This window comes from Lysinibacillus contaminans, assembly GCF_001278945.1.
Lineage (GTDB): Bacteria > Bacillota > Bacilli > Bacillales_A > Planococcaceae > Lysinibacillus > Lysinibacillus contaminans.
In genome coordinates this window covers 456244-513914 of record NZ_LGRV01000007.1, presented here as the reverse complement: position 1 = coordinate 513914, position 57671 = coordinate 456244, and the positions used below count along the sequence as shown (strand labels likewise).

At 38.4% G+C, this 57671-nt stretch carries 57 protein-coding genes and 1 other annotated feature (2 of these 58 only partly in view); of the genes, 16 read left to right on the top strand and 41 right to left on the bottom strand.

Annotated features, from left to right (window positions below; all coding sequences use genetic code 11):
• The 3 genes from AEA09_RS18600 to AEA09_RS18590 all read left to right on the top strand — a co-directional run.
• Window positions 1–153: the end of an alpha/beta hydrolase gene (locus tag AEA09_RS18600; RefSeq protein ID WP_053585445.1), read on the top strand. The gene continues 567 nt to the left of window position 1, outside the view; the window shows 153 of its 720 coding nt (coding positions 568–720); its start codon lies beyond the left edge, outside the window; the stop codon is at window positions 151–153.
• A gap of 83 nt (window positions 154–236) precedes the next feature.
• On the top strand, window positions 237–752 hold the full coding sequence (locus tag AEA09_RS18595) for a 2'-5' RNA ligase family protein (RefSeq protein ID WP_053585444.1): 516 nt from the start codon (window positions 237–239) through the stop codon (window positions 750–752).
• 3 nt (window positions 753–755) lie between these two features.
• A complete protein-coding gene (locus AEA09_RS18590) occupies window positions 756–1184 on the top strand; it encodes a GNAT family N-acetyltransferase (protein WP_053585443.1) in 429 nt (142 codons plus the stop codon).
• A 49-nt stretch (window positions 1185–1233) separates the two neighbouring features.
• Here the strand turns inward: AEA09_RS18590 and AEA09_RS18585 are convergent, their stop codons facing one another.
• The 6 genes from AEA09_RS18585 to AEA09_RS18560 form a co-directional block, all read right to left on the bottom strand.
• Window positions 1234–1482, bottom strand: coding sequence for a stage VI sporulation protein F (locus AEA09_RS18585; RefSeq protein WP_053585442.1), 249 nt, complete (start codon window positions 1480–1482; stop codon window positions 1234–1236).
• Window positions 1483–1493: 11 nt separating this feature from the next.
• Complete coding sequence (locus tag AEA09_RS18580; protein ID WP_053585441.1) at window positions 1494–1673, bottom strand: YjcZ family sporulation protein; 180 nt, start codon at window positions 1671–1673, stop codon at window positions 1494–1496.
• A 65-nt stretch (window positions 1674–1738) separates the two neighbouring features.
• Window positions 1739–2104 carry a stage V sporulation protein AE gene (gene spoVAE / locus AEA09_RS18575; RefSeq protein WP_053585440.1) on the bottom strand — a complete coding sequence of 122 codons (366 nt, stop codon included), beginning with the start codon at window positions 2102–2104 and terminating at the stop codon, window positions 1739–1741.
• Window positions 2105–2114: 10 nt separating this feature from the next.
• Window positions 2115–3110, bottom strand: a complete 996-nt coding sequence (locus tag AEA09_RS18570; protein WP_053585439.1) for a stage V sporulation protein AD — start codon at window positions 3108–3110, stop codon at window positions 2115–2117.
• Window positions 3104–3559 (bottom strand): stage V sporulation protein AC, encoded by a 456-nt coding sequence (gene spoVAC, locus AEA09_RS18565; RefSeq protein WP_053585438.1) that lies wholly within the window; start codon window positions 3557–3559, stop codon window positions 3104–3106. The genes AEA09_RS18570 and spoVAC overlap by 7 nt, the downstream gene beginning before the upstream one ends.
• Complete coding sequence (locus AEA09_RS18560; RefSeq protein ID WP_053585437.1) at window positions 3559–3963, bottom strand: YhcN/YlaJ family sporulation lipoprotein; 405 nt, start codon at window positions 3961–3963, stop codon at window positions 3559–3561. Before AEA09_RS18560 ends, spoVAC begins: the two co-directional genes overlap by 1 nt.
• A 137-nt stretch (window positions 3964–4100) precedes the next feature.
• Between AEA09_RS18560 and AEA09_RS18555 the strand changes: the two genes are divergently transcribed.
• Window positions 4101–4613: a CotY/CotZ family spore coat protein gene (locus AEA09_RS18555; RefSeq protein WP_053585436.1), complete on the top strand. Its 513-nt coding sequence runs from the start codon at window positions 4101–4103 to the stop codon at window positions 4611–4613.
• A gap of 215 nt (window positions 4614–4828) precedes the next feature.
• On the opposite strand, the gene AEA09_RS18550 is transcribed toward AEA09_RS18555, so the two are convergent.
• The 6 genes from AEA09_RS18550 to AEA09_RS18525 all read right to left on the bottom strand — a co-directional run bounded on the left by AEA09_RS18550 (window position 4829) and on the right by AEA09_RS18525 (window position 9815).
• Window positions 4829–5224 carry a hypothetical protein gene (locus AEA09_RS18550; RefSeq protein WP_053585435.1) on the bottom strand — a complete coding sequence of 132 codons (396 nt, stop codon included), beginning with the start codon at window positions 5222–5224 and terminating at the stop codon, window positions 4829–4831.
• Between the two features lie 51 nt (window positions 5225–5275).
• Complete coding sequence (mgtE, locus tag AEA09_RS18545) at window positions 5276–6652, bottom strand: magnesium transporter (protein ID WP_053585434.1); 1377 nt, start codon at window positions 6650–6652, stop codon at window positions 5276–5278.
• Window positions 6653–7007: 355 nt separating this feature from the next.
• Window positions 7008–7907, bottom strand: a complete 900-nt coding sequence (locus AEA09_RS18540) for an RluA family pseudouridine synthase (RefSeq protein ID WP_053585433.1) — start codon at window positions 7905–7907, stop codon at window positions 7008–7010.
• A gap of 1 nt (window position 7908) precedes the next feature.
• Window positions 7909–8703 carry an NAD kinase gene (locus AEA09_RS18535; RefSeq protein ID WP_053585432.1) on the bottom strand — a complete coding sequence of 265 codons (795 nt, stop codon included), beginning with the start codon at window positions 8701–8703 and terminating at the stop codon, window positions 7909–7911.
• Window positions 8700–9371, bottom strand: coding sequence for a GTP diphosphokinase (gene yjbM / locus AEA09_RS18530; RefSeq protein WP_053585431.1), 672 nt, complete (start codon window positions 9369–9371; stop codon window positions 8700–8702). The genes AEA09_RS18535 and yjbM overlap by 4 nt, the downstream gene beginning before the upstream one ends.
• 60 nt (window positions 9372–9431) lie before the next feature.
• Window positions 9432–9815, bottom strand: a complete 384-nt coding sequence (locus AEA09_RS18525; RefSeq protein ID WP_053585430.1) for a UPF0738 family protein — start codon at window positions 9813–9815, stop codon at window positions 9432–9434.
• A 127-nt stretch (window positions 9816–9942) separates the two neighbouring features.
• Between AEA09_RS18525 and AEA09_RS18520 the strand changes: the two genes are divergently transcribed.
• From AEA09_RS18520 to AEA09_RS18505, 4 genes are all read left to right on the top strand, one after another.
• Window positions 9943–10530: a CYTH domain-containing protein gene (locus AEA09_RS18520; protein ID WP_053585429.1), complete on the top strand. Its 588-nt coding sequence runs from the start codon at window positions 9943–9945 to the stop codon at window positions 10528–10530.
• A gap of 8 nt (window positions 10531–10538) precedes the next feature.
• Window positions 10539–11351 (top strand): lytic transglycosylase domain-containing protein, encoded by an 813-nt coding sequence (locus tag AEA09_RS18515; protein ID WP_053585428.1) that lies wholly within the window; start codon window positions 10539–10541, stop codon window positions 11349–11351.
• Window positions 11352–11611: 260 nt separating this feature from the next.
• The gene (locus tag AEA09_RS18510) at window positions 11612–12019 is read left to right on the top strand and encodes a globin domain-containing protein (protein ID WP_053585427.1); all 408 of its coding nucleotides are present in this window, start codon (window positions 11612–11614) and stop codon (window positions 12017–12019) included.
• Window positions 12012–12821, top strand: a complete 810-nt coding sequence (locus tag AEA09_RS18505) for a DsbA family protein (protein WP_053585426.1) — start codon at window positions 12012–12014, stop codon at window positions 12819–12821. Before AEA09_RS18510 ends, AEA09_RS18505 begins: the two co-directional genes overlap by 8 nt.
• A gap of 946 nt (window positions 12822–13767) precedes the next feature.
• On the opposite strand, the gene pepF is transcribed toward AEA09_RS18505, so the two are convergent.
• The 4 genes from pepF to spxA form a co-directional block, all read right to left on the bottom strand.
• Window positions 13768–15585, bottom strand: a complete 1818-nt coding sequence (pepF, locus tag AEA09_RS18500; RefSeq protein ID WP_053585425.1) for an oligoendopeptidase F — start codon at window positions 15583–15585, stop codon at window positions 13768–13770.
• 45 nt (window positions 15586–15630) lie between these two features.
• Complete coding sequence (locus AEA09_RS18495) at window positions 15631–16752, bottom strand: competence protein CoiA (RefSeq protein ID WP_053585424.1); 1122 nt, start codon at window positions 16750–16752, stop codon at window positions 15631–15633.
• 142 nt (window positions 16753–16894) lie between these two features.
• Window positions 16895–17563, bottom strand: coding sequence for an adaptor protein MecA (mecA, locus tag AEA09_RS18490; protein ID WP_053585423.1), 669 nt, complete (start codon window positions 17561–17563; stop codon window positions 16895–16897).
• Between the two features lie 432 nt (window positions 17564–17995).
• Entirely contained in the window at window positions 17996–18394 is a 399-nt protein-coding gene (spxA, locus tag AEA09_RS18485; protein ID WP_053585422.1) for a transcriptional regulator SpxA, read from the bottom strand.
• Window positions 18395–19009: 615 nt separating this feature from the next.
• Window positions 19010–19241 (top strand) — a binding site (T-box leader).
• 131 nt (window positions 19242–19372) lie between these two features.
• Here spxA and trpS point away from each other — a divergent pair.
• Together trpS and AEA09_RS18475 are read left to right on the top strand one after the other, a co-directional pair.
• Window positions 19373–20362: a tryptophan--tRNA ligase gene (trpS, locus tag AEA09_RS18480; RefSeq protein WP_053585421.1), complete on the top strand. Its 990-nt coding sequence runs from the start codon at window positions 19373–19375 to the stop codon at window positions 20360–20362.
• A gap of 10 nt (window positions 20363–20372) precedes the next feature.
• Window positions 20373–20693: a hypothetical protein gene (locus AEA09_RS18475; RefSeq protein WP_053585420.1), complete on the top strand. Its 321-nt coding sequence runs from the start codon at window positions 20373–20375 to the stop codon at window positions 20691–20693.
• Here AEA09_RS18475 and AEA09_RS18470 read toward each other — a convergent pair.
• The 3 genes from AEA09_RS18470 to AEA09_RS18460 form a co-directional block, all read right to left on the bottom strand.
• Window positions 20690–20902: a YuzI family membrane protein gene (locus tag AEA09_RS18470; protein ID WP_053585419.1), complete on the bottom strand. Its 213-nt coding sequence runs from the start codon at window positions 20900–20902 to the stop codon at window positions 20690–20692. The genes AEA09_RS18475 and AEA09_RS18470 overlap by 4 nt on opposite strands.
• Before the next feature lie 95 nt (window positions 20903–20997).
• Window positions 20998–22239, bottom strand: a complete 1242-nt coding sequence (fabF, locus tag AEA09_RS18465) for a beta-ketoacyl-ACP synthase II (RefSeq protein ID WP_053585418.1) — start codon at window positions 22237–22239, stop codon at window positions 20998–21000.
• A 31-nt stretch (window positions 22240–22270) separates the two neighbouring features.
• A complete protein-coding gene (locus tag AEA09_RS18460; protein ID WP_053585417.1) occupies window positions 22271–23209 on the bottom strand; it encodes a beta-ketoacyl-ACP synthase III in 939 nt (312 codons plus the stop codon).
• A gap of 211 nt (window positions 23210–23420) precedes the next feature.
• Here AEA09_RS18460 and AEA09_RS18455 point away from each other — a divergent pair, with 211 nt between their 5' ends.
• A complete protein-coding gene (locus AEA09_RS18455) occupies window positions 23421–23615 on the top strand; it encodes a YjzD family protein (RefSeq protein WP_053585416.1) in 195 nt (64 codons plus the stop codon).
• A 228-nt stretch (window positions 23616–23843) separates the two neighbouring features.
• Here the strand turns inward: AEA09_RS18455 and AEA09_RS18450 are convergent, their stop codons facing one another.
• On the bottom strand, window positions 23844–25970 hold the full coding sequence (locus tag AEA09_RS18450; RefSeq protein ID WP_082332727.1) for an ATP-dependent Clp protease ATP-binding subunit: 2127 nt from the start codon (window positions 25968–25970) through the stop codon (window positions 23844–23846).
• Window positions 25971–26202: 232 nt separating this feature from the next.
• Between AEA09_RS18450 and AEA09_RS18445 the strand changes: the two genes are divergently transcribed.
• Window positions 26203–26889 (top strand): Crp/Fnr family transcriptional regulator, encoded by a 687-nt coding sequence (locus tag AEA09_RS18445; protein ID WP_053585469.1) that lies wholly within the window; start codon window positions 26203–26205, stop codon window positions 26887–26889.
• 138 nt (window positions 26890–27027) lie between these two features.
• Here the strand turns inward: AEA09_RS18445 and AEA09_RS18440 are convergent, their stop codons facing one another.
• Both AEA09_RS18440 and AEA09_RS18435 read right to left on the bottom strand, forming a co-directional pair.
• Window positions 27028–27336 carry a metal-sulfur cluster assembly factor gene (locus AEA09_RS18440; protein WP_053585415.1) on the bottom strand — a complete coding sequence of 103 codons (309 nt, stop codon included), beginning with the start codon at window positions 27334–27336 and terminating at the stop codon, window positions 27028–27030.
• 52 nt (window positions 27337–27388) lie between these two features.
• Window positions 27389–28153 (bottom strand): prolyl oligopeptidase family serine peptidase, encoded by a 765-nt coding sequence (locus AEA09_RS18435; protein ID WP_053585414.1) that lies wholly within the window; start codon window positions 28151–28153, stop codon window positions 27389–27391.
• Window positions 28154–28275: 122 nt separating this feature from the next.
• Between AEA09_RS18435 and AEA09_RS18430 the strand changes: the two genes are divergently transcribed.
• Window positions 28276–29085, top strand: a complete 810-nt coding sequence (locus AEA09_RS18430) for a Cof-type HAD-IIB family hydrolase (protein ID WP_053585413.1) — start codon at window positions 28276–28278, stop codon at window positions 29083–29085.
• An 82-nt stretch (window positions 29086–29167) separates the two neighbouring features.
• Window positions 29168–30025, top strand: coding sequence for a DegV family protein (locus AEA09_RS18425; RefSeq protein ID WP_053585412.1), 858 nt, complete (start codon window positions 29168–29170; stop codon window positions 30023–30025).
• A gap of 47 nt (window positions 30026–30072) precedes the next feature.
• Here AEA09_RS18425 and AEA09_RS18420 read toward each other — a convergent pair whose 3' ends face one another.
• The 8 genes from AEA09_RS18420 to AEA09_RS18385 form a co-directional block, all read right to left on the bottom strand.
• Window positions 30073–31542 carry an alpha-amylase family glycosyl hydrolase gene (locus AEA09_RS18420; protein WP_053585411.1) on the bottom strand — a complete coding sequence of 490 codons (1470 nt, stop codon included), beginning with the start codon at window positions 31540–31542 and terminating at the stop codon, window positions 30073–30075.
• 191 nt (window positions 31543–31733) lie between these two features.
• Window positions 31734–32099, bottom strand: a complete 366-nt coding sequence (locus tag AEA09_RS18415) for a YisL family protein (protein WP_053585410.1) — start codon at window positions 32097–32099, stop codon at window positions 31734–31736.
• A 78-nt stretch (window positions 32100–32177) separates the two neighbouring features.
• A complete protein-coding gene (locus tag AEA09_RS18410; RefSeq protein ID WP_053585409.1) occupies window positions 32178–33080 on the bottom strand; it encodes a fumarylacetoacetate hydrolase family protein in 903 nt (300 codons plus the stop codon).
• Between the two features lie 55 nt (window positions 33081–33135).
• Window positions 33136–34305, bottom strand: coding sequence for a DUF418 domain-containing protein (locus AEA09_RS18405; RefSeq protein WP_053585408.1), 1170 nt, complete (start codon window positions 34303–34305; stop codon window positions 33136–33138).
• A gap of 434 nt (window positions 34306–34739) precedes the next feature.
• The gene (addA, locus tag AEA09_RS18400; RefSeq protein ID WP_053585407.1) at window positions 34740–38462 is read right to left on the bottom strand and encodes a helicase-exonuclease AddAB subunit AddA; all 3723 of its coding nucleotides are present in this window, start codon (window positions 38460–38462) and stop codon (window positions 34740–34742) included.
• Between the two features lies 1 nt (window position 38463).
• Entirely contained in the window at window positions 38464–41976 is a 3513-nt protein-coding gene (gene addB, locus AEA09_RS18395) for a helicase-exonuclease AddAB subunit AddB (RefSeq protein WP_053585406.1), read from the bottom strand.
• 131 nt (window positions 41977–42107) lie between these two features.
• A complete protein-coding gene (locus AEA09_RS18390) occupies window positions 42108–42734 on the bottom strand; it encodes a TVP38/TMEM64 family protein (RefSeq protein WP_053585405.1) in 627 nt (208 codons plus the stop codon).
• 12 nt (window positions 42735–42746) lie between these two features.
• Entirely contained in the window at window positions 42747–43298 is a 552-nt protein-coding gene (locus tag AEA09_RS18385) for a helix-turn-helix domain-containing protein (protein WP_053585404.1), read from the bottom strand.
• A gap of 124 nt (window positions 43299–43422) precedes the next feature.
• On the opposite strand from AEA09_RS18385, the gene AEA09_RS18380 reads away from it, so the two are divergent.
• Complete coding sequence (locus tag AEA09_RS18380; RefSeq protein WP_082332726.1) at window positions 43423–44154, top strand: AzlC family ABC transporter permease; 732 nt, start codon at window positions 43423–43425, stop codon at window positions 44152–44154.
• Window positions 44151–44477: an AzlD domain-containing protein gene (locus tag AEA09_RS18375; protein WP_053585403.1), complete on the top strand. Its 327-nt coding sequence runs from the start codon at window positions 44151–44153 to the stop codon at window positions 44475–44477. The genes AEA09_RS18380 and AEA09_RS18375 overlap by 4 nt, the downstream gene beginning before the upstream one ends.
• Before the next feature lie 37 nt (window positions 44478–44514).
• Here AEA09_RS18375 and AEA09_RS18370 read toward each other — a convergent pair whose 3' ends face one another.
• From AEA09_RS18370 to uvrB, 11 genes are all read right to left on the bottom strand, one after another.
• The gene (locus AEA09_RS18370) at window positions 44515–44748 is read right to left on the bottom strand and encodes a CsbA family protein (protein WP_053585402.1); all 234 of its coding nucleotides are present in this window, start codon (window positions 44746–44748) and stop codon (window positions 44515–44517) included.
• A complete protein-coding gene (locus AEA09_RS18365; RefSeq protein ID WP_053585401.1) occupies window positions 44748–45929 on the bottom strand; it encodes a PDZ domain-containing protein in 1182 nt (393 codons plus the stop codon). The genes AEA09_RS18370 and AEA09_RS18365 overlap by 1 nt, the downstream gene beginning before the upstream one ends.
• 123 nt (window positions 45930–46052) lie before the next feature.
• Window positions 46053–47495: a S41 family peptidase gene (locus AEA09_RS18360; RefSeq protein ID WP_053585400.1), complete on the bottom strand. Its 1443-nt coding sequence runs from the start codon at window positions 47493–47495 to the stop codon at window positions 46053–46055.
• Between the two features lie 115 nt (window positions 47496–47610).
• The gene (locus AEA09_RS18355) at window positions 47611–48198 is read right to left on the bottom strand and encodes a redoxin domain-containing protein (protein WP_053585399.1); all 588 of its coding nucleotides are present in this window, start codon (window positions 48196–48198) and stop codon (window positions 47611–47613) included.
• Entirely contained in the window at window positions 48195–48818 is a 624-nt protein-coding gene (locus AEA09_RS18350; protein WP_053585398.1) for a hypothetical protein, read from the bottom strand. The genes AEA09_RS18355 and AEA09_RS18350 overlap by 4 nt, the downstream gene beginning before the upstream one ends.
• Window positions 48819–49331: 513 nt before the next feature.
• Window positions 49332–50624 (bottom strand): murein hydrolase activator EnvC family protein, encoded by a 1293-nt coding sequence (locus tag AEA09_RS18345; protein ID WP_245622902.1) that lies wholly within the window; start codon window positions 50622–50624, stop codon window positions 49332–49334.
• Window positions 50625–50703: 79 nt separating this feature from the next.
• On the bottom strand, window positions 50704–51588 hold the full coding sequence (gene ftsX, locus AEA09_RS18340; RefSeq protein WP_053585397.1) for a permease-like cell division protein FtsX: 885 nt from the start codon (window positions 51586–51588) through the stop codon (window positions 50704–50706).
• Window positions 51578–52264 (bottom strand): cell division ATP-binding protein FtsE, encoded by a 687-nt coding sequence (gene ftsE / locus AEA09_RS18335; RefSeq protein WP_053585396.1) that lies wholly within the window; start codon window positions 52262–52264, stop codon window positions 51578–51580. Before ftsE ends, ftsX begins: the two co-directional genes overlap by 11 nt.
• 218 nt (window positions 52265–52482) lie before the next feature.
• The gene (locus tag AEA09_RS18330; protein ID WP_053585395.1) at window positions 52483–53673 is read right to left on the bottom strand and encodes a DUF4097 family beta strand repeat-containing protein; all 1191 of its coding nucleotides are present in this window, start codon (window positions 53671–53673) and stop codon (window positions 52483–52485) included.
• Window positions 53674–53796: 123 nt separating this feature from the next.
• On the bottom strand, window positions 53797–56661 hold the full coding sequence (gene uvrA, locus AEA09_RS18325) for an excinuclease ABC subunit UvrA (RefSeq protein WP_053585394.1): 2865 nt from the start codon (window positions 56659–56661) through the stop codon (window positions 53797–53799).
• Between the two features lie 4 nt (window positions 56662–56665).
• A protein-coding gene (gene uvrB / locus AEA09_RS18320) for an excinuclease ABC subunit UvrB (protein ID WP_053585393.1) crosses the window boundary here: on the bottom strand, window positions 56666–57671 show its 3' portion. The gene runs 974 nt beyond the window's last position; only the last 1006 of its 1980 coding nucleotides appear in the window; the start codon falls outside the window, past its right edge; its stop codon occupies window positions 56666–56668.

Here is a 57671-nt window from a genome sequence, read left to right as displayed (position 1 = left end):
ACGATTAAAGACTTTTTAACGCCGAATCGTAAGCTTCACAACTTGATGCTTAGTAAAGGTTTCTCTACATTTTATGATGAATTTGATGGTAATCATACATGGAAATATTGGAAACCTGATTTAAGACGCGCGTTAATTGAAAATTTCAATTAATAATGGTCGATTCAAATTACGTGTAACGTAATTTCTGATATACTTAAATAGAAAAACTGTTTATTTTCGGGAGGTAATGGACTATGAAGTACGGTATTGTTGCGTTTCCATCAAAAAAACTGCAAGACTTGGCAAATACGTATCGCAAGCGTTATGACCCGCATTTTGCACTGATTACACCGCATATGACGTTAAAGGACAGTTTTGATGCAAGTGACGATGATATTAAAAAGATTGTTCAACAATTAGATGAGCTCACGTCAAAACATGCACCACTGAAAATCCATGCGTCACGCATTAGTTCGTTTTTCCCAGCAACAAATGCAATTTATTTCCGCATTGAGCTAACGGAGCAATTAGCATTATTCCATAAAGAGATAAGTGAAAAAATCCCTTTTGGATCGGAAAAACATACTTACGTTCCACATATTACAATTGCTCAAAAAATGACAGATTCTGAACACGACGACATCTTCGCCCAATTGCGTATGATCGGTGTTGACGAGCAAGATATCATTGATCGGATTCACCTGGTGTACCAATTGGAAGACGGTTCATGGACAACATACGAAACGTTCCGATTGACTGGAGCTGAATGACCTTTGTATTTAGTAAAGGTTGTTGATACAAAAAAAGAACATGATGATGCTTTTGCTGTTCGTACAAAAGTTTTTGTAGAAGAACAGGGCATCCCTCTCCATCTAGAATATGATGAGTACGATGCAATGGCGACGCATTTTATAATGTATGAAGGGAAAAAAGCCGTTGGTGCTGCTCGCCTTCGTATTATAGAAGACAATATTGCTAAAATTGAACGAGTAAGTATTTTACAATCACAGCGTGGCAAAAAACTAGGTGCCCTAATCATGAAAGAAATAGAGAAATACGCCATTACCATCCAAATAAAAAAATTAATACTGCATGCACAAAGCTACGCAATTCCTTTTTATGAAAAGCTCGGCTATAATGTAACGTCGCCAGAATTTATGGATGCTGATATTCCGCATCGTGCAATGGAGAAATTAATTTAACAAAAAAGGTGTTACGAAGATGCTTTTGCATCAACGTAACACCTTTTAATTATTTCATCATTTTTGTGATTTTATCTAAATCTAATGAATCGCCATCTTGTAAAATAGAATTCACTATTTTATCTTCAAGCTCCTTGCTTATATCTCTATTCGAAATTTTACCAACTCGACGCACGATTTTTCTTACCTGTTTTTCATTTTTAAAATCCGCATGTTGTATAGCATTTGCTAGTGCGAAAATTTCTTCCATCGATACACCAGTTTTTTTTTCGATTGAATTAAAAAATGAGCGTTGCATATCCTCCCTCCTTAATATACGAAAGTAGCACCGACAATAATAAGTAAAATAAATAGCACAACGATTAATACAAATGTTGAACCGTAGCCAGTATTATTGTAATTGCCTCCGCAATAGTTATTGTTCCAGCTGTTAGTACCACCAACATTTCCACCGTATTGTTGTGAACCCCAACCTTGATATCCTCCCATAAAAGTACCCCTCCCTTCTTTAACCTATAATATGAACAGGCAAAGAATTGAGAGGGGCTATTCGTCTAATCAACATTTCCTTTTGGTTTGAAAAATAATGCACCGATAAAGCCAAAAACAATTGCTGCACTAATACCTGAACTTGTAACTTCAAACATTCCAGAAAGCACGCCAACTAATCCGTGCTTTTCAGCCTCTGCCATTGCTCCGTGTGTTAAGGCATTGCCGAATGATGTAATCGGAACTGTTGCACCGGCACCTGCGAAATGTATGAGTGGTTCATACAAGCCCATACCATCTAAAACGGCTCCTGCAACGACTAAAAAACTTAATGTATGTGCAGGTGTTAGATTTCCTACATCCATTAATAACTGACCAATTACACAAATAATGCCCCCAACAATAAATGCGAATACAAATGACATCATCATAACTCTTACCTCATTTCATTGTAATTTCAATTGCATGTGCTGTACATGGAATGGTCTCTCCTTGTTGATAAGACAGAGGCGAAAGCAATGCACCCGTTGCAACAAGCAACACCCTTTTATAGCGCCCTGCCCGCATCATTTGGTCTATATAGCTGTAGAAGACAGCGGCCGAACATCCAGCACCACTTGCCCCTGATTGAAAAGCCTCATCTTGTCCATAGAACTCTGTACCAGCATCTCGTATAAGAGTTAGCTCCTCTTGTTTCACTCCACTTTCAGCGAACATTCCTTTTAACAGCTTTAAACCAAGCTGTCCTAAATCACCAGTTAGTATCAAATCATAATTGTAAAACTTCTGTTTTCTTTTCTCTAAATGTGATTGAATCGTCTGAAAAGCGGCTGGAGCCATTGCTGCCCCCATATGAAATGGATCATCCATACCAAAATCAATTACTTTTCCAATAGTTGCTGCTTCAATACTTGGTAAATTATCATTATGCTTGCCAATTAGCGCAAAACCAGCAGCTGTTACTGTCCATTGCGCTGTCGCCGGCTTCTGCGCTCCGTAATTAACCGGATATCGAAATTGCCGTTCAACCGCATTATGTTGGCTGGAAGCGCCCGCTATCGAGAAATTCGACGCACCAAGCTCTGTTAAAAGGCTTGCAATAATAACGGAAGAAACCGAAGTAGCACATGCTGAAAATAAGCCAATAAAAGAGATAGCTAACTCTCGTGCCGCAAAATTTGTTGGTGTCATTTGATTGATCAAATCGCCACCTAAAAAGAAGTCGACTTCTAAATTTTTAACGCCCGCTTTCTTCATTGCAATTTCGCAGGCTTCTTGAATCATTTTTCGGTGACCCTGCTCATTCGTTTTCATTTGCCAGCGTTCATCCTCCGAAATCGCATCAAAATATTGACTAAATGTACTACGTTTTTCGAGTGGGCCTGCGACAACACCTCCCGCTAATATAGAGGGCTTTGTTTGAAAAATAATTACCATGAGACCACTCCTAACGTCACGAGAATATACTTAATGAGGGCGACGAAAAATGCCGAGACAACACCGAATAACACAACTGATCCTGCTAATTTAAATAAATTTCCTCCAACGCCAAGTACATAACCTTCTGATTTATGTTCAATAGCGGCTGAAATCACTGCATTTCCAAATCCTGTGACAGGCACCGCAGAACCTGCACCTCCAAATTGGCCAATCTTTTTATATAGTCCTAGCCCTGTCAAGATCATTGCAAAAAACACCATTGTTGCCACAGTTGGATTACCAGCCGTTTGTTCCGTAAAATTAAAAAAAGTCATATAAAAAAGAGAGACAGCCTGTCCGATTGTGCAAATAATTCCACCCACAAAAAATGCCTTCACTATATTTTTTAAGTATGGTGGCTTAGGTGTCACCTGTTGTTCTAATTGTTGATATTGCTCTTTTTCCATTAGGCTTCCTCCTTTGCGAGTTTCTTCAATTCCTTTATTTTGTCGCTAATTTCCTCATCTTCAAGCCCATCTTTTTTCACTTTATTAGCCTCATAGTAAATTTTATAGTCGGCTGAGACGAACACTTCTTTATCTGGATACAGCTCATCAAATTTCTTTTGAAGTTTCTTTTCTAACTTAGCCTTCTTCCACTTATCCCAAGGTTTAATCTGCACAGTAACGAGCATTTTATCATCATGCTGAATAACTGTTGTTTTTTCAACGTAATCTTCTTCTTTTAATACGGCTTTTAATTCTTCCTCATTTTGTGGCGAACCATATACAATGAATTTTTCTTTATCCGTACAACCACTAATAATAGAAATACTTAATAATAGAAGTAGTACTGTTTGTAATTTCTTCACACGCTCACCCTCCTTTTCTTCACAGTTTCACCATACATAAAAAAAACTATTCATTCGTCCATATACGCAAAAGCCCGATTCCCGATTTGAAAAACACATATTGTAGAAGTAGTAACAAGGAGAGGTGGTGAAAAAAAATGGGTTGTGGTAAAACAACAAACCCTAATGGGTCAAGAAATTCAGGTTGCGTTTGTGACGTAGTTCGTGCCATTCTTGACATTCAAAATCAAGCCGTACGTGATGAGTGTTCACCATGTACAGCTAACTGTTTCTTAGAGCCACTTGGTGGGATAATGAGTCCGTCTCGAAATCATGCAGATACTCGTGTATTTATGTTGCTCACAAATGATGGCTCTCCGTTCAAAGCATTCTTTAAAACAAAACACGGAGAATCAGATTTTTGTACTTCAGTATTTTTCAGAGTAGAGGATATGTTTGATGATTGCTGCGCTACTCTACGTGTTTTAGAACCAGAGGATCATCATCACAAAACTGTGGATTTATTAGGCGATGATGGTTGCTGTATCGATATGGGCAAACTCTGCGACGTTAAACATTGGCAGTCTACAGAAAGTTGCATTACGGTCGATTTATCTTGCTTCTGCGCAGTACAATGTATCGCAGACGTTGATTTAAATATTTGTAATTAATCACTTTCTCCTTTGACACACTACAAAAAACAAAAAGAAAAACGTACAGCATCTTCTGCTGTACGCTTTTTTTATCATGAAAGAAATTATAGTTTTTCTAGTTGTAGATAAACTAGGGCATAGTTGTAGAATAGGTAAAAGTTCTACTTCCTCGAGGTCAAGGTCTGCTCCATCAGGCAAAAGTAGTGGATGACAGAGCACTTTAACGTTTGTTCTCATATTGGCAATTTTTTTCCTCGCCATAAGATTTGTTGAACATCTTCAATATGAATAGTTTCCTGTGTTTGTAATTCTACAGAAGTAAGCAATAATGAATCATTCTGTACATCTGATGCAGTTCCCGCTAACTTTCTTCCATCTTTTAAACATACTAATAATGGTTGATACACTCTTTGTCGAAATGGCTTCTCTAAAAATTGTAGCTGTTTCAGTAAATACTCATTTATTGGCTCATCACTCTGTTCATGTATTTGCACATTTTTCGACTCATTTACATAACTGTCTTTTACAAATACAGATGTACTTTCTTCCATATCATCCTCTTCTAATGACTTAGGAATATCTAAATAATAAGACGGTGATTTAATAAATAATAGAGGCTCATGCTCCACAATTTTCACTCCCTTTTTCCCTACGATATGCAAAAGAGAGAATTATGGTGCTCAACCTATTTGGCTAAGAAATATAGTTGCCAAGCCTAAATAAATTAAAATACTCGTAATATCGTTTAATGTCGTAATAAAAGGGCCAGATGCTACAGCAGGGTCAATTTTCAAACGGTGCATAAGTAATGGAATGAATGAGCCCGCAAGTGTTGCCACTAAAATAGAACCACAGATAGCAGCACCTACAAGCATGCCAAGAATAAGCTCATGTTTCCAAACATAAACAATGCCAATCACTATGATGCCACACACAATACCTGTCATTAGGCCAGTGCCCGCTTCGCGAATGAGTAACTTAACCTTGCTATGCTCTTCGACATCCCCCGTTGCAAGCCCACGAATGGCTACGGCTAGCGCCTGTGTACCACTATTTCCTGAAGTACCTGAAATGAGTGGTATAAATACTGCAAGTAATGCCACTTTATCTAGCGTATCCTCAAATTGCCCCATTAAATTCGCTGTAAGCATTCCTAAAAACAATAAAATCACGAGCCACGGCAAACGTTTTTTAGCTGCTTGCCACGGACTTGTATCAAATGTATCCATATCGGAAATACCCGCTAATTTTGAGTAGTCCTCCGATGCCTCGTCGTCAATAACGTCGATAATATCATCGACCGTTATAATCCCTAGTAATTCACCTGTGTTATCGATTACTGGTGTTGCCAAGAAGTTATAGTCTTTCATAATTTGTGCGACTTCTTCTTGGTCATCGCCCGCATGGACCATAACAACACGTTCATTCATAATTGAACGAATGAGCGTATCCTCATCGGCAATAATTAAATCACGTAATGAAATAACACCTGTTAGACGATGTTTTTCATCGACCACGAAAATATAATAAATTGTTTCAGCATTGGGTGCTTCCTTACGTAAAATCGCCATTGCTGAGCGCACTGTAGAATTTTCTGGAATGGCAACATATTCCGTCGTCATAATCGAACCTGCAGTGTACTCAGCATAACTTAACAGCTCATTAATTTCGTCAGCTGTTTCAACGTCCATCATTTCTAAATAACTTTCACGTTGTTCTGTATCTAATTCATTTAAAACATCAGCAGCATCATCGGCATACATTTGTGATAACATTTCTGCCCCATAAGCTGTATCCATCTCATTTAAAAATTCTTTATACTCACTATCGTCTATTTCAATTGCCTCGAAAATGTCAGCCATTTCTGTTGGAGACAAGAACGTATAGATTATTTTCCTTATGTCAGGCTCCACCTTTTCATAAAACGTTGCCTGATCATATGGATGGAGCTCTAAAAACTCATTGCGAAATGCGTCAATATCATGTGCTACGAGCATCTCTCGTAAATGTGCCTCGTCGAATTGTACTTCATCCTTTTCATTTCTTTCCTCTATCATGCTTGTCCCCTCCTTCCGAGCATTAAATTAAAATTTACGTACTACCGCGTAAATCTACCTTTTATATAATAGTGCGCACCTACTGTTTCTGCAAACTCTTTTTATTTTCATTCAGCAAATATTCTCTGCGCGAAAGCGACGAAGCAGCTAAAGGCTCGCCCCCTGGAAAGCGTCCACCTGCAACGGAAATCAACAGGTTCTTTGAACAAACTCTCATAAAAGTTCACATAAAATTAATCGACATAATTGATTAGACACACCTTTTACTTTACTATACCCTACACTCGTCTAATTTTCCGTTAAAACACTATTGAAAACAATAAAGAGATGCTCGGTTTACACGAACATCTCTCCTTCAATTGTTTAATAAACGTTGCATATCATCCATTAACGGACTTGAAAATTGTAAATATTCACCACTTAATGGATGAAGCATTTGCAAAGATACACAGTGTAGTGCTTGTCGATTGATGTACATCCGGCTACCGCCATATAATTCATCCCCAACAAGTGAATGCCCTAGATGTACCATATGTACACGAATTTGATGTGTGCGCCCTGTATATAGCTTCAAGCGAACATGTGACATTGGCTCACCTTGAATGTTAAAACGACTAAGTACCTTGACATCAGTATGTGCAAATTGTCCATCTTCCCGAACCTCTCGCTCAATTATACTCGTTTCCTTACGTCCGATAGGTGCAATGATCGATTGTTTATCCAAAACAACATGTCCATGAACAATTGCTTCATATTCCCGAGAAATTTCTCCGCCGCGCTGTGCGAGTCCTGTTAAATGATGAATATGTGCATGCTTGGCAATACAAAGTAATCCCGATGTATCACGATCTAGTCTTGTCACCACATGAACAGTCGAAGCTAAACCTTGCTGCTCAAAATAGCCACATACATTATTTGCAATACTTTGTGTTGGATGCTCACGTGAAGGGATCGTGCTTTGATGAGCTGGCTTATCAAGCACTAAAATCGCTTCATCCTCGTATATAATACGAAGCAAGCCATATTCGACAACAAGTCCTTCACTTTTTTCTTCAGGTGGAAATTTGACTTCGACTATATCACCGATTTGTAATGGATGCCGCACATTTCGTTCCAGACCATTAACTGTCAGTAAACCACCTTCGAATTTAATAGCTGTTAAGGCACGCTTGGATATACGCCATTCACTTAATGCCTCACGTAGCAATTGCCCTTCTTTCGTTGCCGTAAATCGTAGTGTAAACCGTTGATCCATTTTACTCATTTGCTACGAAGGATTCATGCACGCGTTCCCAGAACGGGAATGGCCGGAAACGTGCAAAACGTACCTTTTCATTAGCTACATTAAAGGAAATAGATTTCACATTTTTTTCTGTTACTTGAAGATGGTCGACAGTCATAGTAAAGTTTTGATCGTTTACTGGTCGTAGCACACAGTGATGATGTGCAGGCAAGATAAGTGGCGATCCAACTGTTCGAAACACACGGTTATTGATCGAAGCTATTTCCGTTATTTGCAATGCAGCTAAAGTTGGGTGAATAATGGCACCACCAAGTGCTTTGTTATATGCAGTACTGCCAGATGGCGTTGATACACAAAGTCCATCACCGCGGAAGCGTTCGAACTGATTGCCGTTTAATTCAACATCCATTACAAGCGTTACATCTGGCGATTTTACAGTTGCTTCGTTTAAAGCGAGATACGTATTGGATTCGGTATTATGATGCTCTACCTTTACTTCTAATAGTGGGTATTCCACAACATTAAAGTCTTTTTTTGCAATCGACAAAACAAGCTTTTCCAATTCCGAAGGCTTCCAGTCCGCATAAAACCCTAAATGCCCGGTATGAATACCAACAAAGGCAACTTGGTCAAGGAGATGTAAATAGCGGTGGAAGGCATGTAGTAACGTACCATCTCCTCCTATCGATACGACGATTTCTGGACATTCTTCATCATATGTTAACCCAAAATCCTGTAAATACGTTTTTGCTAGCTCCATTAATTCGTTCGATTGTTCATCTCTACGTGATTGAATGGAAAATTTCATTGTGCGTCACGCTCCTTCTCTGATAATAAATTAGGATTCGAGGCTTCTTTAAATTCATTGAAATACGCTTGCGCTTCCTGGATTTCACTGCGAATTGAAGACATTTCTTCATCTAAACGAAAGGCTGCCTCTGCTGCACTTTGCAGACGATTTTTAATCTCTTCTGGGAACATCCCTTTATATTTATAGTTTAATGAATGCTCAATTGACGCCCAGAAATTCATTGCTAATGTACGAATTTGAATTTCTGCTAGTACCATCTTTTTACCTTGAATCGTTTCAACTGGGTATTCCACAATCATATGATGCGAACGGTAACCACTCGGCTTGCTATGTGTAATATAGTCACGTTCTTCAACGACACGCATATCTTTTCGTTGCCTTATTAGCTCAGAAACTGTGGCAATATCATCCACAAATTGGCACATAATACGTAAGCCCGCAATATCTCCAAGTTCGTCACCTAATTGCTTTGAAGGCTCAAACGCTAAACCCTTTTCTAATGTTTTATCGTAAATGCTTGCAAGCGGCTTTACTCGACCTGTAACAAATTCAATTGGTGAGTTTGCATTGACAATGCCAAATTGCGAACGCATTCCTTTTAATTTTATTTTTAATTCATCCACAGCTTGTTTGTATGGACTTAAAAAAATCTCCCATTGTCCCATCGTTAAAACCTCCCGACATCGGCGTACAAATAAAACGGAGGGCTTCCGTTACTGTACTAATTAGTCAGCTAGAACCGCCTTAAAGTGTTTTTCCACTGCTTGGACAAATTCCGACCCATAGTTATAATTCCCTTCAATATTATACACGAGCATTTCCAATTCTTCGTAGAAATTTGTAAGTTCAAGTACCACTGTTCCTACTTGTAACATTGGATTTTGCTTTGTTTGTAAAATATGTACAAGTTCAGTCCAAATTGTTGGTGGGAATCGTAAATATTGATAAAATTCCCCTGTATCTAGTAAGTAGATAAATGAAAAATCATCCGAATCTGCAATTAATTGTGCAGCAGGTTTTAGCTGTAAATTCAACTCATTGTCGTTTAAACTGAAATAAAGTTGCTGATTTTCATAACTGAATGATTCTATTGTATAGATTTTACGCACATGCGAGTCCCCTTTTCGTTCATACTCTTCCTCCTATTTTAGCATATGGGATAGCTTGTTGCAGTCAGTAAATATTAAAAGCATAGCGCAAGTAAATTGAAAAAAAATTATAAAAAAGGTGGTAACCATGGCACAACAACTTGAAATCGAATTTAAAAATCTCATAACTAAACATCAATACGAACAGTTACTTCAAGAATTTCAAATCCCAAGAGATGCTATTCATCGTCAAACAAATCATTATTTCGACACGCCTGAAAACTCACTCAAATCTTTAAAAAGTGGTTTACGTATTCGACAAATTGGAAGCTATTTCGAATGTACATTAAAAGAAAAATCTGCCGAGCATGCTCATTTAGAAACCACAGATGAAATTACAGCTGAGCAAGCGGAGCAAATGTTACAAGGTAAAGGTTTCTTTGCACCAGAAGTAGCGAAAAGACTGGATTCACATAACATCGCTATCGATAAACTAGCTTTGTTTGGTTCACTGACTACCGACCGTGTCGAAATTCCTTATAAAGAGGGGCTTCTTGTCTTTGACCATTCTTACTATTTGCAGTGCGACGATTATGAGGTAGAATATGAATCAAATGATGTAAAAAAAGGAAATATCATATTCGACGAATTTCTACATCAATATGGTATCGAAAAACAAAAAACTGATAAAAAAATTGCTCGCTTCATGAAAGCGCTGCAAGCAAAGAAAGGGTGACTCATCACTTGGATATCCAATCACTCAGAACTTTACTAGAAATACAAGCACTTCAAACGCTTGGTTCATCAAGCGATTCATCAACGAACTCTCTAACAGACAATAGTAACTCAATTTTTTCTGATATGATTGGAGAATTACTCAGCGACGCTACAACATCTAGCAATGCAAAAATGTCTAGCTTATTAGGGCTTTCTTCATCCTCAGATCTTTCTAGTTATTTTGCAGGACTAACAAATAGTTTAAATCAGCTTGGTGATTCCAAAACAGCTAATAATGAAACTTTGCAATCTTTACTATACAACGGCACTAATGCTGTCTATGTACCGTCGTCGGTTTATGATACACTTTCACAATTTAATGATTCTTCAAGTACAAAGCTAGATTCATATGTTTCAGGCGATGTAATCGGCACAACCGCTTATGAAAAATCACTTGCTGGTGCAGACAAGTACGCAGCAATCATCAAACAAGCATCGATTACTCATAATGTCCCTGAAAAATTAATAGCCGCAGTCATGAAACAAGAATCCAATTTCAATCCAACAGTTGTCAGCCATGCCGGTGCCCAAGGCTTAATGCAACTAATGCCGAAAACTGCCCAATATTTGGGGGTATCCAATGCTTTTGATCCTGAGCAAAACATTATGGCCGGTGCCAAGTATTTACGACAAATGCTCGATAAATTCGATAATGAACCTACACTTGCGCTCGCTGCTTACAATGCAGGTCCATCTCGCGTTACAAAGTACGGAGGAATTCCACCATTTAAAGAAACACAAAATTATGTACAAAAAGTGATGAATTACTATACAGCTTAATCTGCTAATGCCTTTACTCACAGCTTTTTCTAAAAAAATATACCTCTGTTGGTAAATTTTATTAATTTACAGTAAAAGCTAATTGCGAGCTCTTTGTTTGTGTAAACGAAAAGACGTTGATAGAATGAAGACAGTCACAAGAAATACACATTCTATTTTTAAAATAAATTCAAAGTATACATAAAGCCATTTAGGTTTTATACCTTGTTGTACAGCTTTTCGATATACTTCATATAAAGAGATAAAGGAGCTTCCTAATTATGAGTAGAAACTATACTGTTCCATATGATGAGCTTGGTGCTGAGAAGCTTTCTGAACTCATACATGCGTTTTATAAAAGAGTTGCTCTTCACCCTGATCTTATTCCGATTTTTCCAAAAGATTTGACAGAAACAGCCCGAAAACAAATTCAATTTCAAACACAGTATCTAGGTGGTCCAAATCTTTTTACTGAAGAGCATGGACATCCTATGATGCGCGCACGTCATATGAATTTCGCTATTACCCCTGACCGTGCTCAAGCATGGCTTGAATGCATGGCAGAAGCCATGGACGAAATTGGCCTAGACGGTAAGTTCCGTGAAATTTATTATCAACGATTAGTATTAACAGCTCATCACATGATTAATAGTTCAAATGACGATGAGGGGGAATTATTGCGTGAATAATGTTCAAATGCTACAAGAGCCTATGACAGCTATTTCAACTGCCATTAAGCCAATTGAATTGTATATTTTCGTAGATCCACTTTGTCCAGAAGCTTTCGGTATGCAAGCGGTGCTTCGTAAGTTACAGCTTGAATATAATCACTATTTTACTTGGAGGTTCGTACTTAGCACAGAGCTTACTTCTTTAAACTCCTTGAGTACGCGTACAAAGGGCTGCATATCAGGTATAGAGCTTGATATCAACCACCCAGTGTTACCTTCGATTGCCATTAAAGCTGCTGAACTACAAGGCAAACGCGCAGGTGCTCGTTATTTAAATAAGTTGCAAGAATATGTATTACTAAATTACCAAGATGTAAACTCCTATGCTACACTACTAAAAATTGCAGAAGAAGTGCAGTTAGATATGGCTGAATTCACAGTTGATTTTGGCTCAAAAGAAGCTGCTCGCGCCTTTCAATGCGATTTATATATTAAACGTGAGATGGAAGTAGATGAAGTGCCCAGCATCGTATTTTTCAATGAATGCATAGAAGATGAAGGGTTAAAAGTAGGTGGCAATTATGCCTATGAAGTGTACGAAGAAATATTACAGGAAATGTTAGATATTCAGCTTATAAGTCAACCACTGCCAAGCATCGAAGAATTATTTGCGAAGTATCAGACACTTTCAACTAATGAAGTAGCTTTTATTTACTCTATGACGGAGCAAGCTGCTGAACGCGAGTTAAAAAAACGTATGTTGCTACAAAAAATTGAACGTATTCAAACCGATCATGCCACACTTTGGCGTGCTAAATAATGCTATTATTCTTTCATAATACTAGAAGCGGTAATGACTCCCTACTACAGGTGAGCATTCCCGTTTTTTTTTTGAAAATAATATGTTAATCCATACCAAAATATGTGATTACTGACCAATCCCTCTTCCTATCCACGGGCAAGTAGCATGCTCGCTATGAGGTCTTGCTTGACTTACTTTCCCGCAGGAGTGTCCCGGGATTCGTCTAAGCCTAACAACACTTATATTAGAGTCAAGTACAGATTACGGTTAAGAACCTATTTTTTAATAGTGTATTTTAGTCATTCATAAAATTTGCTGATTTTCGGTGCATTTTATAGAAGAACAAATACATTAAGGTGCTTCTAACTTTCCCCTAGATAACTAAGAAATCCTATAAGCTCATTCCTTTAAACAAAAGAGGCGCCGCTATCCTCGACAGATAGTGACGCCTCTTTTTTCACAAAGGGGATGGGAGAAATGTTCACGTTCAAACAAAGGGGTGTATGTTTGTTTTGTGATTTATTTCACAGGAATTACTTTATCACGGAATAATAAATTTAGCAACGGAACCGGACGTAGATTCACAAATTTGTCAAATAGAAAGCGATTACAACAAGGTGTTCTTAAACTAGATACTCATAAATCATTGCAAATTTTTTTGAAAAAATATTATACTTGGCATTATTTCAGGCTCTTTTTCAAAATATGTGCTTGACCGTACATTTCACTACTAGCAGCCGCTTATTGCGAGCTTTGGCTGAGCCTCCTCATCACTCGCACCTCACTCTTGCTGGTCTAAGCTCTCACCCTTGTCCCACAGAAATCGCCACGCCTCTCATTCCAAATAATTTATATCAATAGATAATCATTCAAGAACAGATTTTGGTGTTGTACCTTATTTCATAACGATAACTTCTTCATTTTATAAAAAAAAGCTGTAGCACTTGCACTACAGCCTTCCACTTTAATTATTCAACAATAATTTTTCTAACTCATTTAATCTTTCTTCAAATACTTTACATGCTTCATCAATTGGTTTTGCATCATTCATATCTACACCTGCAGCTTTTAACACTTCAATTGGGAAATCTGAACAGCCGGCTTTCAAGAAGTTATTGATATAACGTTCCACAGCTGGTGCACCTTCTTCTAAAATTTGTTTACTTAAGGCAGTTGCAGCAGATTTACCAGTTGCATATTGATACACATAATAATTGTAATAGAAGTGTGGGATACGTGCCCATTCCAGGCCAATTTCTTCATCGACAACAATGTCTTCTCCGAAATATTGCTTATTTAAGCCATAGTATACTTCTATTAAACGTTCTGCTGTTAATGACTCACCATTTTGATCCATTTCGTGAATCATGTGCTCAAATTCTGCGAACATTGTTTGACGGAAAACCGTGCTTCGGAATCCATCTAACCAATGATTTAATAAATAAATTTTTTGCTGTGGATCCTCAATTGTTTTTAATAAATAGTCATTTAATAGTTCCTCATTACATGTTGAGGCTACTTCCGCTACGAAAATTGAGTAGTCTCCGTATACAAATGGTTGATTTTTACGTGTGTAGTAACTGTGGACACTGTGACCAAACTCATGCGCTAGTGTAAATAAGTTATCGACATTATCTTGCCAATTCATCAGTATATACGGATTTGTCCCATATGTGCCCGAAGAATATGCACCACTTCGTTTTCCTTTGTTTTCTTTTACGTCCACCCAACGATTGTCAAAACCACTTTGTACGATATCTTGATATTCTTCACCAAGTGGGGCTAAGGCCTTCACTAAAATATCTTTCGCTTCGTCGTAGGGCATCTTCATTTCAACTTCTTTAACTAGCGGTGTGAATAAGTCCCACATATGCAATTTGTCCACGCCAAGCACCTTTTTACGTAATGCAATATAACGGTGTAATACCGGTAGATGATTGTGAATTGTTTCGACTAGCTGATCATACACATTTTCAGGAATAAAGTTATTCGCCATTGCTGCGTGACGAGCTGAACTATAGTTACGAATACGTGCATTAACATTGTGTTTTTTCACATTACCCGTTAACGTTGAAGCAAACGTATTTTTAAAACTTCCATATGTTGCATACATTGCTTTAAACGCGGCTTCACGTACGCTACTGTCTTTACTTTCTAAAAATTTAATGTAGTTACCGTGTGTTAGCTGAATTTCCTCGCCGTCCTCATTTTTCACTTTTGGAAACACGATATCCGCATTATTTAACATACCAAATGTGTTCGATGCTGTGCCTGTTACCTCTGACATTTGTGCCAATAGAGCTTCTTGGTCAGCTGGTAAAACGTGCGGGCGGCCCATCGTAATTTCTTTCAAAGATTGTCTATATAATTGTAAATCTTTATTGTCTGCTAAATAACTCTCAATTGTATCTTCACTTAATGCTAAAATTTCAGGTGTGATAAATGATAATGCCGTTGAAATATTTGTTGCTAACGTCTGAATACGACTGTTCATATCTTGATAAAAGTTATTCGTTGTATCCTGATCATAACGCATATGTGCGTACGTATATAATTTCATTGCACGTCCATAAATTTCATCGTAATACGTTAAAACTTCTAGTAAGGCATCTGCACCGTTTCCTAAGGTACCTGCATAACTAGACGCCTTTTTTGCAAGTGCCGCAACTTCTTTAAACTCTTCTTCCCAAAGTGCGTCTGTTGCAAAAATGTCCTCCAAGCGCCAAGTTAATTCTTCTGGTACTTCGTTTCTCATTAAAACCTGATTGCTGTTACTAGCCATGTGCCAGCCCCCTCTATATAAGTTTTCCTTTACTCTCATATTTTCTCAGCATACTGTGTCAATTGCAAATAAATGTACGTACACTTGCTCACAAATAGCCGAAATACTATCTGTACTACTAAAAGCCTTTTCAAGAACCACGCTATAATCTTCCACAGCTTGTACGGATGCAGCTGTCGGTTCTACTCCCAACTGATGAAGAAATAGCTGGATATCTCCTTTACATAATTCATGAGGTTGCAATTGTAGTTGCCTACAGAAATAATGCAGCATCGTTTGCCATTCAATCGAAAAACAAGGAATCGCTTCAGAATTTTTCACGGGTAATCCTACGTATGGTGGCATTGATTCAAGTGAGAAGCTCATTTCATAACAGCTCCTTAAAAATGGGTCTTGTACACCTTTTTTACTTCGAAGTAGCCGTTGATATACGTATTGCTCACCTGTTTTTTTATATAATTGCCAGTAACGATTAAATTCATCTTTTGATATAGATTTCGGTTCAAAAAATGGGTATCCTTGCTTTTCACTAGGTAAGCATTGCACTTTCGTTATAAAAGTATGCCCTTGAAGGTGAAGAAGATTCGACCAGTATATAAATTGTGAGGTATTCGCATCGAAAGTCACTATATATGGTAAGCCTTGCAGTGGACGGGTAATTACTTGTTGCATTAGAGGAGTAATTGAAATTTTGTGTATACCTAGGGAACTTTTTTTCGGCGGTGTTTGAAAGAGCCATAATGCTTCTATTCGCTCTTTTTTGTAGCCATCTGTACGTGCTCTCCATTTTTCATATGATATGGAGCTACATTGAAATTCAACTGCAACTAACTGATCCTGCTTTGTCAAAAGTATATCTGGTCTTTGCGCCAATTTAGATAAATAAGGCTCTAGCTCTACTGTATGCCCAAGCTTTTTGAGCCATTCAAATAACTGTATTTTGCCTTTCAAATGAAGGACCGATTCTCCTTCGGCAAACAATCGATCACATGCTTGATTGGCGATATGTGCAAAATGCGGGATATTAATTGTGCCTATTTTCAATTGAACAGGTTGTTGACATTGCGGACAATAAAATTTCCCCTGTTGCCGCAATTGTTGTAATACATTTCTTGTATATTCATAAGAAATAAATCGTTGGCTCTTCTCAGTAATGGCAATAAGCATGGGATCTCCACCTTTTTAGCCCATTGTAAAAATAAACAAATAGCATATCAATAAAAACGCGGCTTTTTCTTCAAGATTGATTTTTGCATAGTTTTTTTGCAAGATAAAAAGAAAAAGCCCCCAGATTTCGGGAGCTTCTACACTAAGCAAAATATTTTCGAATTGTTTCAAAGCAGTCAAATTCCATAATTTTTTCTGCATATTCCTCTAAACGATGAATCGTGAAATTTGATGGTCTTAAAAATTCTTTTATGACTGCATTTTTATCATGACGATTTAAATCTTCATCTGCATTTGCATAATCAACTACTAAATAATAATGCTCTTCATATTTGAATAATGAGGATGCCACTGCATCTACTGTCATACGTTTCGCCACAGGGATTAACTCATCTATATCTTTAAATTTATATACGTAAATATCGGTATCCATGAACAATTCTGATTCATCCAAATCACCGAATTGGCTTAGTTGACTGAGCAACTCGTCGCCAACCTCATCAAAAGGACCATACATATCCTTATGTTCATCATAATTCGAATGACCATCTAATGTTTCACCGTCTTTTAAAATATGAGCACGTGTGACAATGATCTCCAAGCCTACTTCAGACGCATTAATATGAATCCAAATAGGACCCTCTACATCAAAATAATCATCCGTGTTTACTTCATCAATCATATCCCAAAAAAGTTGTTCACCCTTTGCTCGATTGTACCAAATTTCTTCACGACTATAGCCGCGGTCCTCTATATCATTGTACGTAATAAAGAGCTTGAGCGTGTTTTCATTTACACGTTCGATGTCCATTAGACCTCATCTCCCTTCACTGTCATTTGTCGAAAAACAGTTTCTTTCATTTAGTATGCTATGAATCATTGTTTTTAATCTTTAATTAATTTTGTTTTTCAACCTTTGACCACACTACAACAAAATTTTTGAGCAACTGAATCCTTGATATTGCTGGTTACAGGTGTCTCTAATTCTATTGTATGCTGTTCTTTCATAAAATGAAAAGGATATACACCTTTTCGCAAAAGATATTTGAATATTAAAATTGTAGTAAACTATTTTGTTTAAATCAAGTTTAACATACTTTCACGGAAATATATGACTTTCACCTACCAATTATTATTTGATTCGTATATTGATTTCACCTTATTAAGGCATAAAAAAATAGATGTCACAGTATGCATTTTGCATTTGTGTAACATCTAGGTCGATTTAATTATACACTTGTGCTTAGTTCACCATTCGTTGTGCTTCTTGTAATTGATAAGCACGCACTTTACGCGGTAAAAAACGTCGTATTTCATCTTCATTGTACCCAACTTGCAAACGTTTTTCATCCAAAATAATAGGACGACGTAATAAGCCTGGATATTCTTGAATTAATTCGTATAAACGTTGTAACGGTAAGCTTTCAACGTCGACATTTAATTTTTGGAAAATTTTTGATCTAGTTGAAATAATTTCGTCCGTTCCATCTTCAGTCATGCGTAAAATTTCTTTTATTTCACTAATACTTAAAGGTTCAGAAAAAATATTACGCTCGGTATAAGGAATTTCGTGTTCCTCCAACCATGCTTTAGCTTTTCGACAAGAAGTACAACTTGGTGATGTAAATAAAGTTACTAACATATTTACACATCCTTTCCTGTTAAATTTCGGTATCTATAAATTGGTGTATTAATTAGAATTAGTTTAATTTGAAACCACCTCTTCATTATACAACAATCTGATGAGTTTGAATATAGTCCCAATGAAAAAAGAAAGACGATATAATGAATTATTATGTCGATTAGTGCGCTTTCAAAGCACCTATTTTCTCATTGTGATAAAGGAGCTAGTAATAATATTCCCATTTTTAAGCAATATTAAACGTTAATTTTTTAATTTTTTTTATTCTCATTTAAATTATTCAAACGAGAATAATGTCATTTACATGTGTACAAATTAAACGTATCCTTATTAATAAAGGTTTCTTTTTTGATAAAAAAAGAAACTAACTATATCATAATTTTTTCTTGCTAACAAAAACACCGCCAAAAGTCTGACTTTTATCTTCATTCAATGGGCGTCCTTACGCTGACTTAATAACGAAACTCTTGCTAAAGTCATTTCGTCGTACCGTAACGGCTAACTGAGTTGCACCACGCACATCTCAGCACAATTTAAAATCTGGACTCTATTACGCCAAGGCGTAATAGATATGCTTGCTTTTAGACGAATCTTTATAATATAATTTCAGCAATACTAAAAACGCTGACGAAGAATAGTACAAATGCAACCTGCCTGTATAGAGAGTCTGTGGTCGCTGTAAACAGATCATGCACGCATTTGGAATGGACTTCTGAGTTGGCTTTGTGAACGTTCATGTATTCTCATGAAACCCATTAGCAAAGCTCGTTCCTTCACGTTACGAAGAAGAGTGGCCTTTTAGGCAAGCTGGGTGGTACCGCGGATACAAACATCATTCGTCCCTTCATTAGAAAAACTAATGAGGACGCATGATGTTTTTTTATTTATTCAGTTGTTGCTCTAACACTAACTGAATAAATGGAAACACTCTGGACTTTATTACGCAGAGATGAAATTGATTTATAGGAGGAAAAACAAATGAAAACAATTTTTTCAGGTGTACAGCCAACAGGCATCGTGACATTAGGGAACTACCTTGGTGCATTTAAACAATTCCCTGCACTACAAGAGGAAGGAAATGCTGTATACTGTATCGTTGACCAACACGCCATTACAGTCGCGCAGGACCCAAAAGAGTTACATCAAAATATTAGAAACTTAGCTGCGACGTATATCGCTACAGGGGTTGATCCGAAAAAATCGACTTTGTTCATCCAATCAGAAGTACCCGCCCATGCACAGGCAGGTTGGATTTTACAATGTATCGCTTCAATTGGAGAATTAGAGCGTATGACGCAATTCAAAGATAAATCACATGGTAAAGAAACAGTATCCGCTGCACTATTAACATATCCACCATTAATGGCTGCTGATATTCTTTTATACAATACCAACATCGTGCCTGTAGGTGATGACCAAAAGCAACATATCGAGTTAACACGTGACCTTGCAGAGCGTTTCAACAAACGCTACGGTGACGTATTATCTATTCCAGAAATCCAGTTACCAAAAGCAGGAGCACGTATCAAATCATTGCAAGAACCAACGAGAAAAATGAGTAAATCAGATCCAAATACGAAGGCGACGATTAAGCTTTTAGATTCTGCTAAGGATATTGAGAAAAAAATCAAATCAGCCGTTACTGACTCTGATGGTATTGTGGCCTTTGATGTTGAAAATAAACCTGGTGTTTCTAATTTATTATCCATTGAATCAGCTATTTCTGGTGTTTCAATTGAAGATTTAGTGAAAAAATATGATGGTATCGGTTACGGCGGCTTCAAGCAAGGTGTAGCAACAGCTGTAATCGATCACCTAGCACCAATTCAAGAGAGATTTTACAACCTTGTAGAGTCATCTGAATTAGATGTGATTTTAGATGAAGGTGCAGAAAAAGCAAGTGCAATTGCAAGTGCTACACTAAAACGTATGGAAGCAGCAATGGGCTTAGGCCGTACACGTCGCTAAGAGGTATTATATGCACTGCGAAAATTGTAAGAAAGCTCTCACAACATTTATTATAGAAGGCGATTTTGGCGCAGACCCGCTTTGGTGTGGCCAATGCCTCGCTAATTTAGAATTAGAAGAGATGCCGCTAAGTGAAGCTTTAGTCACTGAATTAACGACATGGATGTGTGACTTTGGTGAATGGATTGATATCGAAAACGATTCATTTATTGAAGGAGCCGAACATCTAGCACAAGCACACGACGGACAAGGAACACAGCTTGCCCAAAAAGTTGCAGCTGAGTTGGGCACTGGAGTTACGGTAAAATTCAGTCCTTATCTCACAAATTAGGTTGTGCGGTCAAAGCCAAAATCAAGCACGACACTACACAAGATAATACATGCACCGATTGCTAAGTAAAATTCGGTTGTGTGTAGCATGAATTTGAAAACGACCGACCACGAGTAGCCAAGTGTACGATAGTTTAGATATAAAATCAGATTGCCTATAGATAGAATCAATAAACCATAACTAAGTAAAAATAAAAATAAACGAAACAAATAAGCGCATCCTTTCTATTTCTTCTTACTTATCATTTATTCGAAAAGACAATAAAAAAGACGTCAGCCATAGAAATTATGGCTGACGTTTTCTATTAATCTTCATATTTCTTAAATAATAAACTTGCGTTATGTCCGCCGAAGCCTAGCGAATTACTCATTGCATATTCAATGTTTGCTTTGCGTGCTTCATTCGGCACATAATCTAAGTCACATTCTGGGTCTGGCTCTGTCAAGTTCATTGTCGGTGGTAAAATACCTTCTTTTAAAGCTAATGCTGTAAAGATTGCTTCTACACCGCCAGCTGCGCCTAGTAAGTGACCTGTCATTGATTTTGTCGAGCTCATCGCTAGTTTATAAGCATGTTCGCCAAAAGTTGTTTTAACTGCTTGTGTTTCGAATAAATCATTATATGGCGTACTTGTACCGTGTGCATTAATATAGTCTACCTGTGATGGTTCTACGCCACCATCTGCTAATGCTTGCTTCATCGCACGTGCAGCACCTTCGCCTTCAGGTGCTGGAGCAGTAATATGATGTGCATCACCTGTAGACCCATAGCCAAGGACTTCAGCATAGATTTTCGCACCGCGAGCTTTTGCATGTTCATATTCTTCTAAAATCACAATACCTGCACCTTCAGCGATAATAAAGCCGTCACGGTTTTTATCAAATGGACGAGAAGCTGTTGTTGGATCTGTATTTAAAGATAATGCAGTATTTGCACAGAAACCAGCCACTGCCATTGTCACGATTGGAGACTCTGCGCCACCTGTAATCATAACATCCGCATCATTACGTTCAATAACTTTAAACGCATCACCAATTGAATTCGTGCCAGATGCACAAGCCGTTACAGAACAAGAATTAATGCCCTTTGCGCCAAAATGAATAGATACTTGACCTGATGCCATATCTGGAATCATCATTGGAACAAAAAATGGACTCACACGTCTTGCACCGCGCTCTTGGAACGTTAAAAATTGTTGCTCGTATGTTTCCATACCACCAATTCCTGAACCTATCCATACACCTGCGCGCGGAGCTAATTCTTCATCGATTGTAAGTTGTGCGTCTTTCATCGCCATGATAGACGCGGCAAGTGCATAATGCGTGAAGCGGTCCATTTTACGGGCTTCCTTACGCTCAATATACTTTTCAATATCAAAGTCTTTTACTTCTGCCGCAATTTTAGCAGCAAATAGATCTTTATTTAAGCGTGTTAGTTCACCTACACCTGACTTACCTGCTTTTATGTTTTCCCACGTTTCTTCAATGCTATTCCCCAGTGGTGTTACTGCGCCAATTCCTGTTATCACTACACGTCGTTTACTCATTGTCTTACTCCCCTCAAGCGATTTTTTATTGTTATTTTCCCCATCTCATCGTAAGAGCGCCCCATGTCAAGCCGCCACCAAATCCTATAAGGACTAATAAATCATCATCTTTTATTTTCCCCGCTTCTAACTCCTCCACCAAAGAAATACCAATAGATGCGGCTGATGTATTGCCATATTTGTGAATCGTTTTTGACATTTTTTCAGGAGGCAACTCTAAACGTTCGCGCGCTGATTCCATAATGCGCATATTCGCTTGATGTGGTACTAACAGGTCCACATCTTCTTTTGATAACCCTGCCTTGTCTAGTACATTTATAGCCGATTCACCCATTTGACGAACAGCAAACTTAAACACTTCGCGACCATTCATCGCAATCGTCTGTTGTTGCGTTAAATAAAGATGTTTTCCACCGGAGCCATCTGATCCAAGCTCGAACGATAGAATCCCTCTACCTTCAGATACTTGCCCCAAAACCGCTGCACTCGCCCCATCTCCAAATAAAACAGCTGTATTACGATCTTCCCAATCGATTACTTTGGACAGTTTTTCAACACCTACTACTAAGACATATTTATAAGCATTTGATTCTACAAATTGTTTTGCTGTCACCATTCCATATATAAAACCCGCACACGCTGCACCAACATCCATCGCAGCTGCATTTACTGCACCAATCTGATCTTGCACCATACATGCCACGCTGGGAAACGCTTGGTCTTGCGTCACTGTTGCCACTAGTACCAAACCAATTTCCTCAGCAGCAATCCCTGCGTTATTTAATGCATCTTTTGCAGCGGCTACTGCTAAATCTGAAGTCTCTTGTGTGTCTGCAGCAAATCTACGTTCTTCAATTCCTGTACGAGTACGAATCCACTCATCCGACGTATCCATCATTTTTTCTAAATCAAAATTCGTCATTACTTTTTCCGGAACGTATCTTCCTATCCCTATAATACCTGCGTTCATACAGCAACCCCTCTGCTTTCTTACTATCAATTATTAGTAACTGGTCTTAATTATAACTCATAATTTTTCTGAAAACAACAGTTGAAATCGTGTGACAATTTCGCCATGTTTATTGAAAAAGGTTCTTTTTTTTTCGTCTTATGTTATGATATGATAATGTATATGTAGTAAAATTTAGTGATTTTCAAAAAGTTCGGTAGAGGTGAATTTAATGCAATATATCGTAACATTCATATGGTCATTCATACTTGTTTCAATGTTAAACTACGTAGTAAGTTCTGTACTAAACGTAGACTTTAACTTCCAAACAGGCGCTATCCTTTCTGTTGTGTTCACAGTACTAATTTTCGTAATTGGCGCTATCATTCCAAACGAACCAACTCCAGATGCAGCAGACCATCATTAATAACAAAAAAGGGACACCTCAAAAATGAGGTGTCCTTTTTTTTGATTCATTACTAAAATATTCTACAGTTCAATAAGCACTTGGAATGGAGGGCAGCTATGGGGCGGCGACTCCAGCGGAAAAAGCGTCCGCCCGGTGTGTAATGTGCTCTCAAGTACAGATTTCATTCCAGGGTTCATCTACTATGCAAAAATTTACATTTTCATTCGTCACAATTGTTGGTTTACTTTATTTTTCTACAACACATTTACCGTCACGTATTGTAACGCGAAGTGCTTCACCAGGTAAAACTTCACCACGTAGCAATTCTTTTGCAACAGCTGTCTCAATATATCGTTGTACATATCGTTTTAATGGACGCGCACCAAATTGTGGATCCGCGCCTTGTTCAACTACCCAATGAATAACTTCTTCGTCCACTTCTAATGTAATTTCTTGCTCTGCTACACGCTTCACAAGTTGCCCAACATATTTCCAAGCAATCGCTGTAAAGTGTTCATCCGTTAATGCATGGAACATGATAATATCATCCATACGGTTTAACAATTCTGGTTTGAAGTGCTGACGTAATGCCGACATTACTAAATCCTCTACCGTTGGATCGTCTTTTTTGGCTTCCATTAAATAGCTAGAACCAATATTAGACGTTAAGATCACAACTGTATTCGTAAAATTCACCATACGTCCTTGGCTATCCGTAATACGACCATCATCTAAAATTTGCAGTAAAATATTTGCGACATCGGGATGTGCTTTTTCGATTTCATCCAGCAATACAACAGAATAAGGATTACGACGAACAGCTTCAGTTAATTGACCACCTTCCTCATAGCCAACATAGCCAGGAGGTGCACCAACAAGCCGTGAAACACTGTGCTTTTCCATATACTCACTCATATCAATTCGGATGAAGTGATCTTCTGAATCAAACAATTGAGCAGCAAGTGCTTTGGCTAGCTCTGTCTTACCAACCCCAGTTGGACCTAAGAACAAGAAGCTACCAATCGGACGTTGCGGATCTTTAATCCCTGCACGCGCACGCCACACCGCTTCCGTTACGAGTTGAACGGCATTATCTTGCCCAACAACGCGTTCATGTAGCGTATCTTTTAAACGTAATAATTTTTCACGTTCTCCTTCTACTAATTTTGTAACAGGAATACCCGTCCAACGAGAAACGATGGATGCTATTTCATCTGCTGTTACTTCTTCGCGCAAAATACGCGTCTCAGTACCGTTTTCTAATTGTTGTTCCATTACTTGAATTTCTTTTTCGAGTGTTGGAATTTTACCATGACGTAATTCAGCAGCTTTGTTTAAATCATATTTACTTTCTGCTTCATCTAAGTCACGACGGTATTTATCAAGCGTTTCACGTTTTTTCTGAATACCCTGCAGTGCTTCTTTCTCAGTTTCCCATTGAGTGCGCATGCCTTCTGAGGATTCTTTCAGTTTTATAAGCTCTTCACGAAGCTGTTCTAAACGTTTTTTACTCGCATCATCTTTTTCTTTTCGCAATGCTTGTTCTTCAATTTCAAGTTGCATAATACGTCGTGTCACAGCATCTAGCTCTTGAGGCATCGAGTCGATTTCCGTACGAATCATCGCACACGCCTCGTCGATTAAATCAATCGCTTTGTCTGGTAAGAAACGTTCTGTAATATATCGATTTGAAAGTTCTGCTGCTGCCACAATGGCACGATCATGAATACGTACCGCGTGATGTAGCTCAAAACGCTCTTTTAAACCACGTAAAATCGATACTGTATCTTCAATAGAAGGTTCGCGTACTAAGACTTGTTGGAATCGACGTTCTAATGCTGGGTCCTTTTCAATATACATACGATATTCATCTAACGTTGTTGCTCCGATACAATGCAATTCACCACGAGCAAGCATTGGTTTCAACATATTCCCAGCATCCATCGCACCATCAGTTTTACCAGCACCTACGATTGTATGGATTTCATCGATAAATAAAATGATACGTCCTTCTGCATCTTTCACTTCTTTTAGAACACCTTTTAAACGTTCTTCAAATTGACCTCGATAGCTTGCACCGGCGATTAACGCACTCATATCCAGTTCATACAATATACGATCTTTTAATCCTTCTGGGACATCACCTTTGACAATACGTTGCGCTAAGCCTTCGACGATAGCCGTTTTACCAACACCTGGTTCCCCAATTAATACCGGATTATTTTTTGTTTTACGCGTTAAAATGCGAATGACATTACGAATTTCTTCATCACGACCAATAACTGGATCCATTTTACCGTTTTTCACTTCTTCAATTAAATTACGACCAAATTGCTCTAATGGTTTTTTATCATCAGTTTGTTGAAATTGCATAGTCAGCATCTCCTTTAAAATGTTTGACCTTCTTTGACTAACTTTATTTTACAACATCCGACAGGGCCATGCAAAAAATAAGCTTTCAAAAAATAATACCTATAAATGGAAGATTATGTTATAATAATTGTGTGTTTCGTTGTTTTAGTATATCGAAAAGATTAATCATCATCCTTTTGTAATATTATCGCTAATTGCACGAAGAAAGGGATGGGTTTGATGTATGGTCATAATGGATAACACGCAAGAGAAAATTCACACTCTTTTTAAAAATCACGGTATTTTTATAAAAGTGGACAAAGATAGTAAGATTTTTTTAGAAGGCGAACGTGCTGAGGAAGTTTTTTATATTAAATCCGGCGCCATTCAAATCAGTCAAGAAACCGAAAGTGGTAAAGAATTAACGATGCGTATTTGTGGACCTGATAGCATCATTGGTGAAAACTCATTATTTTGTCACCTTACTTATAACTCTATGACTGCAAAAGTATTAGAACCTTCCATATTATATGTGCTTAGTCGTAAATCAATGGAACAATTATTAACAGAACAACCGATGATGATGGTGGAATACATGAAGTGGCTCCAAATTGAAAATTATAAACACCAAAGTCGTTTACGTGATTTAGTACTAAACGGAAAAAAAGGTGCTTTGTTTTCTACACTGATTCGACTAACAAACACATATGGAAAGCCTTTAGAAGATGGTACTATTATCATTAATTTTCCGTTTACAAATTTAGAGATTGCCAACCTTTGCGGAACTAGCCGGGAAATGATTAATCGTATGCTGAATGATTTAAAGAAACATCATATCTTATCATTTGATAAAGGCTACATTACTATCCATGATTTAAAATTTTTAAAAGACGAAATCTCCTGTGAAAATTGTCCTCTACAAATTTGTCGTATAGATTAGTCTTTTTACGATAAAAATCCCCGCCTGCTGTTATTGCAGACGGGGATTTTTTTAAGTGACTATAAATATGTGATTTAGCGCAAGAAATCGTGAAGATTTTACCGTTGCACTTGTCCACAGGCATTTTCACTATTACTATTAACGTACGCCTAAAGCTATTTTTGCATAGCGTGACATTTTGTCTTTTGACCATGGTGGATTCCATACAATGTTAACGTTTACGCTCTTCACTTCCGGTAATTCACTAAGTGCTGTCTGGACTTGATCTACAATAACTGGTCCCATTGGACACCCCATTGATGTTAAAGTCATTGTGACAGTCGCCGCACCCTCATCATCTAAATCTACATCATATACTAAACCTAAGTTGACAATATCAATGCCCAGCTCAGGGTCAATTACATTTTCTAATGCGCCTAACATGCTATCTTTCATATCTTGATCCATTTTATTTCTCCTCTCCACACAGTGTTAACCTCATCATAGCAGATGAGACTTATTATGCCAAATGCTCCGTTAGCCAATCTGTTGCCGCTAGCAAGCCATCGCGTGTAATAGCATGTCCTGCTTGATTGTCTACCACAAAATTTAAATTTTCTGGGTGTTCATCATAATATGCACGTAATTTCAAATAGAATGTATATGTATTTTTAAATGGTACCGTTCCATCCTTTTTTCCATGCCAGAAGAAAACAGGACGTCCAGCAAACTTTTCAGGCGTTAAAGTTATATCATAGCTAGCTAATAAATCATTACTTTTAGCAATTTCCTCGTCTGTCATTGGCCAATTAAGTCCATTCGCTGCAAGTTGTTTTAATTGGTGTTTTCCTAACTCTACAAAACCAGGAGCGCCCATACAAATAGCTGCAGTAGTTATCCATTTATAGCGCTTTAAGCAACCTGATGTCGTAATTGCTCCCATTGAAGAACCTGCAACGCCAATTTTATTACTTTCTAGCAAATGATTATTCTTCAAATAATTAAATAATCCCTCTACTTCATGAATAGAATTTAAGACAATCTCCCAAAAGCGCAAATTCATCTGCATTTCAGTTAAACCTTCACTGCGGTCCCCGTGCAATTTTGCATCTGGTAATAGGACTCGCACCCCTTTATGTACTAACTGATAAGCATAATGTAGATTATGTTCTTTCGCACTCATAAAACCATGCAGGAAGATTACAACAGGTGTTTCTTCGTTCATTTCGACCGTATGTACGTGTAATAAAGGAATACCTTCCCACGTCTCTTTCGCTACAATCATTTTTATCACTCCCAAATTTTCTTACTCTATTATGTTAGCAAACTTTTTTCTACGTGACAAAGTTTTGACGGATTAAGGACTAAAGGATACTATTCATACATAGAGGAAAGGGGCAACAAGATATGAAACCGCATTTAATCGTTTTAGATTTAGACGGCACATTACTAACAGACCAACAACAAATTTCAGCAAAAACAAAAAACGTATTATTACTGGCAAAAGCCCAAGGACATCAAGTAATGATTGCAACAGGGCGTCCATATCGTGCAAGTAATGTTTATTATCACGAACTCGGCCTGACAACACCAATTGTTAATTTTAACGGAGCGTATATTCATCATCCTAAAAATGCAGCGTGGCAAACTATGCATACACCAATCGACTTAAACGTTGTGCATAACGTTTTAGAGTCTGTGAATGCCTATGAATATGAAAATATTATTGCAGAAGTAAAAGACGATATTTATGTCCATACTGAGGACAATCGTATTTTAAATATTTTTAATATGGGTAACCCCAAAATTACGCTAGGTGATATATCTACGTACCTACAAGAAAATCCCACGAGCCTACTCATTCAAGCAAACGAACAAAATTCGATGATTATTCGTGACCATTTACAAGATGTGCATGCTGAGGTGATTGAGCATCGTCGTTGGGGAGCACCACTGCATATTATTGAAATCGTACGTCGTGGCTTGAATAAAGCTGTCGGTCTCTCATATGTCGCAAAAGATTTAGGTATTCCACGCGAGCGTATCATTGCCTTTGGCGATGAAGACAATGACCTTGAAATGATTGACTATGCTGGTGTCGGTGTTGCAATGGGCAACGGCATTTCATCGTTAAAAAACATCGCAAATGAGATTACAGCAACGAATAATGAAGACGGCATTGCTAAAATACTCATTGAACGCTTGAAATTGTCATAAGTAACTAGTAAGACAATTGACTTTCAATTGTTTTTTCGTTTAAATTTTGAAAATGAAGCATTTTATGAAGGAGGAAGTTTACATGAAAATTTTCACAGATAGCGGATGTGATTTACCAAAGTCTTACTATGAAGATCACGATGTAGTGTTATTACCATTACGTGTTCAGTTGAATGGTAATGAATACGATGATGTACTTTCGATTGACTCGAAAGAAATTTATGAAGCCATACGAAATGGTGCACATCCCAAAACATCTCAAGTGTCACCGGAACTTTTTCTATCCCATTTTGAACAATTAGCTAAAAGTGGTGAGGAAGGTATTTATATCGCCTTTTCTTCAGAATTATCAGGTACATATGGCACTGCAATGATGATCCGCAACCAAGTACTAGAACAATATCCAACACTAAGACTAGCGATCATTGATTCGAAATGTGCATCTTTAGGACATGGCTTCCTCATTGAAGAAGCTGTTCAATTACGTGATGCTGGTTCTTCTGTTGATGAAATCGAGGCAAAAATTAAAGCTCTAGCGCCTCAAATGGAACACTTATTTACAGTAGAGGACTTAGATTACTTAGCAAAAGGCGGTCGCTTATCAAAAACTAGTGCCTTTTTAGGTGGCCTACTAAGCATTAAACCTATTTTAAATGTTGAAGATGGAAAACTTGTTCCTATCGAAAAATTACGTGGTCGTAAAAAAGCAATTGCGCGTATGCTTGAGTTGATGCAGGAGCGCGGCGGTAATTTTTCCGATAAAATTGTCGGCATTAGCCATAGTGATGACTCTGCCTTCGCTAATGAAGTAAAGGCAGCCATTCAAGAAAAACTAGCACCAAAAGCGATTCAAACAACGATGATTGGATCTGTTATTGGCTCCCATGTCGGGCCAGGTACCATCGCCATTTTCTTCGCCAACAAAAGTTATCAGGCATAAAAATACCCCCTACACATTCGCTTGAATTGTGTAGGGGGTATTTGTTTTTATTTTTCCATATCTTGCTCTTGACGACGTTTTTTACCACGTTTAATAATGACAATAACAAAGCCAATAAATAATACGTAAACTAAGCCAAGTGCCACCATATACGGAATATTTAATCCTTCATCGTCTTTTACTTGATAGATTTCAACCATTTCACGGTCTAAAATAACAGGAAAGACGTTTTTTTCATTCAAGCGGACCTTTTCTTCATTTAAAATACCATTCAACGCTTTATCGTCACCTAATTGCTCTGGTGTTAAATTGACGCGCTGTGTTTTACTTGTGTTATTAACCATGATAACCCATTTTTCTTCATCCGATGTACGGGTAAAGACAAGTAAGCCGTTTTCATTCGTAATTACTTCAAAATCTCCGTTACGAAGGGTTGCAGATTGATTACGTAAGGTCTGCACGTCTTCGATATAGTCGATTAATTCTTCATCCGTTTTAAAGTTATAAAATTGATGTGTATCGGGTGCTGTTTCACCATTCATCGCAATTTCCGTACCGTATTGCACAACAGGTATCCCTGGTAACATAAACAATGTACCCATCGCCATTTTTAAACGGGTTGGTGGAAACATGTTTTCATTTGCAGAGTCAAATGTAAATCGATGTGTATTGAGTGTATCTACCATAATCTGCGCTGGCTGGTCACCTGAAACAGGCTCCATTAGCTTTGTTGAATCCATATCAACATTTTTTAAAATATTTCGGTAAATATCAGCAGTTGCTAGAGAAAAAGTTGCGTCAAAGTTCGCATCACTTTCTTCATTAGCAATCACATACAACGATTTTTTGGTACCTTTTAAAGCTTCAATCATTGCATTCACAAATTCTGTATCAGCATCCGCTAGATTTGTTAAACGAATACCGCCAATATCGTATGTAGAAACAAATTCAGTTGCCGCTTCAATAAGTGCGGCTTGTACATCTTTATTTGCTAAGTCCCACTGTACTTGCCCGTTATTTTTTGAGACAATCCAGCTTTGTTTCGCTGAATCCTTCGCCCACTCATGATTTGGACTTACATTACTTAATGGGAAATCAATCATAATCGACATATTTTTTGCTTTATACGCTTCAATGACACTTTCAAACTCTTTGGCTGTTCCAAAATGCTCTTCTAACGTTGTATAGCTTGTTGGCATCGAGCCATCGTATTTCTCAGTATCAAAAACAGTTCCAATAGAAACGATACTAAAGCCCATATCGCCGATAAATGTTATTTTATCTTGTAAACCAGTAAAGTCTCCTCCTGCAAATTTAGAAGGATCTTTCGTATTTGTATCAAAATCGTTATCACCCGTACCATTAAAGAAACGGTCAACGAGTAAATCATAGATGCTTTCCTCAGCCATCGTTCTTTTTTGTACTTCATCTGCTTGTGCTAATGGCGTAGCCCCAAATAATGAAGTAGCGATTAATAGCGCTGCTGCTGTCCCACTTACCCACTTCTTAAATTTCAATTATATTCCCTCTCTTTCAAACCAATCCATTGTCATTTTACCAAATAAAGCATAGACGTCGCTATCTTTTCGAGATATTTTCCCGAAATGAAAAAAAATTGCGACAAAAAGGTGTCATTCTAATGACTAAAAATAATTATGAGCATACAAAAAGTCGTGAAGCAAACACTTCACGACTTTTAAATAAATCATTATGCTAAGAAATTAATATTCATTGGTAGCTTGAATCCTAAGAAGAATGTGATGAATAAGAACACCGCAAATAATCCCCAGAACATACCAGTTGGTTTGTTTTTCTTTTGACGAACTAATACCATTTCCATCATACCGATTACTAAAATACCAAATAGGAACTTCATGCCGTAAAGCATAGCGTCTGCACTAGAGTATTTAAAGAATAATGCAGCACCTGTAATGATGATTAAAATGTAAAATAGACGCAATGCCATATGTAGACCTTTTGATTGCTTGCCACTAAGTGCTGCAATTAAAAAGAGTACGATACCGACTACCCATGTAGTAATGTGTAGATGCACTGAACTTGTTAAAAAATCCATTTGTTTCCCCACCTCATAATTTTTCTATCAGATTCTATCCTATCATGTGGTGGAAATGGTTTCAAATATTACAGATTTTTATTCGAAATGGTTCACTAATGTGCCGATGCCTTGAATCGAAACCTTTACAGTATCACCAGCTTTTAAAAATTGTGGTGGCGTCATACCTTTACCAACACCCGCCGGCGTACCTGTTAAAATAACGTCTCCAGGCTCTAGTGTCACATGTTTTGATAGAGTTGCTACTAATTCTTCCACTGTAAACATCATATCTTTTGTCGAACCATTTTGACGCACTTCATCATTTACTTTTGTCACAACCGTTAACTCTTGTGGGTTTGGAATTTCATCTTTTGTGACAAGGTATGGACCAAGTGGGCAAGTACCTTCTAGACTTTTACCTAAGAAATATTGTTTATGCTGATCTTGCAAGTCGCGTGCTGTAATATCGTTACCAATCGTATAACCAAATACATAATCAAATGCTAAGTTTTTAGGAATATTTTTACCGCGCTTCCCAATCACGACTGCAAGCTCACCTTCATAATCCATTTTAGAAGAAAGGTCTGCGTGAATAGATAGCGTCTGACCATCCGCTGCGATGGCAGTTGGTGATTTTGTAAATACCATTAAATCTGTTGGTGCTGCTTCTGCACCCATTTCCTTTGCATGCTCATCATAGTTTTTACCAATGCACAATATATTTTTGGGCGTGCGTGGAATTGGTGATAGCCATTCGATGACTGTGAATTCACGCTTGAAGCTTTCTGCACGGTCTGATTTTTTAGCTGCTTCTACTAATTTACGAATCTGTTCAACAAAATCGAAGCCTAGTGCAATTCCATCAACGATTGAATTTGAAAAAGAAGGGAGAACTTGAAGTTCATTTTGAATAGCGAGTACATCCCATACTGCTTCTTCTTTTTTTACTTTTGGTCCGAAACTTACATGTCCACCTAATTTAAATGATAAAATTTTCATGATTTAAAAGCTCCTTCTTTTTTCTACATGATACAACAATACGTTGCAAATTACCTTACTTTTCAGATAACATTTTTTTGTACGTAAATTTTCGCCAAATCAACTCTAATGGCCCTTGCTTAAATTTCGATAGCCAAATTTCAGCGATGACCATTTGTACCACAATAATTCCTACAGCGATCAACACACCCGTAGCAACACTTACCTTACCATACCAGCCTAGTCCAAATTGGTAAAATAAACATGTTCCGATAATAGACTGCATGATGTACATCGTCATTGACATACGCCCCATCTTTGCAAAAGGACTTAACAACTTAGGCACAATTGGCAGTAAACAAAGTAAAACAATAAGTGCAATATAACCCACTGATAAAATGGGTCCACCTACATACACTTTTAAATAATCGAGTAAGTACGTTCTAGTTTGCATAATAGGTAAACTTTTCACAAAAATACCTACTGCTAGTCCAATTACCGCTAGCGCTACCCAAAGCCACTTTAATTCTTTTGCTCGTTCCACTATTTTCCATTTTGATGCAGCTGCTCCTATTAACATATACGGTAGGATTGTAAATAATGACAAAATCCACATAAGTACACTTGCCTGTAAGGTCAGATCATCTAACCGTTGCATAAAAGCATCCACCCAGTTACCAGAACCATACGCAGTAATGGCCTTCTCTACTGCTACAATGTCTATGTAAGTATCTTCCACAACTGCATTAAAATTAATGAACCCCATAACAAACAGCATTAAAATCTGCATAAAACCATTAATAATAATTCCTGTTAACAATAGCCAAATCGGTTTCATACGTAGAAGTAGCAATAAAAAAACGCCACAAAACGCATACGTCATTAAAATATCGCCCCACCAAATCAATACAGCATGCACTAGACCAAAAACAAACAATACAGTTAAGCGACGGAAACCAGTTCCGTAAAAACTCACTTCACGGCTTTGTGCCTTTTGCCACTGCATCGCTAATCCGTAGCCAAACAGCATAGCGAATAACGGATAAAAACTACTTTGTACATAAATGTCTAAGTTTTGCTGCCATACAATATCGGATGGTGTTGTAAACCATGTCGCTAAATCGATATAAGGCATTGGCAAATAAAAGGCATACATATTGACTAGTAAAATTCCAAATAAACTAAATCCTCGTAAAATATCTAATGTTACAATACGTTCCTGCAACATCGTCGGCTTAAAATTCAAAAAAACCCTCCTCTAACAAACGTTCCCCTTTATATTACTCTAAAGTGGAAAATCAGCCCAATTCTTTTTTTATAATGGTTCATCACCAAAAGTCGGGGATGACATTTGATTTAATAATGCTTATTGATTGGAGTGGAGGCTTTGCTCTGTAGCTGACGGCATTCGCCTTTCGCTACAGAGCAAAGCTTCCTGGGGGATTAGCGTCCTAGATGAGACCCTGGAGCTAGCACTAGGGGAACGAAGGCTAAAAACGTCACGTCCTGTGACAACGCCTTCGTGACCAACATCCTGTAGCTGTCGCTACAAAAAACATCTGTTGCCCCGAAGCGGCTCATCAGACGCCCCCCCGAAAGCGCCCAGCCGGAAAGGAAATCAACTCCTAGTTATGGTGATGAACCTTAATAATGGACTGATTTTCCCTCTTTAAGGTTGCCTTATTCCGCATAAAGCTCTCTTCCAATATCGAATAAGTACAATACTTTTTCACTGACTTTAATATGCAATATTGATTCAATGGCTTCACTATAAACACGTAATTGCACAGCGTAGCGCCCCAGTATTTCTTTAGATAAAGCAGGTTCTTCTGCAAAATGCGCTTGAATATGGTCGGTTTTATAATCGAGTAACACCCAGTTACCTTGTGCATCTTCAAATAAGCAGTCCACAATCCCTTGTATGATTTGTGCGTCGCCATCCTCATCCACATGACTAATTGTAAACGGCATTTCTCGACGAATTTGCTTTGCTTCTTTAAAACGCTGGCCAATGTCTGTTGTAAAGAAATGCACAATTTTTTCATTGGGCACAACTTTTGCTTCAGCCTCTGTTAATAATTGTTTTGCTACTAAATCCTCAACGAATGTTTTAACCTCTTGCACAGTTGCAAATCCCCACTTTGGCACATGTTGCATAATTGTATGGACAACTGTACCGATTTCAGCACCTGTCATGCGTTTTTCCTGTAAAAATGTTGGTCTTGGTGCAATTGTAGAAGCCTGTTTTTTGGGGGCAGTGAAGAAATATTCAGGTTCTTCCTGACGCTGTAAATTTTCGATGCGTTTAATTTCGCTAACCGATGTTTTCGAGCGTTTTAATGTTGATTTTTGGAACTTATACTGCGCTTGGAAGCGGCGATTAATTTCATCGAATAACTCCTGATCTTCTATTGTTGCTAATTCTTTTTGTAGTTCTTCGTGATCTATCGGCGTTTCGTAATCGAATGCTAATGTCGACATGGCTTGTACAAACCACCTAGATGGATTGTCTACCGTTTTATATGGTTCGTCTGCTAATGGCGCGAAATCAATATGCCTTGCAACAGCTGGCCCTACCCAGTCAAAATAGCTATTCGCACGCGCACGTAAATATTCTTGTAACGGCGCATCCAGTGGTAAGCTTTGTGCATCCTGCCATTTTTCGCGTGTTTTCTCCCAATTTTTTACCGAACCGACTAAAACAAGTCGCTCCTTCGCACGTGTCATTGCTACATAGAGCACGCGCATTTCCTCAGCACGCATTTCTAATTCCTTTTTCTCCTTCATTGCTAAAAATGGCAGTGAAGTATACGTAATACGATCTTCAGGATCAATTGCCTTCACGGCCAACCCGTAATCCTGGTCAAATAAATACGGATTATGGAAATCCATTTTGTTGAACGGACGCCCCATACCTGCGACAAAGACAACAGGGAATTCCAATCCTTTTGATGAGTGAATAGTCACAAGACGCACAACATCATCTTTTTCACCAATAGATTTAGCTGTTCCTAAATCATCTCCGCGCGTACGCATACGGTCGATAAAACGGAGGAATCGGAATAAGCCACGAAATGCTGTTTTTTCATACATCAAGGCACGATCATGCAAGACACGCAAATTCGCCTGACGCTGCCTACCATTTGGCATTGCCCCTACCATTTCGTAATAATGCGTATCTAAATAAATCTTCCAAATCAAATCCGACAGTGAGCCACGACGTGCTAAATCACGCCAATTTTCAAACTGCAGCATAAAACGTTGTAGCTTTTCAAATGTTACCGATTGTACACCACGCCCCTCGCTACGTACGAACTGCTTTAAAGCATCGTAAAATGGCGCTTTCGGCTCTGCTAGACGAATTTTAGCCAATTCATTTTCCGTTAATCCAACAAACGGTGCACGCAATACAGAAGCTAGAGGGATATCTTGGTATGGGTTATCAATGACCTTTAAAGTATTTAGCATAATCATCACTTCAAGTGCATCAAAATAACCTTTTGATGACTCAGCATAGAGCGGAATGCCGGCAAGCTTAAATTCCTCTACTAAATCTGCTGACCATGTCATCGAGCGCATTAAAATCACAATATCACGGTACTTTAACGGACGTTCTGTCCCAGATTTCGTATCATAAACAGTCGTTCCTTCTGCCATTAACTGCTGAATCCGTTCAATAATAAAACGCGCCTCATATTGAGATTTTTTCAATTCTTCTAACTCAGATGCTTCACTAGCAACTGACTCAGCTTGTTCTTCTTCATCTAGAGCTTCCTCTTGCGGTGGATGTAAAATCGTTAACTCTACTGGTACTTCCTTGTCATCATATGGTGCGGCCGGTTTCAACGATGCATTATCATCATAGTCAATTTCCCCAACTCGCTCGCCCATAATTTGTGCAAATACATAGTTCGTCCCATGTAAAACTTCTTTTCGACTTCGGAAATTCGCATTCAAATCTATACGCATCCCTGTCTCTTCTGGCTCCTCCACGAAGTTTCCATATTTACGCATAAAGAGTTTTGGTTCTGCTAAACGGAAGCGGTAAATGCTTTGCTTAACGTCCCCCACCATAAAGAGATTACCGTCTTGTTCATCTCCACTTTTCACAAGTTGCAAAATCGTTTCTTGAAGCATATTCGTATCTTGGTATTCATCAACAAGTACTTCTTTAAAACGTTTTTTAAAATCCAATGCTATTGGTGATGGCTGTAAACCCCCATCCACTTCCACCGTTAAAATTTGCAAGGCAAAATGCTCTAAATCTGAAAAGTCAATAATGCCACGTTCTAATTTAGCCATACTAAACTGTTCACTAAATCGTTCAGTCAGCTCCACTAATGTTTCGATCGCCGGTGCCATTAAGCGAATTTCTTCTAGTAGGCGGGCTGGTGTTCGAACAAAATATGTCTCTTTCATCTTGTTGACAATTTTCTTGGCCGCTTCACGCTTTTTCTTCGCCAAATCTTGCAAATCAGGGTTGGCCAAAGAATCCTTCTTTACACTTTTTAACTTCGTCCATTTCACTGTCCCAAAATAATCATATAGCTCTTGCCAAGATCCTTCACGACTAATTCGAATGCCCTCTTGTATCATGGCAAAATCAATTTCAGCTGTTTCTGCATAAGGAGCTGGTCCATCAGGTTTTAACGTAATCTCTCGCATTTCTGAAATAAGGACAAATGCTTCCTCTAAACTGTGTTTAACAGTCAACTTTACATATTGAGACAACTCTAAATCATCAATCGTCACTTCATCAGCTAGCTTGTACCCCTCTGGTAAACTTCTTAGCCATTTGAAAGGCTCTGCATGGACACGCGATGTATCGTAGAGTTTACTCATCAATATTTCAATCGCTTGGTCATCACGGTCTGACGTAAAGCTATCAATAAGTCGATACAAAGCATGTGCCTTTGCCTCATCCGGCGTGTCATAGGCGGCTTCTAAAACGTCAGCAAGCACATCATCGCGTAATAACGCCACTTCCGCCTCGTTTGCAATACGAAAACCTGGATCGATTTCTAACATATACGCATACTGCTTGACGATTGCTAAGCAGAAGGAATGCAATGTTGAAATTTGTGCCTTATTAATAAGACTTAATTGACGTCGCAAGTGCGAAGATGTTGGATTTTCTACGATAGCTTTTTCAAGAGCTTCCGCCATTCGATGTCGCATTTCGGCAGCAGAAGCATTCGTAAAGGTTACAACCAAAAGTTCATCTACATTAATAGGATTTTCTGTTGCCACTACTTTTTCAATCATTCGATTGATGAGCACCGCTGTTTTTCCGGAACCGGCCGCTGCCGACACAAGTGTATCCTGTCCACTTGCATAAATAGCTTTCCACTGGTCATCTGTCCATGTGACATTTGCTGGCTTCACGGGTATTGTTTGCACCATATTACTTCAACTCCTCACGAATTTTCTCAACGACTTCCACAGGCTTTGCTTGTGGTAATTGGCGATAGCTTTGCTTGCCGTCGGATGGGTCAAATTGACAAACAGACGTGAATTGGCAATAATCACACGCTGTTTTTGATTTTAATTTATAGGGGCTTATCGCAGTATCGCCTGCTAAAATACCATTCCCTGCTTCTTTGTGCTTTTGGCGCACAAAATGTTGAATGTTCTTCATATCATTGACAGGTACGATGCGAGACTGCGATTCAGATGGTGTGCCGTCTTTTTTCATGTAAACAGGCACAATTTGTGAATAGCCTCCACCTTCCTCAAGTTGTTCATCCATCGACAAAATCACCTCTGGATTTTCTGTCAGTAGCCCCTTCATTTTGTATTGCTTAAGTCGGTCCGTTTCAATCTCACTTTCCGCCATATCCTTATCGAGTTTCAACATTGGATTGTGCACATGGACATATAAAACGCCTGCTGGCTCCGCATCTCCTGGTAGCCAATACGAAGAATTTTCCATCGCAACATCTAAATATGTCAATACCTGTAGTGAAAGCCCATGATACACCTCATTTAAGTCTAAATCCCGACTTGATGATTTATAATCGACAACTCTCAGATATGAACGATCAGCTATGGTCGCACTATCCACTCGGTCAATACGCCCACGCATATACATTTTCTTACCACCTTCTAAATCAATTTCAAGTGGAGGCAACTGCTCATCACGCCCTGGACCGAATGATGCCTCAATTGCAATCGGTTTAAAATGTGAGACATTGGCATGCTGGGACAACGCCATCATCGTACGTTCAACGATTCGCATAAGCTTGCGCTGTATATAGCGATAACGCGCACTCGACAATAAAATCTGATGTGAAAATACCGGCACAATTTGTTCAACAGCCTGACGTGACAATTGCTGAATTTGCTGTTTCGTTAGACGAACCCACGAAATTTGCAGGCGCTGTGTTTCCTCCGTAATCCATTTCAATGCCTCATGAAATAAATCACCCATCGCAAATGATTCCAGACGATACTCAGCACGCTCCTCTAAACGTAAGCCATACGTCGTAAAATGTGAGAATGGACAGCGGAAGTATTTTTCCACGCGCGATACACTCGACGTTAATTTTGAACCATATAATTCTTGCGTAATATACGGTTCCAGTGCCTCCGCTTCATTTTTATGCGTTACTGGGTGCATGACACGTTGCAAAATAAGCGCCCAGTACGGATCCTGCTCATAAAATTTCTTCAATGCCAACCACTCGGGCGCAAGCTCTCGACTATGTTCCGCTTGACGCAGTTGCACCATTAAGTAAGAAAGTGCCGTTCTAGGATGACGTAAATAAGTAAGTGCCGTTTTTTCTGTTAGCTCCTCAATTGGATCAATCACCATACGTTGCACCGTTACACCACTTAATAATCCAGCTGTTTTGTCATCACCGATTATTTTTTTAATATAGAGAGATGCGAGTAATGCTTTTCCTTCTTCATCTGCAGTAGGATAGGTCATGTATAATTTTTCAGATGGCGTCGTTAAGGCACGATATACTAAAAAGTTTTCCTGTAATAGTCTATTTTTTGAAGTTGGTGCGAGCTCATAGCCAATTTGCGTAAACCATTCACGCTCCGTATCCGACAGTAACCCTTCATAATCCAAACGTGTTGGATAAACACCATCATTCATTCCTAATACAAAAGCTACCTTAATGTCTGACAAACGTGCCAATTCCACTGTCGCCACCGTGACTTCATCTAAAGTAGGTGGAATACGTGAAAATTCTAACGTATCGAAACCTTCATCTAAAATTTTCGCAGCTTCCTCGGCTGTCATTTCTTGCTCACCAAACATATATACAAACTGGTCAAGCACCGCAACCCACTGATTCCAAGCTTGGTCATGCTCACTAGCCGCAAGTACATCCCCTTTATCAATCTCTCGATCTTTCATCGCTTGAAGCTTTTCAAATACCTGAGCATCTTCTACTATTTCGAATAAGGCAATCGCAACATCACGACCTGTTTTCGCCATCTCTAGCTTGTCTTGAAATAGTTTAAGAGGAATCAGAATAATATCACGGATAGCTTCAATTTCTGCTTGCATCGCCCGTTCTTCGTCCGTTTGCACACGAGAATGGAACTCTAGCCCACGATATTTTTTATAAAACCAGCGTGACTCCTCAAACCAACGTTCACCGTAAATACCTTGTGCTAGACAGTAGTTTTCTAGACGATCAGCGCGCTCACGCCAAACACTTAGTTCCGACTGTACTGGGAAAAACAAATCTGTTTTCACACTTCGAAAGACTGGTTCATACTTCCAGTTAGACGTCACCACTTCCAAAACTGAACGACTAAACTCAATAAGTGGATGGTGTAGCATTGGTTTTTTGGAATTTAAAAACACTGGAATATCATATTGTGGGAAAATCGTTGCAATAAGTGGGTCATAGACGTCTACCTGACGGTAAAGTAATACGATATCTTTAAAACGGTATTGTCCTTGTCGCGTAAGTTTCGTTATTTCCCGGGCAATCGCATGAATTTCCGCACGACGGTTCGATGCCTCTATAACCGCTAAATCTCCCGAAGACGGTTTCGATTCTGGAATAATTTCAGAAAAAGACGCCTCTATATGACGTAAATCACCCGTCAGATAGCGATGTGTCGTCACAAAATGAAGCGGAGCATCGACCTCAATGCCTTCTTCCTGTGCAATATCATGTAATCGTTGATTTGTTGTCGCCGCTTCATTAAACAGTGACTGTTCATCATTTGCTTCGTCTGTGCGGTCAAATGGCAACACAACTGTAACTTGCTTTGTCACCTTTAGTAGCTCTTTCACAAGCTCTAATTCTCTCACTGTAAACGCAGTAAAACCATCAATGTAAACCGTCGCTTGTTTCATTATATTAGAATTTTTCAATTGCTCAGTTAAAATCGGATAATAGCCCTCACTATCCACATAGGTTGTACCTAGTCGTTCCTCTAATGCTTGTAATACAATTTGTAAATCATTCGTTTTTGCCTGCAATGTATTCGGTGCATCAATTGCCTTTAATGACTCCGAAACTTCCGCTAATACAGCACTATTAACGCTGTAACGACTGAATTCACGTAATAATGCTTCAATTTCTTCTGTAAAGCCACGTTTACCGGCAGCTTGTCGGAATAACGAGAAATCACTTTTTTGTTCCTCAAGTAGTTTGCGAATAAGCATGCGATAGCCGTAGCCATTCACTTCCTCACGAGCAATACCACCCGTTTCCTGTAACACTAACCAGGCCAAACGCTTAAAAGTCATTACTTGCGCTCGAATTAATCCATTCAAGCCATGACCATTCGTGAGCTCATACTCGGTTGAATATGACATTTGGTCTGGCACGATAATGAAAATCGGATTTCCTAAAGGGTCACTTTTTAACTGTTCAACAATCTCTTCATGGATAAATGCCGATTTCCCTGTTCCTGCACGGCCAGATATAATTCGTAATGACATCCACTTCGCCCCTATCTTTACTGTGTTTATTCATAAGAACAGGCTCACTTTGATAACTTACCTGTCCAACTCTAAAAAATATCCTTTCTACCATTTTACATGATACAAAGGACATTAAGTGTACAACTAAACTATTCATTTTTATCCAATTTTCGAGCATGCTTCAAATCCTTTTCCACTCGTGCATTTAATCGCTTCTCCATCAATTTCCCAATCCACCACAATATTAAAATGGCAACAGCGGCACTCACTAGCCGAACTGGGCTCGTCAGCAATGCTTTTAAATCATAACCGAGCACACTCATCCCTAAAATCATCACGAATTTACCAGCTAAAAGCACGATTAAATAAAATTCCTTACGAATATGTGAAAGCCCAGCCACAATGTTCACAAGTACCGATGGTGTAAATGGAAAGCACAGTAGCACAAATAATGGGCTAATTCCATTCATGTCCACCCATTGAATGAGCCTTTGTATCTTTTTTCCACCAGTTAAAAATCGTAGCTTTGGATGTTTGCCAAAATGGCGGACGATTAAAAACACCACATACGACCCTGCCACAGAACCTAGCCATGACAGTAAAAAGCCAAGCCATAAACCAAACGCACTTGCATTTGCCACAACGAATACAACCAGTGGTAAAAACGGTAGAAATGCCTCTAAAAATGGCAATAACAAACCTATAAGTGGCCCCCCAAGTGACCGATATTGCGTCGCAAGATTTTCTATATTTTCGACAGTAAACCATTCACTCAAGTGTCAACACCTCTATTTATATTGCAAAATTAAATGTAAAATCGTTAACGATTCCGATGTATTTTTATATTCATGATCTTGATGACCTGAAAATACTAGTGTATCTCCTTCAACCAATAGTTCATGCATATCACCAGCAGAAATTAAAGCTTGCCCTTGGATAACAGTTACGGTTTCTTCTACTCCTTCCGTATGCGCGTCACTTTTACTCCATGACCCAGGCTCCATCTCAATTTTATAAAACTCCCAGCCACGCTCTGGATCGTAAGGAATAATTGAATATACACGATAACGCCCCTCATCCTCATCAACATGCGGTGCATCCTTACTGCTAAATTTCATAAAGTGTGCCGTTGGTGGCTGTAACAATGACGAAAAAGAAATACGTAAACCTGCAGCTATTTTCCAAATGGTTGATACAGTTGGATTGGACTCACCTTTTTCAATTTGTGCGAGCTGTGCCTTACTAACACTTGTTAACTTCGCCATATCATCTAAGCTAAAACTACGTTGCTGTCTGATTTTTTTTAATTGAAAGGCTAAATTACGACTCATTTGCTCCATCTTTACTCACCAATTTCTATTGTATATTTTAAAAGACATATGTATACTTTAATAAACATATCAGAACTATCAAACTATTCCATCATTATTATACATGGATTTTTTTCGAAAGGATGACCTATTTATGACAAGTATGACTGAACTCCAAGATAGACCAGCTACCTCATACGACGATAGCTTTCTGCAAGGAGTCAAAGATTGTATTCCTACTTTACTAGGCTATATTAGCATAGGACTTGCTTTCGGGGTTGTAGGTTCCGCTTCCGGTTTATCTATACTCGAAATTGCTCTTTTAACTATTCTTGTCTATGCAGGGTCTGCACAATTTATTTTTTGTGCGCTACTTTTAACAAGCAGTCCTGCCTCTGCTATCATTGTAACCATTTTTGTCGTAAATCTACGCCATTTATTAATGAGTTTAACATTGGCCCCACATTTTACTCGTCATTCGATGCTACGGAATGTCGGCTTTGGCACACTTTTAACAGATGAAACATTTGGTGTTGCTGTGACGAAGCAAATGCAAAATGGCAAACTGTATGGCAAATGGATGGATGGGCTCAATATTACGGCGTATTTATTTTGGATATTATCTTGTGTTGCAGGAGCCTTTTTAGGAAAGTGGGTAGCTACCCCTGAGAAATGGGGCTTAGATTTTGCACTCATTGCTATGTTTGTTGCGCTCCTTGTATTACAACTCGGAAGTGTCGGAAAAAGCAAAGTCATGCATTATTTGAAGTTAATCGGCTATATGGCTGTCATTATGTATGGCTTATCCTATATTGTACCCTCACACGTAGCAGTACTTGTTGCAACAATGATCGTTGCGACAATTGGGGTGGTGACGGACAAATGACAACAACAGCTTCTATGATTTGGCTTATTATTGGCTGTGCACTAGTAACCTGGTTGCCGCGTATTATTCCATTCATGTTCGTGCGCAGTGTTAAGTTACCTGATGTCGTATTGAAATGGCTTAGCTTCATACCTGTATGTATTTTAAGTGCACTTGTCATTGAAAATTTATTGGATACAGAGAGTCAAAGCTATGTCACACTCGATTGGCCAGTATTTATTACCTTCGTGCCAACGCTACTAATTGCACTGGTGACAAAAAGTTTGTCCATTACAGTTGTTGCAGGGGTTATCATTATGGCAGGTGTACGTTTCTTCATGTAAAAAGGTGCTTTGCAGAAATAACGCTGCAAGGCACCTTTTAGTTTTCTTTTTTATTCATCTTTTGGCTCGCAAACCAAAATCCAACTGTTAATGAAAAAGCATCGACAACAAATATAATAGGTGGTGTGGTGTAGCCAGCATAGACTGACGCCGCGATAAGCGCAATCGCTAATACAAGGGCTACAAAACGATTATAGGTAATGCGTGTAAATAAGATGACTAATACTGCTGGTAAAAATAGTGCAAGAATTACCTTCCCAGTAACATCCATTATGAATCCCTCTGCTCAGCTAATAGTAAACCGATACGGTAGTGGTCCGTACTATAAATTACTTGCTGTGTTAAACGAACTTCATTGTTACGATCTAGCACTTCTAAACGACAATGCGCCGCATTAATTTGTAATGCCTCATATAATTCACTTTCCGTATATACAGGTTGACCATTGACCTTACGAATACATTCGCCTACTAGTAACCCCATTTTTTCAGCTGGTGAGTCAGGCAACACCGCCGCTATTACAGCACCTCTTGTACTCGGCGCCACTGCATATACATCCGTTTGATCTTGTAATGCATAATAGATTGATATAACAAGACGTATAATAACCCCTACTGCTAGCGTAATAAAGCCAACAATTGGCTCGAAATACGCCCCAAGGCCCCCCGCTACAATTAACTGCCCTAATAACAAGACGGCGCGACCCATTTGTGGAAGCTGAATAACCGGTACTTGTTTTCTCGTTTTTTTGGAAAAGCCAATCACTATAGGAAATAACACCAGTGCAAATGTAGTTTCTCCTAATGAAAAATGTGGCCAGAAGGGAAGATATGAGGGTATCGCCCCCCCAGGTATAATAAAGACGATCGGTAATACCCACAATTTCCTAGTTATATAAACGATTGCCTGCATGCCACGTTTTGTTTTTTCAATCCGCGGTGATGATACTGTCGTAGCTACACGACGAATAAGCATGCCCTCTGCAATAACACTAAGTCCGGTTAAAATCGTAATCGTAACAATCGCACCGTTTAGCAAATCCATACCTTCTAATGAAATCTTCCACCATGAAAATGACCAATCATACGTATACATTCCCCATACGGCGAGTGTTGCAAGTCCCATCGTATAAATCGGTGATAGCGCGTTGAAAAAGAAAAACACTAGTGCCACAACAGATATTGCTAACAACACAAGTAAAAATGTTTTCGGTACTACCAGGCCAGCCACTATGCTAATTAGTGAAATAATCAGCGCAAACAACCAACCGTTTTTCCATTGACCAATGAGCTCTGTCCAGCCCCATACGATGCGTCGATTAAAAAACTTTCGCTCCTGCTTTACACGGCTATATCCTAAAAATATAGCGAATACAATTGCTATATACACTACTGGATTCAATAAAAAGCGGCCAATCGCTGTTACAATTTCTATGAAAATATCACTAGCCATACGAACACCCGCCATTTCTGTTTCAAATACTATGTTTTCATTGTATCAAACGACTACTCGCTTGCGTAGTACAAACTCGTAGGAAGTATTACACTTCTACTATTTTCACAATGAATGCTATGACTATTGTTCAATATTGTGCATTAAAAAACTCGAAGCCATTTGGAATTGTGCGTCATTTTTGCGATCTTCCTTATAGACTTTTAATGTTTCGTTTAAGCTACTAAAGAATGTTGTATCCACATAAACGTCACCTTCTGCGCTTACTAACTTCTTCTGCTTTCTATATAGCTTAACAGCTTCTTCTGTCGCTTCATCTAGGTAACCATCTAAACGAACGATTTGATAACCAAGTTTTTTCAGGGCATTTTGAGTATAAGCAATTTCCTCGCTCATATCACCCGTTTTAAATTGTCCTGTTAACGGATGCAATTGTATTGCAAATAATTCATTTTGTTCAATTTTCAAACTTGCTTCAATACCCTTCCCATGAATCCATTCTTTTTTCGGTGTAAGCCATTTTTTTGTCGATAATTTCATCTCGCCACCATTTGGTAGTTCCCACGATTCCTGCACTGTTCCTTTTCCAAAGCTTGTCACGCCCACAATTGAAGCACGTCCCCAACTCTTCAACGCGCCACCCAATACTTCACTCGCCGATGCACTCCCTTCGTTTTGTAAGAGGACAATCGGAATTTTCTTCATGGTACGTAAATATTTTTCATCAAAACTTTCTGTGCTCGTCTTTAATGGCTCCATAGCGCCCTCGCCATTTTGCATGTATGCAAATACCTTGCCATTATCTACCAAACTACTCACTAGCGCCGCTACGCTATGTAAATACCCACCTGGATTGTCACGTACATCAACCACAAGCCCCTCTATATCTTTTCGTAATAATTTGCTCGTTTCTGCAACCCATTCCTCTGCAGTTTTCTCACCGAAAAGTGAGATTTCTACATAGCCAATTGCGGTATCTTCTACCATTACAACTTCACTTGTTACTGTCTTATTGGAAATTGCTGCTCGTTCCATCGTCATTTTTATATGCTTATCTTCACTTGGTCGATAAACAACAACTGTAAGAGATGTCCCCTTTTCACCTTGAATTAAATGCATTAATTCGTTCATCGTTTTACCGTCTATTCGTACATCATCAACTTGTACAATTTCGTCAAGTGAACGCATTCCGGCCTTTTCTGCAGGCGATGAACGAACAGGTGACACAACAATAAATTTCCCGTTATTTTCCGTCAATTCAATACCGATACCTACTCTTTCTTCTGCCAACATTTGTCGATGTTGTGCTGCTTCTTCCTTCGAGTAATATGTACTATACGGATCTTTAATGGCATCCGCCATCCCTCGAAGAGCCCCTTCAACGAGTACGTCTTTTTCTGTACTATAAACTGATTGATCTTGAATTAAATCTAAAGCCTTATTAATCGATTCGACCTGCGTTACACTTTGTTTGTTGTTCCCAATACTAAACCAACCAAAGAAAATCCCACTACCTATCAACAACCCAATGACAAGTATGCCGACAATTGCGGTAATCTTGCGCAAGCTTCCCCTCCTTCGTTTCTTTACTGTATGACAAGCTTTTTTCAAACATACAAAAAAAAAATTTACCTCAAATGTTTTTGAGACAAATTTATTTTCTGTAGCAAAGTAACTCGATTTAATCTAGAGATCTCACATAACTTTCAAGCATATCCTTATTCATCGGACCTTGAATCGTGTGTTGAATAGTACCGTTCGAATCAATAAAATACGTTGTTGGAATCGTTATTATTTGATAATCCATCCAAACTTCCTTTTTAGTATCGAGTAAAATAGGAAATGTTAATTCATAGCTATTTTTAAATGTCATAACGGTATTAACCCTCGCATCTGCTGTTACATCACGTTCACCAGCAGTTAAATTGACCGCTAAAATTTCTACATTTTCATCTTTTGCATATTGCTCGTAATAATTTTGCATATGCGGCATTTCTGCTTTACATGGCGGACACCAAGTATTCCAAAAGTTCAGAATGACCTTTTTCCCTCGTAATTCACTTAATGTTACCTTTTCACCTTCAAGTGATGTTAACGTGAAATCAGGAGGTGTATCTCCCTTTTCCAGTCCAATCACTCGGTCTTCTACTTCTTTTCCAAGTGAAGCGGCATCGATTTCTTGATCCTTATCAATTTGTTGTTTAACATATGTACTAATCATCACCGCTACTAATAGTACGATGACAAGTAAACCAATATTCTTTTTCATTTCCTTCCCCCCACTTGTTGAATCAATATGTAGCCAAGTATAAAGAGCGCCATACTTACCCCTACAGCCGTTTGCCATAAGCTTTGTGGTTGAAACGCTGCCACAATCATTAGACCCACTGTGTATATCAATAATGCTTTTGTATGTACTGTTATTTTCCATAGTATGAAAATGGTTAGTATACTTAGCACTATTAAGGTAATTATTTCACTTTTTACCGGATTATCATTTAATAATACCACGAACCATTGGTAAATTGATTGCGTTAAAAGTATTGCCCAAACGCTTGCTGTTACACCTTCTGTATCGAACTGTATCTTTTGTTTTTTCCAGACAAATTGCAACAACACCGCTATCACACCCAAGTAGACACCTATTGTCCCCCCATTAAAATAGAGAAGTGCTAATGGTTGTTCAATTACTGACCAAAAATCAGTCACAATTAGGCTAAATTTCCACACAAAGATAAACGTAAATACTGCATCGCCATATACCCCCGCCCATTGTTTGGAAAATTGCATGCGTAAAATAAACCACACGATAAAAAACGCCAATAACAATGCTATAGCTGTCGCTGGTAGCGTTAATGTACGTATTGAAAACCACTCTGTATTATCCACACGTCACTTCCTCCGCCATTATTGATGTCATTAGCATAGCATATAATCATTTTTCATTATTATCATTTCACAAGGTGTTCAAGAAAACGCCGTAAATACCTAACATACCAATATTTTGTACGAAATGGGCTTGCAAAAATACCCCGTCAAGTATTAAAAGAAAACTCAAGCCGCTATCTGATGCTTGTTCCAATAGATAACAAGTGAAATTGGCAAAGACTCTTTTCTTGTGTTAGAGACCCCCAATAGTAAAAATTATAAGTAAAACATGCCAATTGTCCTTAGTATTATTGGATTATCGACATGTTTTCAGATTTATCGCCCCAATATCTATATTTATCACCCAACTTTTCATTTTTATCGGATACATTCCCGAATTTATCGACATCCACCTTACATCCGACAAAAAGAGCTATAAACTAGAAATCTCCTAGTCTATAGCTCTTTTATGTTAATCAACTACACCTCGGCGTAATTGCGTCCAGTAGGCGTTTGGACACCTACTGAATCATATTATATTGGAATATAAAGTAGTGGGTTCACGCTACCTACAGCTTGTCCTTGCCAAGTACCGTTATGTAGCTCAAAGTGTAAATGAGGACCTGTTGAACGTCCCGTACTACCCATTGCTGCAATTTGATCGCCCTGAGTAACAACTGAACCGGTGCTTACGTTGAACGCACTTAAATGCGCATAAACTGTTGTATAAATTTGCCCATTGATGGAATGCGTCAGTATTACCACATTTCCATATGAGCTTAGTGGAGCTGCATAAGAAACAACCCCGTCTGCAGCAGCCCAGATTGGGGTACCTGTCTTATTTGCTAGGTCGACACCATAATGGAACTCTGGACCAGCACCAAGATTACGCCAGCCGTATGGAGACGTTAATCGTCCATTTGTTGGCTTTATCCATGTACCATTTGATTCTGGTGCATTAACATTTGAAGAAGAAGAACCTCCATTTGCATTGCCAGCTGCTGCGGCAGCTTTACGTCTTGCTTCTTCTTGACGAGCAATTTCAGCTAAACGGTTTTGTTCGGAAATTATTTTCTTTTGCAACTCTTCACTAATTTCAAGTGCCTCTGAGTATTCTTTTTCAAGTAAAACCTTTTCAGATTTAAGCTTTTCTTGCTCTTTTTCTAATTCGTCTACTAATTTATTTTTCTCAGATTTTTGACCATCTAAAGATGATTTCAAATTCTGTAACTCAGTCTTTTTTCCTTCAAGATTTTGACGTTTATCTTCAAGTACTTGCTTCTGCTCTTCTAACTTTTGTTTGTCTTCCTTTTGATCACGCATAATTTGACGATCTGCTTCAAGTAATGCATTTACTGCGGAGAAACGGTCGATGAAATCTACAAAGCTATTAGAACCCAGTAATACATCTAAATAGCTAACCGAGCCTCCAGCCTGAATCGCACGTGCACGCTCTTGTAATAGTTCATCACGTTCTTCAATTTTTCGCATTAGTTCTTCAATTGAACCTTTTAATGCTTCAATTTCATTATTCGCAACATCAATTTCCGCTAAAACTGCTTTGATATTACTATTTGTTTTATCAATTTCAGCATTTAACGTTTGGATTTGATCTACTAAATTTTGTTGTTTTTCTTCAATTGAACTAATAGCATTTGACTTTGCATTAATAGACGAATTCAATTCGTTCTTTTTCGTTTCTACTTGTTTCTTCTCATCTTTTAAATCCGATATATTAGTTGCATACGCTGATGGAGTTTGGATAAAAAGGAATAGTGCAGCTACTGCTACAAAAAATTTTGTTGATTTATGTTGCGTACTTTTCACCGAATGAACTCCCTTCGACTGTTTCATAATATTTTTCAACTATATTAAACTCAAGCTTCAAGTGTGTTACGAAATTAAGTTAAATTTTTAAAAACTTTCGTACGGACATGAAGCTTCCCCAAACACCAATTAGAACACCGATTAGTAACAGTAGACCGCTTACTTGGTACACAAGTGGTGAGAATTCGAGTAATTGGATAAATTCACCCTGTAATCGTGGAGCAATATTTTTATATACATTGTGATAAAGGGTTATGACAACCGCAATCGGGATAATTGAACCCAAAACACCGAGCCACATACCTTCCAGTACGAATGGGATACGCACGAAAGAGTTCGACGCACCTACAAGTTTCATAATTTCAATTTCATCGCGACGAGCAATAATCGTTATACGAATCGTATTCGAAATTAAGAAGATCGCTGTAAATAATAACCCTAAAATAAGTACAAGCCCTACATTACGACTAATATTTAACACGCTAAATAGCTTTTCAACTTTACCTTCGCCATACTTAACGTCATATGTGAAGTCGAATTTATCAATTTTTTTCGCCAAATTCACTGTTTGCTGTGGATCTGATGCCTTCACATAAACAACATTGCGTAACGGGTTACTTTGCTCAAATAATTTAAAATCATCACCGAAATCTTTTACTAAGTCTGTTAACTCTTCTTCTTTCGTCGAATAGGTCATTTCTGCAACTTCTGGTAATTTTTCAATTTTGGCAAGCAATGCTTTTTCAGCTGTTTCATCAGCTGTTTCATCAATTAACACTTTAATTTCTACATCATTTTCTAAATCCGATGCTGCCTTATTTAAGTTCATCATTATAAGAGCAAAAACTCCTACTAAGATAAGCGTCACTGTAACAGCACTAACCGAAGCAATCGTCATCCAACTATTTCGACCAAGTGATTTAAAACTTTCTCTAAAATGACGTTTTATTGTATTAAATTTCATAGCCGTAGTCACCTCCGTGCTCATCACGGACAATCATACCGCCTTCAATTGCAATAACGCGTCGACGAATTGTATTTACAATTTCACGGTTATGCGTTGCCATCACAATTGTTGTTCCACGTGCATTAATTTCTTCAAACAAATTCATAATATCCCATGACGTTTCAGGATCAAGATTCCCCGTTGGTTCGTCGGCAATAACCACTTTCGGGACATTCACAATTGAACGTGCAATTGATACACGTTGTTGTTCCCCACCAGAAAGCTCATTTGGGAACATACGGGCTTTATGTTTTAACCCTACAAGGTCTAAAACTTCCATCACACGACGACGGATTTCCTTTGGCTCTTCTTCAATTACTTCTAAAGCAAAAGCTACATTTTCATACACATTTAAACGAGGTAATAATTTAAAATCTTGGAAAACTATACCAAGTTGTCTGCGTAAAAATGGTACTTTTTTATTTTTTAATGTCCCTAAATCGATACCGTTTACTGTAATCTCTCCTGATGTTGGTTTTTCCTCACGGTACATCAATTTGATAAATGTTGATTTACCAGCACCACTTGGACCCACGACATAGACAAATTCGCCTTGTTTTATATTGACGGAAATCCCATTTGTCGCAACGACTCCATTTGGATATTTTTTTGTCACATTTTTCATCTCTATCATTTTTCAAACCACCTAAATCTATTAAACATAAGTTATATTTCACCTTACTATTATAACACTCAATCTATGTTTTTTTATTACAATTTCATTTCATTCTGTGTAAGTTTTTGTCATTTTCCATTCGTATTGCCAATATTCAAACAAGCATAATCGAGAAAACGACAAAAAAAAATGCATTCAAGCTATACTTATGCGTAGCTTGAATGCTGAAGTACTATTTAAACTTGCTGCTCATCCGTTGTCGTATAACGTACTAAAACCGTACCTGTTTTCGATTCACCTTCGATAAACAAACGGTTCGCTCCTTCTACTTCTTTATCGAAACGTACTAATTTTGATAAAAATTGATCCTGTGTTTCAATCTTCGATACATCCTGAATACCTACATCTACTTTACCAAAGTTCGTCACAATTTTCCCACTAAGTGAAATCGTACTTGGAACGTATAATTCTACTGTTCCTGCAACAGTCTGAGCTTTAATTTTGGACGAATTACTCGAACATGTTGTCACAACGACATGTCCATTCACTGATTTGGCCTCAACTTCATCGAGTGCACCGTCTACATAAACGCGCCCATTCAAAGTTTCAGCTTCTAGATCTTTGCCATGTACGCCTATTAATTCAATTGAACCGTTAGAAGAATCAACTTTTGCTTTATTAAATGTAAGAGATGCCCCTTTAATTGGACCATTTAATGTTTTTAATTTCAATTCTTCAAACACTGAATCACGTAATGTAACGCTCCCATTCATTAGTCGAACAGATAATTTTTCAAACTTTTGCTCTGGTACAAGCACCTTCACATTCACTTGCGCTATTTTTAAATGACTTAAAATACGCAAAGTACCTTCGTCATTTTTCACAACAAATTGATTTAAGAAATTTGTACGTGTTTCCTCATCATTTTCATTGATAAACGGGGCTTTTACTTTGCACATTACCTGGATGTTATCGCCTTCACTTGGCTCGAATGAAAAACTCCCATTCGGTAAATCCACAAAAATATTTTGCACGTCAGAAGCTACTAGTTCCTCTGTATGTGCAAATTCCAATCTATCACCAAAAGGTGTGGATACATCAAATTCTTTTACTTTTTTCACAGCTGTATTCATCATGTCCATAAAAATCGAACCGATTTGTGATAAATCTTTACGGAAATCATGCATTTCTTCTTGGAAGTATTTCTTATAGTCAGCATCACTTTTGTCATGCTGTTCTTCTTTCTTGGCTTCATTGAAGAAAGAATCCTCTTTTTTCGAAAATGTCTCTTCTTCTGCCGTCTTCTCTATAACACGTTGAGCGGTATTGCTAGGTTTCTCTAATGATTCTAATAATGTAATCGCCTCTTTCGCTGAAATTGTTCCTTTTTCCACCAGCTCTAAAATTCGTTGACGTTCATTTTGCATAAATCAAAAGCCTCCCTCAGTTCGTTATACTATTATTACGCTTCGTACTACCAAAAGTTTCACTTTGATTAAAGAAAATGTCCGCATAGTACATATGCCTGCACAATACGGACACTAATACATTTATTTTGTAGCTTTTTCTAAAACTGTATCCATACGCTTACGGTCGCGTTCTAAAATAGGTTTTAAGTATTTCCCTGTATAGGAACCTTCCACTTCTGCTACTTTCTCAGGTGTACCTGTTGCAATAATTGTACCGCCTTTGTCGCCACCTTCAGGTCCAAGATCAATAATATAATCGGCTGTTTTAATAACATCTAGGTTATGCTCAATAACTAACACAGAATCTCCGTTTTCTACAAGACGCTGCAATACAACAAGTAATCGTGCAATATCATCCGTGTGAAGACCTGTTGTTGGTTCATCTAAAATATAAAACGATTTGCCTGTTGATCGACGATGCAATTCAGAGGCTAACTTTACTCGTTGCGCCTCCCCACCGGATAGCGTAGTTGCAGGTTGCCCTAATTTAATATATCCTAATCCAACATCGACAATGGTCTGTAATTTCCGCTGGATTTTCGGAATATTTTCGAAAAATACGACTGCATTTTCAACTGTCATATCTAAAATATCGGCAATGCTTTTATCTTTATATTTTACTTCTAGCGTTTCACGGTTATAGCGTTTGCCATGACAAACCTCACATGGCACATACACGTCTGGCAAGAAATGCATTTCGATTTTAATAATGCCGTCGCCACGACAAGCTTCACAGCGTCCACCTTTAACGTTGAAGCTAAAGCGACCTTTTTTATAACCGCGCACCTTCGCTTCATTCGTGGTTGCAAAGACATCTCGAACATCATCAAATACACCTGTATATGTCGCTGGGTTTGAACGCGGTGTACGGCCAATTGGCGATTGGTCAATATCAATTACCTTTTCTAATGCCTCGATGCCAGCTACTTCTTTATGCGCACCTGGTTTCACCTTTGAACGATTCAACTTTTGTGCCAGTGATTTATATAAGATTTCATTGATCAATGTAGATTTCCCTGAACCAGAAACACCTGTTACAGCAACGAATAATCCTAATGGTATATCAACTTTGACATTTTGAAGATTATTCTCAGTTGCCCCTTTAATTGACAACATGCGACCATCTGGCTTACGGCGTTCAATTGGCAATGGTATGAATTTTTTTCCGCTTAAATACTGTCCAGTTAACGATGCCGGATTTTCCATCACTTCCTGCGGCGTTCCAGCTGCGACAATTTCACCACCATGCACACCAGCACCTGGCCCAACATCGATTAAATAATCAGCTGCTAGCATCGTATCCTCATCATGTTCAACTACAATTAACGTATTACCAATATCACGCATATTTTGCAGCGTACTAATTAAACGATCATTATCACGTTGATGTAGACCAATCGATGGCTCATCCAAAATATATAGTACTCCAGTTAAGCGCGAGCCGATTTGCGTTGCTAGTCGAATTCGCTGTGCTTCCCCACCTGAAAGTGTCCCAGCTGCACGACTGAGTGTTAAATAATCTAAGCCAACATTTATTAAGAAACCAAGACGCTCCGCAATTTCACGAAATACAAGGCGTGCAATTTGCATATCCTTTTCAGATAAAGATAAATTTTTAAAAAATGCATCTGCATCTTGAATCGAATACTCTGTCACTTCACCAATATGCTTATCAGCTATTTTTACCGCCAACGTTTCTGGCTTTAAGCGATAGCCTTTACACGAAGGGCATGCTTGCTGTGCCATATACTTTTCCATTTGCTCACGCACATAATCCGAAGTTGTCTCTTTAAAACGACGCTCAACATTATGTACTACGCCTTCAAATTCAATCATTTGGTCACGTACATTCCCAAATTCATTTTCATAATGGAAGTGAATTTTATCTTTTCCCGAACCGAATAAAATTTTATCCATCTTTTCTTTTGGAAGTTCTTTCACTGGAACATCCATTGGAATTTCATAATGATCACAAACTGCCTTTAATAACTGTGGATAATATTGTGAGCTAGTCGGTTCCCACGGTGCAATGGCATGCTCCAACAGTGAACGTTCCCAATCAGGCACAACTAGCTCTAGGTCTACTTCTTGTGTAGTTCCTAGTCCATCACAGCTCGTACAAGCCCCAAAAGGACTGTTGAATGAAAACATACGAGGCTCTAATTCACCAATTGAAAAGCCGCATATTGGACATGCATGATGCTCACTAAATAATAATTCCTCATGCTCCATCACATCAACTAGCACACGTCCTTCTGCTAAACGTAGCGCTGTTTCTAACGAATCACTGAGACGCCCTGCAATACCTTCTTTCAAAACTATGCGGTCTACAACGACTTCAATGGAGTGCTTTTTATTTTTATCGAGGTCAATCGCATCATCTAAATCACGTAATTCACCATCGATACGAACACGTACAAAGCCTTGCTTTTTTATATCTTCTAATACCTTCACATGCGTTCCTTTACGTCCAGAAATCATTGGCGCTAATAGCTGCATTTTTGTACGTTCTGGATACGTGACTAGGCGATCCACCATTTGTTCAATTGTTTGCGATGTGATTTCGATTCCGTGATTTGGACAAATTGGTTTACCGACACGTGCATACAATAAGCGCAGATAATCATAAATTTCTGTTACTGTACCGACTGTAGAACGTGGGTTACGACTCGTCGTCTTTTGGTCAATTGAAATGGCTGGTGAAAGTCCTTCAATCGCATCAACATCTGGCTTGTCCATTTGCCCAAGAAATTGACGTGCGTAAGCGGACAGTGACTCCACATATCGACGCTGCCCCTCCGCATAAATCGTATCAAATGCAAGTGAAGATTTTCCTGAACCAGATAAGCCCGTTAAAACAACGAGCTGATCACGAGGAATTGTGACATCGATATTTTTTAAATTATGTGCACGTGCACCTTGTACAACGATTTCTGTATTTTTCACAAAATCACCCTTCTGCCTTCAATTCAAAGATGGTATCACGAAGTTCAGCCGCACGTTCAAAATCAAGTGCCTTCGCCGCTTCCTTCATTTCTATTTCAAGAGAAGCAAGTAATTTCTCCTTCTCAGCCTTTGTTAATTTCTTACCTTTTGTCACTTTTGTAACGTACGTTTCATCTTCCTCCGCTACTTGTGTTGCACGAATAATATCTGGAATCTTCTTCACAATTGTTGTAGGCGTAATACCATGTTCTTCGTTATACGCTATTTGCAATGTACGACGACGCTGGGTTTCATCAATCGCCTTTTTCATCGAATCAGTCATCTTGTCGGCATACATAATCACACGTCCATTAGAATTACGCGCCGCACGTCCAATTGTTTGAATCAGTGCACGTTCAGAACGTAGGAAGCCTTCCTTATCCGCATCTAATATCGCCACCAGTGATACCTCAGGAATATCCAGCCCTTCACGCAATAAATTAATCCCAATCAATACATCATACGTGCCTTTACGCAGTTCCCGAATAATTTCAATACGTTCAAGTGTTTTAATCTCCGAATGTAAGTATTCCACTTTCAAGCCCATTTCCTTCAAATAAGCACTTAAATCTTCCGACATTTTTTTCGTTAATGTCGTCACAAGAACTCGCTCATTACGCGTAATCCGCTCTTGAATTTCATCAATTAAATTATCAATTTGTCCTTCAATTGGGCGTACTTCAATAATTGGATCAAGTAAGCCTGTCGGACGAATAATTTGTTCTACCATTTCAGGTGTATGCTCTAGTTCATATGGTCCTGGTGTTGCTGATACAAATATCGCTTGATGTATACGTTTCTCAAATTCCTCAAAACGTAGTGGACGGTTATCAAGTGCGGACGGTAAGCGGAAACCATGCTCTACAAGGACACCCTTACGCGCCTGGTCACCATTGTACATACCGCGTACTTGGGGCAGCGTCACATGACTTTCATCTACAACAAGTAGAAAATCATCCGGGAAATAATCA

What these genes read in the sequence shown, in the direction of transcription:
- AEA09_RS18410 (WP_053585409.1), bottom strand. Translation starts at nt 33,080, where the DNA reads ATGAAAATTTTATCATTTAAATTAGGTGGACATGTAAGTTTCGGACCA.
- AEA09_RS18425 (WP_053585412.1), top strand. Translation starts at nt 29,168, where the DNA reads ATGAAAATTTTCACAGATAGCGGATGTGATTTACCAAAGTCTTACTAT.
- addA (WP_053585407.1), bottom strand. Translation starts at nt 38,462, where the DNA reads ATGGTGCAAACAATACCCGTGAAGCCAGCAAATGTCACATGGACAGAT.
- AEA09_RS18570 (WP_053585439.1), bottom strand. Translation starts at nt 3,110, where the DNA reads ATGGTAATTATTTTTCAAACAAAGCCCTCTATATTAGCGGGAGGTGTT.
- AEA09_RS18580 (WP_053585441.1), bottom strand. Translation starts at nt 1,673, where the DNA reads ATGGGAGGATATCAAGGTTGGGGTTCACAACAATACGGTGGAAATGTT.
- AEA09_RS18450 (WP_082332727.1), bottom strand. Translation starts at nt 25,970, where the DNA reads ATGCAATTTCAACAAACTGATGATAAAAAACCATTAGAGCAATTTGGT.
- AEA09_RS18380 (WP_082332726.1), top strand. Translation starts at nt 43,423, where the DNA reads ATGACAAGTATGACTGAACTCCAAGATAGACCAGCTACCTCATACGAC.
- spoVAE (WP_053585440.1), bottom strand. Translation starts at nt 2,104, where the DNA reads ATGATGATGTCATTTGTATTCGCATTTATTGTTGGGGGCATTATTTGT.
- AEA09_RS18355 (WP_053585399.1), bottom strand. Translation starts at nt 48,198, where the DNA reads ATGAAAAAGAATATTGGTTTACTTGTCATCGTACTATTAGTAGCGGTG.
- addB (WP_053585406.1), bottom strand. Translation starts at nt 41,976, where the DNA reads ATGTCATTACGAATTATATCTGGCCGTGCAGGAACAGGGAAATCGGCA.
- AEA09_RS18540 (WP_053585433.1), bottom strand. Translation starts at nt 7,907, where the DNA reads ATGGATCAACGGTTTACACTACGATTTACGGCAACGAAAGAAGGGCAA.
- AEA09_RS18430 (WP_053585413.1), top strand. Translation starts at nt 28,276, where the DNA reads ATGAAACCGCATTTAATCGTTTTAGATTTAGACGGCACATTACTAACA.
- AEA09_RS18535 (WP_053585432.1), bottom strand. Translation starts at nt 8,703, where the DNA reads ATGAAATTTTCCATTCAATCACGTAGAGATGAACAATCGAACGAATTA.
- trpS (WP_053585421.1), top strand. Translation starts at nt 19,373, where the DNA reads ATGAAAACAATTTTTTCAGGTGTACAGCCAACAGGCATCGTGACATTA.
- spoVAC (WP_053585438.1), bottom strand. Translation starts at nt 3,559, where the DNA reads ATGGAAAAAGAGCAATATCAACAATTAGAACAACAGGTGACACCTAAG.
- AEA09_RS18495 (WP_053585424.1), bottom strand. Translation starts at nt 16,752, where the DNA reads ATGCTTATTGCCATTACTGAGAAGAGCCAACGATTTATTTCTTATGAA.
- AEA09_RS18475 (WP_053585420.1), top strand. Translation starts at nt 20,373, where the DNA reads ATGCACTGCGAAAATTGTAAGAAAGCTCTCACAACATTTATTATAGAA.
- AEA09_RS18460 (WP_053585417.1), bottom strand. Translation starts at nt 23,209, where the DNA reads ATGAACGCAGGTATTATAGGGATAGGAAGATACGTTCCGGAAAAAGTA.
- AEA09_RS18375 (WP_053585403.1), top strand. Translation starts at nt 44,151, where the DNA reads ATGACAACAACAGCTTCTATGATTTGGCTTATTATTGGCTGTGCACTA.
- yjbM (WP_053585431.1), bottom strand. Translation starts at nt 9,371, where the DNA reads ATGGGACAATGGGAGATTTTTTTAAGTCCATACAAACAAGCTGTGGAT.
- AEA09_RS18370 (WP_053585402.1), bottom strand. Translation starts at nt 44,748, where the DNA reads ATGGATGTTACTGGGAAGGTAATTCTTGCACTATTTTTACCAGCAGTA.
- mecA (WP_053585423.1), bottom strand. Translation starts at nt 17,563, where the DNA reads ATGGACATCGAACGTGTAAATGAAAACACGCTCAAGCTCTTTATTACG.
- spxA (WP_053585422.1), bottom strand. Translation starts at nt 18,394, where the DNA reads ATGTTAGTAACTTTATTTACATCACCAAGTTGTACTTCTTGTCGAAAA.
- AEA09_RS18520 (WP_053585429.1), top strand. Translation starts at nt 9,943, where the DNA reads ATGGCACAACAACTTGAAATCGAATTTAAAAATCTCATAACTAAACAT.
- AEA09_RS18455 (WP_053585416.1), top strand. Translation starts at nt 23,421, where the DNA reads ATGCAATATATCGTAACATTCATATGGTCATTCATACTTGTTTCAATG.
- AEA09_RS18510 (WP_053585427.1), top strand. Translation starts at nt 11,612, where the DNA reads ATGAGTAGAAACTATACTGTTCCATATGATGAGCTTGGTGCTGAGAAG.
- AEA09_RS18555 (WP_053585436.1), top strand. Translation starts at nt 4,101, where the DNA reads ATGGGTTGTGGTAAAACAACAAACCCTAATGGGTCAAGAAATTCAGGT.
- fabF (WP_053585418.1), bottom strand. Translation starts at nt 22,239, where the DNA reads ATGAGTAAACGACGTGTAGTGATAACAGGAATTGGCGCAGTAACACCA.
- AEA09_RS18435 (WP_053585414.1), bottom strand. Translation starts at nt 28,153, where the DNA reads ATGATTGTAGCGAAAGAGACGTGGGAAGGTATTCCTTTATTACACGTA.
- AEA09_RS18365 (WP_053585401.1), bottom strand. Translation starts at nt 45,929, where the DNA reads ATGGCTAGTGATATTTTCATAGAAATTGTAACAGCGATTGGCCGCTTT.
- ftsE (WP_053585396.1), bottom strand. Translation starts at nt 52,264, where the DNA reads ATGATAGAGATGAAAAATGTGACAAAAAAATATCCAAATGGAGTCGTT.
- ftsX (WP_053585397.1), bottom strand. Translation starts at nt 51,588, where the DNA reads ATGAAATTTAATACAATAAAACGTCATTTTAGAGAAAGTTTTAAATCA.
- AEA09_RS18445 (WP_053585469.1), top strand. Translation starts at nt 26,203, where the DNA reads ATGGATAACACGCAAGAGAAAATTCACACTCTTTTTAAAAATCACGGT.
- AEA09_RS18440 (WP_053585415.1), bottom strand. Translation starts at nt 27,336, where the DNA reads ATGGATCAAGATATGAAAGATAGCATGTTAGGCGCATTAGAAAATGTA.
- AEA09_RS18330 (WP_053585395.1), bottom strand. Translation starts at nt 53,673, where the DNA reads ATGCAAAATGAACGTCAACGAATTTTAGAGCTGGTGGAAAAAGGAACA.
- pepF (WP_053585425.1), bottom strand. Translation starts at nt 15,585, where the DNA reads ATGGCTAGTAACAGCAATCAGGTTTTAATGAGAAACGAAGTACCAGAA.
- AEA09_RS18585 (WP_053585442.1), bottom strand. Translation starts at nt 1,482, where the DNA reads ATGCAACGCTCATTTTTTAATTCAATCGAAAAAAAAACTGGTGTATCG.
- mgtE (WP_053585434.1), bottom strand. Translation starts at nt 6,652, where the DNA reads ATGATAGAGGAAAGAAATGAAAAGGATGAAGTACAATTCGACGAGGCA.
- AEA09_RS18385 (WP_053585404.1), bottom strand. Translation starts at nt 43,298, where the DNA reads ATGGAGCAAATGAGTCGTAATTTAGCCTTTCAATTAAAAAAAATCAGA.
- AEA09_RS18415 (WP_053585410.1), bottom strand. Translation starts at nt 32,099, where the DNA reads ATGGATTTTTTAACAAGTTCAGTGCATCTACACATTACTACATGGGTA.
- AEA09_RS18595 (WP_053585444.1), top strand. Translation starts at nt 237, where the DNA reads ATGAAGTACGGTATTGTTGCGTTTCCATCAAAAAAACTGCAAGACTTG.